This is a genomic window from Sporosarcina sp. JAI121, assembly GCF_013408665.1.
In the GTDB taxonomy this organism is placed as follows: domain Bacteria; phylum Bacillota; class Bacilli; order Bacillales_A; family Planococcaceae; genus Sporosarcina.
The window spans coordinates 1-57,671 of record NZ_JACCCL010000002.1; the positions used below are offsets into that span (position 1 = coordinate 1).

Here is a 57,671-nt window from a genome sequence, read left to right on the forward strand (position 1 = left end):
CAGGGAGCAAGCTCCCATCATTCCGCTCGACTTGCATGTATTAGGCATGCCGCCAGCGTTCGTCCTGAGCCAGGATCAAACTCTCCATAATAGAACTTTTTCATCGTGCAAAGCATGATGAAAATAGTTTTCCATAAAGAAAATGAATAGCTCATTTCTTGCTGACTGGAGAGGAATAGAATTCCTCCCCTGAATCCGAAGATTCGATTGTGTTTCTTTTCGTCCGACAGAAGTCAGCTTACTAAGAAACGTTTTGCTCAAGTGCGTTAGCACTCTCGCTGTATTTCATTGACGTTTTGCTGTTCAGTTTTCAAGGTTCATTCGAGAGTATTTGTATTCCGTTTCTCTCACTCCCAGTTGTCGTTGTTTCGGTGACAACTTTTATATCATATCAAGTTACGTCGTCCGTGTCAACAACTAATTTCAATTTCTTTTTTCGTTGTTTGACTGTTTTCGTTATGTCGGACTGGCAACGTTATCTAATATAACACCTGGTCATCCTAAATGCAATGCCAACTTCATAATATCTTCAATTTCTTTTCAATAACGTCTAAATCCACCGTCCAATGCATTTTCTCTACTCTTTATCTTACTAATTCAACTAACTCCTTCTATAACAATACCTTTTCTATTGCAAGATGACGATTTATTGTGAGATCCAAAATAGAACCATCCGTACATTTCTTCACCATCGGTCGCAGTCTTGCATCACGGTGGACAAATATCACTTCACCTACCACGCCATTCGTCAGTTGTACTTTTGATCCGATTGAAATATTAGCTACTATATCATGCAACGCCTGGACGATTTTAATATCAAACTTCCCGAACTCTTCTTCCTTAATCATCTCAATTACCTTAAATGGGGATTCTTTCGAGCGGTAAACCCTTTCCGAGGTCATAGCATGGAAAACATCTGCCACTGCAAGGATTTGTGAATGAACGGAAACTTTCTCCATTTTGTCGCCACGCGGATAGCCGCTTCCATCGAGACGCTCATGGTGCTGAAAGATTGCCAACTTCATTTCTTTACGTAAAAGTGGTGTATCTTGAAGCATCTGATAACTATATACTGGATGTTTCTTTACTTCATTGAATTCATTCTTTGTGAGAAAAACAGCTTTCTCCGTAATCTGCATATCAATTTTTGCCATTCCGCAGTCGGCAAGGGTACCTGCGAGTCCGAGTTGCAGAATCTGACCTCTTGGAAAACCTATCTGCATGCTGATAGCAGATGCCAGTACTCCAACGGCAATTGAATGATGATATATATAGTCTTTAGGAGTCGAAAGGTCATTTAATATTGTTATCATCTTTTTCTGTTCGTTAAACGTCTCCAATAAGGGGATTACTATTGAACGGACTTTTGCTATATCTGGACGTACACCCGCGCACCACCCAAGAAACTCTTTTTTGTAGTTATGAACCGCTTCTTTGTATTGCATTTGCAGATCAGCTTGTTCCACTATCAAAGTTGCAAGAACTTCGTCGCGATCGATGATGTCTTCCTTTTCAGCACCATCCGTTTGTTTTCTTATGATAATAGGGCCTTCTTGGACGTTGACTTTGACTTTTTTGATGCTGAATGCATGAAGGACTTCTATTTGCTCTAATGAGAGTTCGGTATTTTTTCTAATGATGGGATGGATTGTATTTGCAAATATATCTTCGTCTATGACAATACCTGGGCGTAAGTCGCTAGCTTTTATATACGTTTCCGTCATCAACGTTTCCCACTTTCGTATGTTAGTTCTTTCTATCATACTCTAAATACTAGAATTAGACGATTTAAAAAAGGTTATTGAAACAGCACTTCAGCCGTTTCAATAACCTTTTTCTCAAGACTCGCTATCCTCTTCTTCCTCGATAGTGGATATCTTTTCGTCTTCTACATTTTCGGAAGGAACTTCGCTATCTCCAAAATTACTGTCGGTGATTTCTTCGTTCTCTTCTTCTTCTTCTTCTTCTTCTTCTTTTACAACTTTAGCGACAGTCGCGACAAGTTCATCTTCTCCCAGACGGATTAGACGTACTCCTTGCGTACTGCGTCCAATAACTGAAATATCGTCAATGTCCATACGGATTAGTATGCCATGTATCGTGATTAGCATAAGATCCTCGGTTCCATCTACTGTTTTCATTGCCACAAGAAGGCCATTTCGATCTGTTACATGCAATGTTTTTAAACCATAACCGCCACGTGACTGGATACGGTATTCATCTTCAGGCGTCCGTTTTCCGAACCCTTTTTCTGTAACAACGAGGATTTCATCACCTTCGTGCACGGTGTCCATTCCGATTACGATATCATCTTCACGAAGACGGATACCTCGGACTCCGCCTGCTATCCTACCCATTGAGCGAATATCCGTCTCATTGAATTTGATCAACATGCCATCCTTCGTCCCAATCGCGATGTTCTCGTCACCGCTCGTCATTTTAACCTCAATAAGTTCATCATCGCCACGAAGCGTGAGTGCAATCAATCCATTCGATCGGATATTGCCAAACTCGGAGACAGGTGTACGTTTGACGATACCATTACGAGTTGCAAAGAATAAGTATTTATCTTCCTCAAATACATCTACAGGAATCATAGCCGTTACTTTCTCATCCTTGTCGACGCCTAATAGGTTGATGATTGGCAACCCTTTTGCCGTCCGGCTAAATTCAGGAACTTGATAGCCTTTCGTACGGAATACCCGGCCCCTGCTCGTGAAGAATAAAATTGTATCATGCGTCGACGTGTTCAAGAGATGTTCAACGAAATCATCATCGTTGGTGCCCATTCCTTGTATTCCACGCCCCCCGCGGCGTTGACTGCGGTACGTACTGGCAGGCAAACGTTTAATATACCCGTTATGCGTAAGTGTCAACACCGAGTTTTCGACTGGAATGAGATCCTCATCCTCGATCATTTCGGCCCCGCCCAGTGTAATTTCAGTTCTGCGTTTGTCTTCAAAACGAATTTTCACTTCGAGCAATTCCTCGCGGATGATTTCAAGCAGTTTAAATTCGTCTGCGAGGATGGCACGGAGTTCAGACATAAGAACTTGCAGTGCTTCATATTCGCTTTCAATTTTATCTCGCTCTAGTCCTGTCAATCTTTGAAGACGCATGTCGAGGATGGCCTGTGCTTGTCGATCAGATAAATTAAACCGATCCATCAAACCTGTTTTCGCTTCATCTGTTGTTTTCGAACCGCGGATGAGGGTAATGATTTGATCAATGTTATCTAGTGCGATGCGAAGACCCTCCAAGATATGGGCACGGTCTTCCGCTTTTTTCAGGTCATACTGTGTACGTCTGCGTATGACTACTTTTTGGTGTTCCAGGTAATGGTACAGGATTTCCTTCAATGCCAGGACTTTGGGTTGACCATCGACCAATGCAAGCATATTGACACCGAAACTGGACTGCAATGCCGTTTGTTTGTATAAATTATTTAACAACACATTTGCATTTGCATCACGGCGGACCTCCATGACGATACGCATTCCTGTACGGTCCGATTCATCCCGTAAATCTGTGATACCGTCAATCTTCTTATCGCGTACCAGCTCGGCAATCTTTTCGATGAGACGCGCCTTGTTCACCTGGAATGGTAATTCATGTACAAGGATCGTCTCCCTGCCGTTCGACTGCTGTTCAATTTCTACCTTCCCTCGGATAATGACGGAGCCCCGTCCCGTTTCATAAGCTCTTCTAATTCCGCTTCGTCCCAGGATGATACCGCCAGTCGGGAAGTCCGGACCTGGAATGATTTCCATCAATTCTTCCGTCGTAATTGCAGGATTGTCGGCTAATGCAAGAACGGCATCAATTGTTTCTCCAAGATGATGCGGAGGTATGTTTGTTGCCATTCCGACCGCAATTCCGGTAGTTCCATTGACGAGTAAGTTCGGATAACGACTCGGTAGAACGATTGGTTCTCTTTCTTGCCCGTCATAGTTGTCCTGGTAATCGACTGTGTCTTTATTAATATCACGGAGAAGTTCCATAGCAATGCGTGACATACGTGATTCTGTATAACGCATTGCAGCCGCACCATCACCATCGACAGAACCGAAATTGCCGTGACCGTCGACGAGCATATAACGGTAGTTGAAATCCTGCGCCATCCTTACCATCGTGTCGTATACGGCACTATCACCATGGGGATGATACTTACCAATAACGTCACCGACAATACGTGCGGACTTCTTATGCGGTTTATCTGCGGTATTTCCAAGGTCCTGCATTGCATACAGAATACGGCGATGGACCGGCTTTAAACCATCCCTCACATCGGGGAGCGCACGTGAAACGATGACACTCATTGCATAGTCAAGGAATGATGTCTTCATTTCCGTACTGATATTAATCCCCTGGACACCACGTTTTGGCATATCTGCCATGTTGTTAGACTCCTTTCAACTCAAAAATCCTAAAAAGTAATTCTCTCTATATATCGCTTCAATTCAATCATCAAGTGTCTATATTTTTAACATACATTGCATTCTCTTCGATGAATCTACGCCTTGGTTCGACTTCGTCCCCCATCAGCTGCTGGAATGTCGAATCTGCATCGAATGCATCTTCAAGATTCACTTGGAGAAGCGTGCGTTGGTCGGGATCCATTGTCGTATCCCATAATTGGGTCGCATCCATTTCCCCCAAACCTTTATACCGGGTAATAACAGGTTTCGGCATAGCTGAAAGACGGCCGATAATTTCTTGGAGTTTTTCCTCCGTATAGCAATACTCCTCCGTTTTCCCTTGCTTCACCCGATAAAGCGGCGGCTGGGCAATGTAGACATAACCTGCTTCGATTAGTGGGCGCATGAAGCGGAAGAAGAAGGTTAAAAGAAGTGTACGGATATGGGCACCATCGACATCCGCATCAGTCATAATGACAAGTTTATGGTATCGTGCTTTTGCGAGATCGAATTCTTCCCCGATGCCTGTACCAAGCGCCGTGATCATTGCTCGAATTTCCAGGTTGCCTAGAATCCGGTCGAGTCTTGCTTTTTCAACGTTGAGGATTTTACCTCGAAGGGGAAGAATGGCCTGGAAGTGACGATCGCGTCCCATTTTGGCTGAACCGCCCGCCGAGTCACCTTCAACGATATACAGTTCACTTATTGCTGGATCGCGTGATGAACAGTCCGCCAGTTTCCCTGGAAGACTGGACACTTCAAGTGCTGATTTCCTGCGTGTGAATTCACGGGCATTTTTTGCAGCAAGACGCGCGCGTGCAGCCATCAAACTTTTATCGATGATTTGACGCGACGTTGTAGGATTTTCAAGCAGGAATCTTTGGAATCCTTCAGAGAACAATGAATTCACTATTGTACTGACTTCTGAATTACCAAGTTTCGTTTTCGTCTGTCCTTCGAATTGCGGATCAGGATGTTTGATTGAAATGATGGCCGTCAATCCTTCACGCACGTCATCGCCTGATAGATTTGGATCAGCTTCCTTCAACACACCGTTCTTCCGGGAATAGTCATTAATGACACGCGTTAATGCTGTCTTGAAGCCTGATTCATGGGTACCGCCTTCATACGTGTTGATGTTGTTGGCGAATGAAAATAAGTGCTCTGCATAACCGCTATTGTATTGCATCGCAATTTCAATCGAAATCCCGTCTTTTTCGCCTTCTATGAAAATCGGTTCTTCATGAATCGGCTCTTTGTTTTTATTCAAATGTTCGACGTAGGACTTGATGCCGCCTTCGTAGTAATAGACGTCGCTCCGTTCCTCATCGCCGCGTTCATCTGTAATTGTGATCCGTAGACCGCGATTCAGATAAGCAAGTTCACGAAGCCGGTTTGCTAAAATTTCATACTCGTATATTGTTGTTTCTGTAAATATTTCAGGGTCTGCTTTGAAGCGGATTCTCGTACCGCTTTCGTCCGTTTCTCCGATTATGCTGAGTTCTTTCGACACAGCACCGCGTTCAAACTCGATATAATGCACTTTTCCATCACGTCTGACGAACACTTCCGTCGTCTCGGACAGTGCATTCACGACGGACGCACCCACTCCATGCAAGCCTCCGGAAACTTTGTAACCGCCGCCTCCGAATTTACCGCCGGCGTGAAGTACCGTCATGATGACCTCAACAGCAGGCCTGCCCGTCGATTCTTGTGTTCCGACCGGTATTCCCCGACCATTGTCATCGACACGGATCCAATCATCTTTTTCTATCGTTACTTCGATATGATCACAGTAACCGGCAAGTGCCTCGTCAATACTGTTATCGACAATTTCCCACACCAGATGATGAAGTCCTTTTGAACTGGTCGTTCCGATATACATACCTGGACGTTTGCGGACAGCCTCCAGCCCCTCTAAGACTTGGATTTGATTTTCATCATAGGCCATCTGCATATCCTTCTCTTCCATTGCCAAACTGTTCACCTTTCCTTTCAGAACGTCTAACATCCTAATTGCCTGACCCTATAAAAACGGAAGACTTCAATCGTCATTCCTCTTTCTTCGCTGCTTCACCTGCCGAAACTTCAAATATGTCTGCTTGGCGAATTGTTTCATGGTCAATCCCTGCTATGTTTGTCGTTGTGACGAAGGTCTGCACTTCTCCTTGAATCGTGTTCAGAAGATGGGATTGCCGATAATCATCAAGTTCGGACAGGACATCATCGAGAAGTAGTACAGGCGGTTCTCCAACTTCCTGCTTGACGAGCTCGATTTCCGCAAGTTTAAGGGACAGCGCCGTTGTTCTCTGCTGCCCCTGCGACCCATACGTTTGGATGTCGTACCCGTTGACAAAAAAGTGAAGATCGTCCCTATGCGGACCAATTAGCGTAATACCGCGATCCAGTTCACGACGTCTGGCTTCATGTAGCCGCTGGCAGAGGATTGATTGCATTTGTTCCTCAGTCTGTCCCGAATCAAGTTCTTTTAATGTTCCATACGAAATTTGAAGGGATTCGATTCCACGTGAAATTCCTTTATGGATCGGTTCAGCCCATTTCTGCAAAAGTTCCATGAAATAAAACCGTTTGCGAATAATTTGTACGGCAACTTGAATATACTGCTCTGTATAAATATCAAACATGACATCGTCGAGGGTTGATTTACCCCGATTGTCTTTTAATATGGCATTACGTTGTTTTAGTAACTTTTGAAATGTTAAAAGATCATGCAAATAGACCGGCGAAATTTGACCGATTTCCATATCGAGAAATCGTCTTCGCACCTGTGGGCTGCCTTTTACAAGATTCAAATCTTCCGGCGCAAACATGACCACATTCAATTGACCGATGTATAGGCTTAGGCGTTTCTGCTCGAGATGATTGACACGCGCTTTCTTGCCTTTTTTGGAAATAATCAATTCTAACGGCAGTCGTCCATATTTCCGTTGTATGTTCCCTTCTATTTTACCATATTCCTGGTCCCAGCGTATTAATTCACGATCAATTGAAGTTCTATGTGATTTTGCCATGGAAAGAACATAGATAGCTTCCATGATGTTCGTTTTACCTTGGGCATTTTCACCGATCAACACATTGATTTGCGGAGAAAATGAAAGGTCGAGTGATTTATAATTCCGGTAATCCGTCAACGCAAGCCGTTCAATATGCATCCGTTTGACCGTCTGGTAGTCCAATTACTTTAAAAGTGCCGATATCGGGAATTTTGATGATATCTCCGTCACGAAGTTTTTTACCCCGGCGCTGCTCCTCCTCGCCGTTTACGTAGACAATGTTTTCTTCCAAGAACCATTTAGACATGCCGCCCGAACTGATAGCATTCGTCATTTTCAATAATTGTCCGAGCGTTATGAAATCTGTATCAATCGTAATATTTTCCATAGGTCCTCAACCCTTCACAAGTTAGTATATCCTTCTATTTTAGCCGACTTTCGGCTGTAAGTAAAAAGGATAGTCAAATAAGTGACTATCCTTCAAGATTCAGTATGTCCGTACAGGTAGAATAAGTTGTAAAATTGTGTCGTCATCGACAGATTTCAAGATGAACGGCCGCATTGCACCTGTAAATTGGATGGTTACGTCCTGCCCATCAATGGCTTTCAAAGCGTCCATCATATATTTGGCACTGAAAGAAATATTCAACTGTTCGCCTTTCACACCAATTGTTTCCACCAATTCTTCCACTTTCCCCACTTCAGGCGAATTCGAAGAAATTTCGATAATGTTCCCTTCGTCCGCTGAAAAACGGACAATATTATTCCGTTCTTCGCGTGCCAATAGTGAAGCCCTGTCAATTGCTTGTAGAAGAAGGCGCCCATTGACCGTCACCGATGTTTTATACTCCAACGGGATAAGTCGAGATGTGTCCGGGTAATTGCCTTCCAGTAGGCGTGAATAAAATAAAACATCACGGGTTTTAAATAACACCTGTTGGTCTGCAATGACGATATCCACAAGTTCACTATTGTCAGGCAAGATTTTATTCAATTCCTGAAGACTTTTACCGGGGATAACAACGCTGAAAGGTACTTCCGGCATTTCTTCGGGAATCGTCAACCTTCTTGCCAATCGGTGGCTATCCGTGGCAACACATGCAAGTCCCCCATCTTTTGCTTCCCAATGAACGCCTGTCAGTATAGGTCTGGTTTCTTGTTGAGAAACGGCGAATACAGTTTCCCGGATAATTGATTTCATCAGATCTGCCGGTAATGAAAACAGATATTCGTCTTTCACTTCAGGAAGGATCGGATATTCTCCAGGCTCCAGTCCAATGAGATGGAACTCCGATTTCCCAGATTGAATATGTGTTTGAAGTCCGTTTGCAACTTCTATTGTTACGTCATTTGTCGGAAGTTTTCGTACGATTTCGCTAAAAACCTTCGCCTGCAATACGATACTGCCTTTCTCCATAACTCGAATAATCTGTTCCCCATTGTCTTCAGCAGGTATGAATGTACAAATCGTTATATCTGAATCGCTTCCCGTCAAAGTCATTCCTTTTTCGTTCACTTCGATTTTTATCCCCGTCAAAATAGGAATTGCAACTTTTTGGCTAATCGCTTTCATTACGTCGCTTAATCCGTCGAGCAGCTTGTCTCTCATAATTTCGAATTTCATTCTGTACCCTCGCTTATATATATATTATTAGTTATTAATAAATTAGTAGTAATAGTAGTAGGGGCTGTGGATATGTGGGTAAGTTAATTTACCCTATACGTATTAAGGTTTTCCACATGTGTATAAACTGTTCACATGTGTGCTTCTCTTGTTCTATGTTATGCACAGGTCAACCTCTGCCAAGAACATTACGAATATCTTGGACATCTTGTTGAAGGGCTTGTTCGTCTTTCAACATAGTTCTGATTTTCTCGTGCGCATGAATGACAGTTGAATGATCACGCCCCCCGAATTCTGATCCTATCTTTGGTAAGGAAAAGTCCGTAAGTTCTCTGGATAAAAACATTGCAATTTGTCGGGGAAAGGCGATGGCCCTTGTCCTTTTCTTGGCGGAGAAGTCTTCCAGTTTCACGTTGAAGTGCTCTCCGACGGCTTTTTGGATGTCAAGAATCGTCACCGTCCGCGGTCTAGAATTCGGAATGATATCTTTCAAAGCTTCTGCAGCAAGATCCGTATTGATATCCGAATTGACCAGTGATGAATAAGCAACGACGCGTATGAGAGCCCCTTCGAGCTCACGTATATTCGAGTCGATCTGGTTTGCAATATATAACATTACTTCATTAGGGATATCAACGAGCCCGTCCGCTTTCGCCTTTTTTCGCAAAATCGCGATCCGGGTTTCCAGGTCAGGAGGTGCTATATCCGTAATTAGTCCCCATTCGAAGCGGGATCTGAGCCTGTCTTCAAGCGTAGGTATCTCTTTCGGAGGCCGGTCACTTGAGATGACGATCTGTTTCGATTCTTCATGGAGAGTATTAAAAGTATGGAAAAATTCTTCTTGTGTTTGTTCTTTTCCCGCTAGGAATTGAATATCATCTATTAAGAGTACGTCTACATTCCGGTATCGATTGCGGAATTCAACGGCTTTGTTATCACGGATTGAGTTGATGAATTCATTCGTGAACTTTTCGGACGAAAGATACATAACCTTTGCTGATGGGTTCTGTTCAAGTACATAATGTCCAATTGCGTGCATCAAGTGGGTCTTTCCAAGTCCTACGCCTCCATAGATGAACAAGGGATTATAGGCTTTTGCGGGTGCTTCGGCAACAGCCAGCGATGCAGCATGGGCAAAACGGTTTCCTGAACCAATAACGAACGTGTCGAATGTATATTTAAGGTTCAGCATGCCGGGAGCCGATGTCATTGGGACTTTTTCTATTGGTTTTACAGTTGTTTTAGGCAGCATGAAATCATTTTCATCCATATTTTTTGGAACGACAAACTGAATGATCCGATCTTCACCGGTCAATTCGGAGAGAATGCCAGTAATAAGGTGTACATAGTGGTTTTCTAGCCAATCTTTCGCAAATGAATTCGGAGCGGCTATTGTGACGTTCTCTTCGCCATACGACATTAACTTCGTCGATTTCAGCCAAGTTTCAAAACTGGGTCTTGAAATCTTCTGTTCTACTTTAGACAATACTTCAATCCATAATTCTTCCAAGTGTTCCAAACGTGTGCCTCCTTTACAATAAAAATAAAAAACCCGAGGATATGTATTATACACAGTTTCCACGTTTGTGGATAACAATTATACAAAAGTGTTGAAAAAAGTATCCACAATGTATTAACAATTGTGGATAACAAATTCACTATAAAAATATGTGCACAACAAAATCCATTTCAGTGTAACAGGAAATGCCATGGATTACAAGGACTCTGGAACCTTATCCACAGCGTAAGCAGCTGTGGACGAACTCTTTATCCACAGGCTTTGGTATGTGAAAAAGATGTCGATAAGCATTGTGCATAAAAAAATCCCACAAAAATCTATACACATCAATAATTAAATAAGTTCCGGTGAACCGTGGATAACTTTTCATGGTGAATTCATTGGATTTGAGTAAGCTGAATTCCCGTTGGATAAAAAAAGATTGACTTTTACCATGAATGACCGATATACTATTCAAGACTGTCACAGTAATAAGAGGACAATCAATGCAGGAGGTGTCTTAAAAGATGAAACGTACATTCCAACCAAATAAACGTAAGCGTAGTAAAGTTCACGGCTTCCGTGAGAGAATGAGCACGAAAAGCGGACGCAGAATTCTTGCTGCTCGTCGTCGTAAAGGAAGAAAAGTGCTATCAGCATAAGGCCACTGACATTTCAGTGGTCTTTTTTCTTGTTTATAATGAAAATATATAATTATAGATGACGGAGCAGGTGGATTAAATGAACAGACGTCAACGGATAAAGAAAAATGAGGAATTCCAAGAAGTGTTCAAAAAAGGGAAGTCGTTTGCGAATCGGCAATTTGTTGTCTACTCCTATAGGAAGGAAGACCAGGTGGAATTCAGGATTGGTCTTTCCGTCAGCAAAAAGGTTGGCAATGCTGTCACCCGAAATCGGATCAAACGCTATTTAAGACAATCCTTCCTGGAAATGAAAGACGAACTGCGGAAAGACATGGATTATGTCATAATCGCGAGACATCAGGCAGCTACACTCGATTTTCATGAAACCAAGAAAAGTTTGCAGCATGTCTTACGTCTTTCAAAAGTAATCAAGAAGAAGTAGAAGGAAGCAAATGAACATGATAAACTGTAATCATTGGCCCATCAGCCTTCTAACTGAATAAGAATAGATTTGGGGGAAACGATTTGAAAAAGAAATTAACCTTAATCCTCATACTGACAGTGTTGTCGATATTTCTTGCAGGATGTTCGGAGTTCAACGAACCAATTTACGAGAACAGTGAAGGATTTTGGAACAAATTTGTTGTCTGGCCGTTAGTTTCACTTATAACGACATTCAAAGATATACTTGGGACATATGGGTACGGAATTGTTGCAGTTACAATCATCATTCGACTGGTCTTGCTTCCATTAATGATCAAACAGACGCAAAGCTCAAAACGTATGCAGGAAATCCAGCCTGAATTGAAAGCGCTCAAAGAGAAATACAAATCAAAAGATGCTGTCACGCAACAAAAGTATCGTGAAGAAATGCAAAAAGTCATGTCGGAGAGAAAAATCAATCCCGTGGCAGGCTGTTTGCCGGTTATCATTCAGATGCCAATCCTTTTCGGATTCTACCATGCCATCAGTCGAATGAATGTCACGTATGATATCGGGAAATTTTTATGGTTTGAACTCGCAGCGCCAAGTATAACGCTTGCAGTTTTAGCAGGTGCAATGCAGTTCATCGTTCTACGTACAGGTCCTGCAATGGACAACCCCCAGATGAAAGTGATGATGTATATCATGCCGTTCATGATCATGATCTTCGGTTCATTCCTGCCGGCAGCACTCTCATTATACTGGGTAATCGGTAATATCATTTCAATCATCCAAAATATCTTCATTTACAAGCCATTTAAGAAAAAAGAAGTGGAGCCTGTAAAAGTGGGAGGGAAACGGAAATGACAAGGATGACGCGAAGGGGAACCACGGTTGAAATAGCGATTTCATCAGCATTAGCAGCACTCGGTGTTACGCGTGATGAAGTAGAAGTCGAAGTGATCAATCAGGGGAAAAAGGGTTTTCTTGGTTTCGGTGCAAAACAAGCTGAAGTGGCCGTAACCATGATAAATGTTGAAGAACCTTCCGTCCCTGAAAAAGTGGCAATGCCCGTGGAAGTGAAAATTGAACCTGTGATAGAAGTTCCGACATCTGAGCAGACAGATTCAGTTGCGGAAGAAGTTACGGGTGAGTCAGTTGAAATTCCTGAGGGAAAAGAAGAAGTAGAAATCGAGGAACTGTCCGACGAGGCAGCCATTGAAGAGACAGAACATTATTTACAGATGATTGCGGCTGGCATGGGGATTGAAGATCTTCAGATTAGCAATGAAATTGACGGAAAATACATCACGTATCAGATGGAAAGTGCTAAAGCTGCGTTGTTAATTGGCAAACGTGGTCAAACATTGAATGCACTCCAGCAATTAGCGCAACTTATTACAAACAAATCGGCTAGCCAATTTAAAGTCGTCCGCGTGGATGTGGGGGATTATCGGGAACGTCGTGAACAGTCACTGGAGCAACTTGCTGACCGAATGGCCGATAAAGCAGTTCGCACCGGCAAAAAAGTACAACTGGAACCCATGGCCTCCTATGAAAGAAAAATTATCCACAATGCATTATCACGGCGACTGGATATTGAAACATATTCAGAAGGTTCCGATCCCCATCGGTATCTTGTCATTGAATCAATTAGATGAAATAAGAAAAAAGTGTAATACGATTTAAGAAAGGTCCGGTATAGACGAATCCCGTCTGTACCGGACCTTTTCATGTTTTCCTGGAAAAATCAACTTAACTTATCCACAATTGTTCAATTATGGTGCTAGGAGGATGAACGGATTTATGATAATATATTATGTTAGATAGTAGTGTCGGAAATAGGTTATCCACATGTGTGTAACCAAGGCAGGAAGGTGAACTACGTGCATTTTGATACAATAGCCGCCATATCCACTCCGATGGGAGAAGGTGCAATTGCCATTGTCAGGTTAAGCGGGGATGAAGCTGTCCAAATAACAGATCGCATTTTCCGTTCTCCGTCGAACAAACGGTTGAATGAAGAACGGTCACATACAATCCATTATGGACATTTAATAGATCCAACAACTAGTGAAACTGTCGAAGAAGTGATGGTTTCACTTATGAAAGCACCAAAAACATTCACACGTGAAGATGTTATAGAAATTAATTGTCACGGCGGAATTGTCGCGGTCACCCGCGTTCTTAAATTGGTGTTGAAAGAAGGTGCGCGTCTTGCTGAACCAGGGGAATTTACGAAACGTGCATTCCTCAATGGGCGTGTCGACTTATCCCAGGCCGAAGCGGTCATGGATCTAATTCGTTCGAAGACAGACCGGGCCATGGATGTTGCGCTCAATCAGATGGAAGGAAAACTTTCACGGTTGATCGGTGCTTTAAGACAAGCCCTTATTGAAACACTCGCACAAGTTGAAGTAAATATTGATTATCCGGAATATGACGATGTTGAAGAAATGACGATACCACTTATGATTGAGAAAAGTACGTGGGTGAGAAATGAAATCGATAAGTTGTTACGTACTTCATCCCAAGGGAAAATTCTTCGGGAAGGACTATCCACAGTTATAATTGGCAGACCAAATGTAGGAAAGTCTTCATTGTTGAATAGTATCATTCAAGAAAATAAAGCGATTGTAACCGACATTGCGGGTACAACGCGTGATATTATTGAGGAGTACGTCAATGTACGCGGAGTTCCACTTCGTCTTGTCGATACGGCCGGGATTAGGGAAACGGAAGATATCGTGGAACGGATCGGTGTCGAAAGATCGAGGAAAGTGTTGAGGGAAGCGGATTTGATTTTGCTTGTGCTTAACAGTTCCGAAGAGCTGTCTATAGAAGATGAAAGGCTTTTCGAGGCGGTGTCGGGGATGGATACGATTATTGTCATCAATAAAACCGATCTTCCGCAGAAAATCGATTTGCCCAAAGTGATGGAATATGCTGGAACGGGCAAAGTTGTCACAACATCCCTTTTGAAAGACGAAGGGGTAGATGAACTGGAAGAAGCGATCGCCGGACTCTTTTTTGAAGGAAATCTAGAGTCAGGTGATTTCACATATGTTTCAAACGCAAGACATATTGCACTGCTACACAATGCTCGTGCCACAATCGAAAATGCACTTGCGGCTGCTGAAGCTGGTGTTCCAGTCGATATGATACAGATTGATGTCACACGGACGTGGGAGATTCTCGGTGAAATTATTGGGGACACCGTCCAGGATGGCTTGATCAATGAATTATTTTCACAATTTTGCCTCGGAAAATAAAGAATAGAAGGAAGGAATAGAACATGCCCAAATTTGAAGCTGGCACGTTCGATGTCATTGTTATTGGAGCCGGCCATGCCGGAGTAGAGGCGGCTTTATCCGCTGCCAAAATGGGTGCAACGACGCTTGTACTTACAATGAATCTTGATATGATTGCCTTTATGCCATGTAACCCGTCACTCGGTGGTCCTGCTAAAGGGATTGTCGTGCGTGAAATTGATGCACTCGGTGGCGCAATGGGGAAAGTGATCGATAAAACACATATTCAAATGCGGATGTTGAATACAGGAAAAGGACCAGCAGTGCGTGCACTTCGTGCGCAAGCCGATAAAGTCCTTTACCAGCAAGAAATGAAACGTCTTCTGGAGGAACAGGAAAATCTGACACTTCATCAAGGTGTGGTGGAAGAACTGATTGTGGAAGACAACGAAGTAAAAGGACTTGTCACACAAGTCGGAGCAGTTTATCGTGCGAAAACAGTCATTATCACGACAGGTACATTTCTACGGGGAGAAGTCATTATTGGTGACTTAAAATATTCAAGCGGACCAAATAACCAAATGCCGTCCATTAAACTGGCGGATAATATCCGTGAGCTTGGCTTCGATATGGTGAGATTCAAAACAGGGACACCACCGCGTGTGAATAGCAGAACGATTGATTACAGTAAAACTGAAATCCAGCCCGGAGATGATACAGCGTGGGCATTCAGTTATGAAACAACCGAATTCATCACAGATCAACTGCCATGCTGGCTCACATATACAACACCGAGAACTCACGAACTTATTAATGAAAACCTCCACTTATCACCTATGTATTCCGGTATGATTAAAGGAAAAGGGCCACGTTATTGCCCGTCCATTGAAGATAAAATTGTACGTTTCGCGGATAAGTCGCGTCATCAGATTTTCCTCGAACCGGAAGGCCGCAATACGAAAGAAGTATATGTTCAGGGATTATCGACAAGCCTGCCCGAACATGTTCAAAAGCAGTTGATTGCAAGTGTTCCTGGACTTGAAAATGCAGAGATGATGCGTGCGGGTTATGCAATTGAATATGATGCAATCGTCCCCACGCAACTTTGGCCTACACTCGAAACGAAAAGAATCCGCAATCTGTACACGGCTGGACAGCTTAACGGGACATCCGGTTACGAAGAAGCAGCAGGTCAAGGGATCATGGCCGGCATTAATGCAGCTTCACGTGCACTAGGGAAAGAAGAACGTGTCCTGGGACGTGCTGATGCTTATATCGGTGTCCTCATTGATGACCTGGTCACAAAAGGGACAAGCGAACCGTACAGACTTCTTACATCACGTGCGGAATACCGTCTACTATTACGCCACGATAATGCAGATATGCGCTTGACGGAATTAGGATACGAAATTGGATTGGTTAGTGAAGAAAGACACGATGCGCATGTCATAAAGAAACAGCAAATTGATGAAGAGATTGCCAGGCTGCGAAAAATTTCGATTAAACCCGATAATCATACCCAAGAAATTATACGAGAAACAGGCGGTTCGGAACTAAGGGAACCGATGAAAGCAGCCGACCTTTTAAAACGTCCTGAAATAAAATATAGTCAAATCGAACGAATCGTTCCGCCGGCAGAAAAAGTATCTGCTGAAGTGAAAGAGCAAGTTGAAATTTTCATTAAATACGAAGGTTATATAGAGAAATCCATGCAACAAGTTGAAAAGATGAAAAAGTTGGAGGATAAGAAAATCCCGGAGAATATTGACTATGATGCAATATCGGGTATTGCGACGGAAGCAAAAAGTGTTCTAAACGAAGTCAGGCCATTATCGATTGCGCAAGCATCCCGCATATCCGGCGTTAATCCGGCTGATATATCAATTCTTTTAGTTTATATAGAACAAGGAAGAATTGCCAAAATATCTGGTTGAATTAGCTTGCAAGGACTTGGTTTATGTTAAATAAGAATGCTTTTCTTGTTGTCTAGGCTTTAGCGGTCAGGTGTTCGGGTCATAAGACGTACTGACTAGGAAGGATTGAACTGCAGCCTTCCTAGGAAAAAGCACCGCTACGTCAGTACGTCTTATGCCAGTCGAGTGTATACAGAATGTAGATTATGCAGCCGTCGCCACAGGACGTGACGAACTTAGGCTGCGTTCCGCTAAATGCCGCTTACGCTTTTCTTTAGGGGGGATATTGATGAATGTTGAGCAATTTATACAAGCACTAAAAGAAAAAGGTATTGAATTGAATGAAATGCAACTATTACAGTTTAGCCAGTATTTTAAACTTCTGGTAGAATGGAATGAAAAGATGAACTTGACAGCAATTACAGATGCACCGTCAGTTTATCTAAAACACTTCTATGATTCTATTTCGGCTGCTTTTTATATGGACTTAAACGTTAGAAAAACAATATGTGATGTGGGTGCAGGAGCAGGTTTTCCGAGTATACCTTTGAAAATTTGCTTTCCGGACTTAGACGTAACAATTGTCGATTCACTAAATAAAAGAATTGGATTTTTAAAGGCTTTGGCCGAAGAATTACAACTTGAAAATGTACACTTCGTCCATGCAAGAGCTGAAGACTTTGGACAAAATCCAAAGTATCGTGAAAAATTCGATATTGTCACTGCACGTGCGGTTGCACGCCTTTCCGTTCTTGCGGAATTGTGTGTACCTCTCGTTAAAAAGGGCGGAATCTTTATAGCGATGAAAGGTTCAGCTGCAGATGATGAACTTGGAGACGCTAAAAAAGCACTTTCCGTTCTCGGCGCTACCATTAAAGAAGAACATTCATTCACATTGCCAATGGAAGATAGTGAACGGAATATCTTTGTTTTCGATAAAGAAAAAGTCACTCCTAAAAAGTATCCTCGTAAACCAGGTGTTCCAAATAAATCGCCAATTCAGTAAACTGTTTCACGTGGAACAATAGATAAAGAGGATATACTATCACTATGCTGAATTAGTTGAAATAGGGAGCAGTATTGAAAAGGTGGTGCCGGGAATGAAAAGTCCGTTTTCACGATTTTTTGGAAGTGGAGAAAAAGAGTTAGATCCACTAATTAGTGAAGATGTAAATCACGAAATCATTGAACAAGTGAAAATAAACTTTATAAAACCGAACAAGTATCAGCCGCGTACAATTTTTTCTGAGGAGAAAATAGAAGAACTTGCTAGGACAATCCACACACATGGTGTCATTCAGCCGATAGTCATTCGGAAAGTTGATGACGAACAATATGAAATCATTGCAGGAGAGCGTAGATATCGAGCAATGCAAAAACTGGGTTGGTCGGAAGTTCCGGCAATTATTCGAAACCTTGATGATAAAGAAACCGCATCTATTGCATTAATTGAAAACTTGCAGCGTGAAGAATTGACTGCTATAGAAGAAGCTTATGCTTATGAAAAGCTTCTCGAACTACATTCATTGACACAGGAAGCATTAGCGCAAAGACTTGGTAAAGGCCAATCGACTGTGGCAAATAAATTGCGTTTATTGAAGCTGCCTGATGAAATAAAAAATGGTCTACTAACGAAAGAGATATCCGAGCGGCATGCACGAGCACTTATCCCTATTAAAGACAGTGAATTACAATCACAGCTATATAAAGAAGTAATTGAACTGCAGTTAAATGTAAAGCAACTTGAAAATAGAATTCTGCAGGTTTTACATCCCAAAGAAGAGGATGTTAAGGATAAAAAAGTGGCTCCAAGAAGAAAGTCAGTAAGTAAAGATCTACGTATAGCTCTTAACACGATAAGGCAATCTCTTGTACTTGTGACGAAAAGTGGAATCGACGTAAAAACCGAAGAAGAAGATTCAGAGGATTTTTACACGATTACAGTCAAAATTCCAAAAAGTAAATAATAAAAGACTCTTGCTCCACTTAGGCAAGAGTCTTTTTACTATATCAGTTGAATTATTGTGATCGGTCTAATACCTGTACTTCTATCCCAAATAGCCGTGAATGGGCCTAGGTTTAGTACACTCATTAATAGCTAGCCTTTCCTCGGTAATATCGAGATGAAGCTCTATTGTTGTCCGTATACTATGTAAACATGAATTAAATATAGTCACTACGCATAGGACGAACCTGCGGAGGCATCCTTAAAGCGGTATTGAATGGAATCACTATCTCAGTCTCTATATAGTGTACCCGAACATCAAGTTGAACCTTTTTGGCGATGAATCCTATACATATATCTCTACAAAAAATGGTTTATTTGATAAACTAGGGAAAGTAATTTAAAAGAAATAAAAAGGGCAGGAAAGCAGGTGCAGGCGTGGGCAGAATTATAGCGATTGCCAATCAAAAGGGAGGCGTCGGAAAAACAACAACATCCGTCAATCTAAGTGCTTGCCTTGCTCATATAGGCAAAAAAGTCTTATTGATTGATACTGATCCACAAGGGAATGCAACAAGCGGAGTAGGGGTGAACAAAGGGGAAGTCCAACAATGCATCTATGATATTTTAATAGATGATGTCGATTTAAAAGATGTTATCCTTTCGACTAAGGTGGAGAACCTTGATATCATACCGGCAACAATATCCTTGGCAGGAGCGGAAATTGAATTAGTTTCAACTATTTCAAGGGAAGTACGGATGAAACATGCCATTCAAGATGCAAAAGATATGTATGATTATATTATTATCGATTGTCCGCCCTCACTTGGCTTGCTCACGATAAATGCATTAACTGCGGCGGATTCGATAATCATCCCAGTTCAATGTGAGTATTATGCACTCGAAGGGTTAAGTCAACTGCTAAGTACAATTCGACTTGTACAAAAGCATTTAAATGAAAATCTAACAATCGATGGTGTATTGCTAACTATGTTTGATGCTAGGACAAATTTGGGAATTCAAGTCATAGAAGAAGTCAAAAAATACTTTCAAGATAAAGTGTACAAAACAATCATTCCACGAAATGTGCGATTAAGTGAAGCACCAAGTCACGGAGAACCAATCATTGTTTATGATTCCCGTTCACGAGGGGCGGAAGTTTACGTAGAGCTGGCAAAGGAAGTGGTTCATAATGGCTAAAGGTCTTGGAAAAGGATTACAAGCATTATTTCCTGGAGAGTCACTGGCAAAAGCGGAATCTGTCGAACAAGTTCATGTGAAAAGTATAAAAGTGAATCCATATCAGCCAAGAAAGATATTTGATGAAAGTGCTATTCAAGAGTTAAGTGCTTCGATTAAAGAACACGGTATTCTTCAACCGATCATTTTAAGAAAAGTGGGGTCTGCATATGAAATCGTTGTAGGTGAAAGGCGGTTCCGTGCGGCAAAATTAGCAGGTCTTACTGAGGTACCGGCAGTTGTCCGCATTTTAACCGATGAGGAAACGATGGAATTTGCAATCCTTGAAAACTTACAGCGGGAAGACTTGACGCCGATTGAAGAAGCGGAAGCATATCATAATCTCATGGAAAACTTGGGTCTTACCCAAGAGCAGCTGGCGTTTAGACTAGGTAAGAGCAGACCCCATATTGCAAACCATGTACGGTTACTGTCACTGCCTCAAAAAGTTCGTAATTATATTACTGAGGGTAAAATCTCAATGGGCCATGGGCGGACATTACTTGGTCTGCGTAAAAAAGAGCAGATTATTCTTGTTGCGGAACGTGTTTTGAAGGAAGGAATTAACGTTCGTCAACTTGAAAAATTGGTTCAAAGAATGAATGAAGATGTTCCACGTGAAACGAAACCGCAAAAAAATGTTGATTTGTTTTTGGCTGAAAGGGAATCAACTCTTCGGGATTACTTTGGTACGAATGTATCCATCAAGAAAACGAAGAGTAAAGGGAAAATAGAAATTGAATTCTTCTCAGAAGATGATCTTGAACGCATTCTTGAATTATTGAATGAATAAGTATATACCTATTTTGCTTTCGAAGCAGAATAGGTATTATTTTTAACGGGCGGAAGTGAATACATGATGCTATTCGGTACAATTGTAAATGTCCTTTTAATAATTATAGGAGCCTTCATAGGTCAGTTTTTACACAATATACCGGAACGCATGAAAGAAACCGTCATGTATGGAATCGGACTTGCAGTTGCGGTTATTGGAATTCAAATGACATTTGAAAGTACACAAATTCTTATCGTCATTATTAGCATCGTTCTCGGAGCAGTCCTTGGCGAATGGATCGATCTTGATAAGAAAGTGAATGGTTTGGGACGATGGATGGAGAGTAAGATTCCTGCCAGAGACAAAGGTCCAGGTATTGCACAAGGGTTTGTCACAGCTACACTTATTTTCGTTGTCGGCTCGATGGCGATAATCGGTGCCATCGATAGTGGACTAAGAAATGATCATGATGTACTTGTCACGAAAGGAATTATAGATGGTTTCACTTCTATCATACTAAGCTCGACATTGGGCATCGGTGTTGCTTTTGCTGCAATTCCTGTATTCTTCTATCAAGGAATTATTACATTATTCTCAACCCAAATCAGCCGTTTTGTTCCAGACGAATTGCTAGACTTCTTCATTTCTGAAATGACTGCGACAGGCGGGTTGATGATTCTAGCGATCGGTTTGAACTTAATTGGTCTGACGAAGGTAAGGGTCGCCAATCTTATTCCCGGTATTTTCGTTGTCGGAGTTGCGGTTACTATCGTCCACTTTTTGTGATTTGTGACGTCCGTAGGCAAGTTGAAGCGCTCTTGCAATGATACGGCTCATTTCATATGGCAGATAAAGCCGCGTGCTTTGCAGGACAGCATGCTCCATGAAACCCGCAATATTGACTATTCCTTTAATGGATACATCTCCAACAGGGGGTAATTCTTTACCTACCGCTTTACCGGGATGGATGGGTCCGCTATTGAAAAGCAATTGGCCGATAGAGCTGCCTTGTCCCAGGCATGCATCGATTGCTATGATGAAGGCGGCAGGATTGGCGAGCCTGGTTTCGTCGATATGCTGCTGCAAGTTTAAGGCGTGTAGCGGACTTTCCAATGTTCCGATTACTGGGAAAGGGAATAGGGGTGACTCGGTAAGGAAAGATCCAGTCAGTGGACCCAGTGAATCGCCCGTGGATCGATCAGTTCCTATACAGAAAAAAATGAGTTCATGCGTGTCAAACGGGATGCGTTGGAGGAATAATGAACTAAGTTTCCAAACAGCACCGGTTTCTTTGTAATGAATTCGGTAATCATAAGATGAAGAAAGAGTATCTCGCATGAAAAAACTCCATTTCTTTTTTATAACACAGTCTACGCTTGCGAATGATTAATTATACGGAAGGAAGAGATTTGTGGTATTAACTGTAGTTAAAGATTTTGAAGATATGAAAAAAGATGTTGAAGAGGCAGGGAAATTTTTATTTAGTCAGAAGGTTTGGATGGATCTCGCAACGCTGGGACTTAGGATTCTTTTCATCGTCGTGCTCGCTGCCGTTGTCGTCAATGTAGGGAAAGCAATTATTGCCCGCATATTCAAAGTAAAACTGAAAGGTCCTTTACGACATTCGGAACGTAGGGAGAAGACATTGGTAAAGCTATTGCAAAATACGTTAGCCTATGTTGTCTACTTTTCAGCCATTTTAGCCGTCCTTTCCGAATTCTCGATAGATGTAAAAGGACTTCTTGCCGGGGCAGGCGTACTTGGTCTTGCCGTTGGTTTTGGTGCCCAGAGTCTAGTGAAAGATGTTATCACCGGATTTTTCATTATATTTGAAGATCAATTTTCGGTCGGGGATTATGTGCAAATTGGTGCCTCGGAAGGTATTGTAGAAGAAATCGGTTTGCGGACTACAAAGATAAAAAGTTACACAGGAGAAATTTCCATCCTGCCGAATGGGACAATCAGTCAAGTTGTCAATTACTCCATGGAAAACTCCTTAGCGATTGTCGACGTGACAATACCGTTTGATGTCGGTGTAGATAAGACGGAAAAAATGATTGAAGAGTACTTATCAACATTGTTTAAAGAGGATTCCGATTTTATTAATTCACCAAAATTGATCGGGGCCCACGACTTCACGGAAACAGACATGATTGTTAGGGTTATCGCGGAAACGAAACCAATGCGGCATTTTGATGGTGCGCGAACGATTAGTGTGGGATTGAAAAAGTATTTGGAGCAGCGTGGAATTGAAATTCCATATCCGACATTGGTGACGAAATCATTAACTGCCAGCTGATTGATTCAATGAAGAGAGGAACGTGTAATTTATATGGAAGCAAAAGTGTTTGGTTTGAATGATGTAGTGGAAATGAAAAAGCAACATCCATGTGGAACTAACGCGTGGAAAATCATTCGGATGGGAGCCGATATCCGCATTAAATGCGAAGGATGTGGTCACAGCGTCATGATTCCCCGCAATGAATTTACAAAGAAGATGAAAAAGGTTCTTGTTAAAGCCGAGTCTTGACCTTTCCGGGCTACGTGCACCGGTAGATGGACAACCGGGCCCGCTGTCCTTATAATGGAAGAGTTGCATACAGAGTGAATGAATGAACATATACATGAAAGGTTGTGGAACGAATGGCATTAACAGCTGGAATCGTCGGTCTACCAAACGTTGGGAAATCTACATTATTCAACGCGATTACAAAAGCGGGAGCAGAGGCGGCAAACTATCCGTTCTGTACAATTGATCCGAACGTCGGCATCGTGGAAGTTCCTGATGAAAGACTTGATAAACTGACAGAGCTTGTTACACCGAAAAAAACAGTGCCGACTGCATTTGAGTTTACGGATATTGCGGGGATTGTTGAAGGGGCAAGCAAAGGCGAAGGGCTAGGGAATAAATTTCTCATGCACATTCGTGAAGTAGATGCAATCTGTCAAGTCGTCCGCTGCTTCGTGGACGAAAATATCACGCATGTATCCGGTAAAGTCGATCCAATCGATGATATCGAGATCATCAATCTCGAATTGATTCTTGCGGATATGGAAAGTGTTGAAAAACGATTGGCACGCGTTACTAAAATGGTGAAACAAAAAGATAAAGTGGCAATGGCAGAAGAACCGATTCTGATTAAACTTAAAGAAGCGTTTGAAAATGAAATGCCCGCCAGATCTGTTGAATTTACGGATGAGGAATTCATTCTTGCCAAAGGGATGAACCTTCTTACGATTAAACCGATGCTTTATGTGGCAAACGTTTCAGAAGATGAAGTTGCAAATGCAGATGATAATGAAAACGTTAAAGCTGTTCGTGAATTTGCGGAAAAAGACAACGCACAAGTAATTGTTGTCTGTGCAAAAATCGAAGAAGAGATGGCTGAACTTGATGATGAGGAAAAAGCGATGTTCCTTGAGGAATTGGGCATCAAGGAGTCAGGTCTTGACCAACTCATCAAAGCGTCTTATAAACTGTTGGGCTTCGCAACCTACTTTACGGCAGGGGTACAGGAAGTCCGCGCTTGGACATTCCGCAAAGGGATGAAAGCACCGCAATGTGCAGGTATCATCCATACGGACTTCGAACGTGGCTTCATCCGTGCTGAAACAGTGGCATATGATGATTTAGTTGCAACGGGTTCGATGACCGCCGCTAAAGAAGCCGGCAAAGTCCGCCTCGAAGGAAAAGAATATATTGTCAAGGACGGCGACGTTATGCTGTTCCGTTTTAACGTGTAATAACGAAAAAATGCCACTCCGATATGTAACATTCCGGGGTGGCATTTTTTAATTACCAATTTTGTTCTCCAACCCAACCTTTTTTTCCGGCGTATAGGCATATAACTTGGGCAACTCGGGATCATCCTTTACAACCCAGTCATCCGGCAGCTCTTTTAATTCCTTATACATCGCAAAGTCGCCAGCAGCTCCGCCTATCAATAAAGCGGATAGGGTAATCAATAATCCGCTTCCGATGGAAAGGCCAATGATGGCTGGCAGGATACCGGTCATCCAAAAAGGCAGAAGCAATGCTTTCCGTATAGCCTGATTCGTCATAAGCTGGTTGGTCGTTGCATACGCAATTCCCATCTTCAAGTTGACCCCGACGACCATCCTCCTCCATGGGACACCTCCAAAAGCTCGAAAACCAAGCAGATGAAAAAACTCATGTAAGATGATCAGTAGGATATAGCCGACAATGAAATAAACAAAAGACCACCAACTGATTGAAAATGCAAAACCGCCGATTAAGAAAAATTTTAGAAACCACAATAAAACAAAGGCTCCACCAGTAAAAACCAAACTACGTTTTGCCACTTTCGGTAAATCGACCTCAATTATTTTATCGGGTTCGGGAAATTCATTCAAAAAGATCACCTCATTCTAAAAGTATACAATAAAATAGTTGAAACACGAACGATGTTATGATAACATGTACTGATGTGAGTAATATAATTACTTACTCCTTGCCCGCTGACATCAGCAGGGCCCAAGTCCATAAGGAGGTGACTACAGATGAGAAAGTACGAAATTATGTACATTATCCGCCCAACAGTAGAAGACGAAGCGAAAAAAGCGTTGATTGAACGTTTTGACGAAGTCCTTGTTTCTAACGGTGCGGAAAACATCGAGTCGAAAGAGTGGGGCAAGCGCCGTCTTGCTTACGAAATCGACGATTTACGTGAAGGTTTCTATCAGCTTATCAAGTTGAATGCTGAAACTAAAGCAATCGATGAATTTACACGTCTTGCGAACATCAACGAAGAAATCATTCGTCACATGGTCGTTCGTATCGAAGACTGATCCATATATGACTATAAACAGGTGAAACTTACAAAATGATGAGGGAGGTTGAATTCTGATGATTAACCGAGTTGTTTTAGTAGGGCGATTGACAAAGGATCCTGAGCTCAAGTATACACAAACCGGCATCGCTGTAACACGTTTTACGTTAGCAGTGAATCGTGCATTCCAAAACGCGTCAGGCGAAAGGGAAGCTGATTTTGTCAGTTGCGTAGCTTGGAGAAAACAGGCTGAGAATGTTGCTAACTTCTTGAGAAAAGGAAGTCTTGCCGGAGTGGATGGCCGTATTCAGACGGGCAGCTTTGAAGGACAAGATGGAAAGCGTGTTTATACAACCGAAGTTGTTGCAGATAGCACGCAATTTCTTGAGCCGCGCAACGCATCTGGCGACAATAGGTCGGGAGCTAGCACCGGAGCACCTTATCAAGGTTCTCAACAGGGCGGACAACCGAGCTATCAGAATCAGCAGCCAAATCAACAATACCAACAGCCTAACCAGCAAAACTATACACGTACTGACGATGATCCATTCTCGACAGGCGGAGGCCCGATCGAAGTATCGGACGACGACCTGCCGTTCTAAGATCGAATGCGTATAGTTAAACATTTATCAAAGAAAACGAGAAGGAGGGGAAACGCATATGGCACCACGTCGTGGAGGGAAAAGACGCCGTAAGGTTTGTTATTTCACATCAAACAACATTACAAAAATCGATTATAAAGATACTGACTTGCTTAAGAAATTCATTTCTGAGCGTGGGAAGATCTTACCTCGCCGTGTTACAGGTACAAGCGCGAAGTATCAGCGTAAACTGACACTTGCAATCAAACGCTCACGTATCATGGCACTTCTTCCATTCAGTTCGGAAGAAAGATAATTTTATTTTGATGAACCGCCTCGTCAAACCGGTACAACCGGGATGGGGGCGGTTTTTTTATACAATCGAATTAAGTACATACGTTCCACTTTTGGTCTAAATGCTAAAATCATGATACAATTAAAGCAACTGTCCATCGTTATAGTTCTGGACAGAGTAGTAATACAAGTGGATAGAACTTGTCGTCCAGCGATAGACCGGAGGAATCTATATTATGCAAGATAATGCTAGGAAAATTACGTACGGAGCGATGATGATAGCATTGTTTGCGGTCTTGCTTGCAGTATCGTTATATACACCGCTGATTGGCAATATCACGATGTTTTTCATTCCGTTGCCGATTATTCTTTATAGGCTGAAATATGATCGCGCTTCGTCGCTTCTCATGGCGGCAGCAGGTATCATGCTGTCTATGCTGATCGGTGGAATTCTGCTGTTACCGTTCGCATTCATCCACGGTATTATAGGATTCGTCGTCGGGGAAACAGTCAGGATGGGAAAAACAAAATTCTATATCTTTATGGCTACCGGACTCACATTGCTTCTAACGACGATTGTTATGTATGTCGGAGCCGTCTTATTATTCGGTTTCAATATGATTGATGAATTGCTGACAATCATGGAGGACAGCCAAGAACAAGTGAAGTCGATGATGGCCCGTTACGGGAGTCTACCGGATAATTATGATGAAGTTATTTCTTCAACATTTTTGGCTTATCAAAACACGATTCCCTCCATATTCATGATGAGTGTTTTCATGTTGGCATTCATCATCCTCACATTGAACCTGGGAGTCGCAAAACGACTTAAATTTGAAGTTCCAAAGTTCCCGCCGTTCCGGGAAATGAAATTACCTGTCATTACAGTGATTCTTTATGGAGCGATACTTCTAATTTCCCTTCTCATGGAAATGCAACCGGGGACGAATCTCTATTTGATTACTGGCAATGCCACTGTTATTTTAAGATTCCTGTTTCTATTGCAAGGTATTTCATTCATCCACTACTATATGAATGAAATGAAATCGCCGAAAGTAGTGACAGTCATTGCCACGATTTTTGCATTGCTGTTGACCCCGGTGACAACACTTATTGGGATACTTGATACGGGAGCGAATATACGTGCCTGGGTCAAAAAAGACAAGTCTAAGTAAGGGGATGGGACAATGACGTCGTTTTTTAGAAAAAGGGCAATACGTTATCCATTGACGGTATTGTCGATTCTGGGCGTAATGGCGGCAGTGCTCCTGCTCCTGACTCAGTTTTGGTCGGGACTGATTTTCTCCGTCCTATTTACAGCAGCAGCGGGAATTGCGTGGAAAGTTGAAGAGCAGACCTATATTGAAACAGAAAAACGCATAGAAACTTTATCATACAGAGTGAAGAAGGTCGGGGAAGAAGCGCTTCTTGAATTGCCAATTGGAATCATCTTGATCAACGATAAAAGTATCGTTGAGTGGGCGAATCCATATGCCGCAAAATTGTTCACGCAAACGGATTCTTTGATTGGTGATGAATTGTATGATCTGTCAGAACAATTCCGGTCGATTATTAAGAGTGATAATCCAGAAAACAATGTATTGACCGTAGGAGAACAGTCTTATAAGGTTTTTTACAAAGCGGAAGAGAAACTTATTTATCTGTTCGACATCACTGAGCAATTGGTGATGGAATCGCTATATTACGAAGATCGTACAGTACTCGGTATCATTCTTGTCGATAACTATGATGAACTTTCGCAGGCGATGGATGATCAGACGAGGAGCCAGCTCAATTCCCTCGTAACCTCACTAGTGAACAGATGGGGAATTGAAAATGGTATTTTTGTAAAAAGAATTGCAACGGACCGTTTTCTCGCGGTATCCAATGAAGCAACCTTGGCTGATCTGGAAAAAACAAAGTTCTCGATATTGGATGATATCCGCGAAACGACAGCCAAGCAGAGTACAGCTTTGACGCTCAGCATCGGTGTCGGCGTCGGATCGACCTCACTAATTGAATTAGGGGAACTGGCACAGTCCAGTCTCGATCTTGTCCTAGGACGCGGTGGCGACCAAGTGGCCATCAAGCGTTCTGATGGAAAGCTGAAGTTTTACGGCGGTAAAACAAACCCCGTTGAAAAAAGGACGAGAGTACGGGCGAGAGTCATTTCCCACGCTTTGCGAGACCTCATCCAAGGCAGTGATAAAGTATTTGTCATGGGCCATAAATTACCGGACATGGATGCAATCGGAGCAGCGATCGGCGTTCGGAAAATGGCCCGCATGAACAATGTGGAAGGCCATATCGTCGTTAACTTCAATGAGCTGGACGGAAGTGTCACCCGCTTAATGGACGAAATTAAGCGTGATACGGATCTGTTCAATCAGTTCATCACACCTGATGAGACGCTCGCGATGATGACGGAGAAGTCATTGATTATCGTAGTGGATACGCATAAACCTAGTATGGTCATTGACGAACGTGTCCTCGGCAAGGCAGAAAAGGTGGTTGTCATCGATCACCATCGCCGCGGGGAAGAATTCATAAATAATACGATGCTTGTCTATATGGAGCCTTATGCATCATCCACTGCAGAGCTGGTCACTGAATTGATCGAATACCAGCCGAAACATGAAAAGCTCACGATGCTTGAATCGACAGCACTCCTGGCAGGTATTATCGTTGATACAAAGAGCTTCACGCTACGAACAGGGTCCAGGACATTTGAAGCTGCTTCCTATTTGCGGACAAATGGAGCGGATACCATACTCGTCCAACGACTCTTAAAAGAGGATATCGATACGTACGTTCAGCGGGCTAAATTGATTGAGACGGTTGAATTGTCCAATGATGGTGTTGCAATCGCAAAAGGGCAGGGACAGACTGTGTATGGCACAGTCCTGATTGCCCAAACTGCCGACATTCTTCTTACAATGCAAGGCGTTGCGGCGTCCTTTGTCATTGCAGCCCGTGCAGATGGTAAAATCGGTATAAGCGCCCGTTCACTTGGTGAATTGAATGTTCAACTCATCATGGAGGAACTCGGTGGAGGCGGTCATTTGACAAATGCAGCATGTCAGCTTGACGTCGAATCAGTCGAAGAAGCGGAAGAAATGCTGAAGACCGTATTAACAACAAAAATTGAAAGGGGAAATTCATTATGAAAGTAATCTTTTTGAAAGACGTTAAAGGTGTAGGAACTAAAGGTGACATGAAAGAGGTATCGGTAGGTTACGCACAAAACTTCCTGCTGAAAAACAAATTGGCTGTCGAAGCGACACCAGGTAATATTAGCAGGCTTGAAGGCCAACAGAAACGGGCCGAGAAGGACGCTGCGGAAGAATTGGCGGAAGCGAGAGTGTTGAAAGAACAGATTGATAAAATTACGGTTGAAATGAAAGCGAAGTCGGGCGAAGGCGGCAGACTGTTCGGATCGATTACAACAAAACAGATTGCGGAAGCATTGCATAAAACGGAAGGCATTAAAGTGGACCGCCGTAAAATGGAATTACCTGACGCAATTCGTGCACTAGGTTTCACGAATGTGCCTGTAAAGATCCATCCGGACGTTACAGCAACATTCAAGGTACATGTTGTAGAAGAATGATAAGGAGATTGAATAGATGAACCAGATGATCGATCGCATCCCACCACATAATAACGAAGCGGAACAGTCGGTCATAGGGGCGATATTCCTCGAGCCGCAGGCACTCATAACGGCGGCTGAACTTCTCATGCCGGAAGATTTTTATCGGATGGCGCATGAAAAAATCTTCCAAACGATGATTAACCTGAGCGATAAAGGACAGGCGATAGATGTCGTGACGGTGACGGAGGAACTATCCGCCAAAAAAGAACTAGAGGATGTCGGTGGTATTTCGTATTTAACGGAAATTGCCAACTCAGTTCCTACAGCGGCGAATATTGTGCATTACGCGCGTATCGTCGAAGAGAAAGCCCTTCTGCGGCGCCTCATCCGCGTTGCCACGTCAATCGTTGAGGATGGCTTTGCAAGGGAAGACGAAGTGGAAGCCCTCCTCTCAGAAGCGGAAAAGAAGATGATGGAAGTTTCCAACCGGAAAAATGCCGGTGATTTCCGTCATATTAAAGACGTTCTCGTGGAAACGTATGACAACATCGAACTTCTTCATACGCAGAAAGGGGACGTCACGGGTATCCCGACAGGTTTCCGTGATCTGGACAAAATCACAGCCGGTTTCCAGCGCAACGACCTAATCATTGTCGCTGCGCGTCCTTCTGTTGGTAAAACGGCATTCGCATTGAACGTCGCACAAAATGTCGCAACTAAAACAGACGAAAACGTTGCTATCTTCAGTTTGGAGATGGGGGCGGAACAGCTTGTCATGCGGATGCTATGCGCAGAAGGGAATATTGATGCCCAAGTACTACGGACAGGCGCCCTGGAGGCGGAAGATTGGCGGAAATTGACGATGGCGATGGGCAGTCTTTCAAATGCCGGAATTTTCATCGATGATTCCCCCGGTATCCGGGTCAATGACATCCGTTCAAAATGCCGTCGCTTGCAACAGGAGCACGGACTGGGCATGATTATGATCGATTACATGCAATTAATTGTAGGTAGCGGCAGCAAGCCGGGTGAAAACCGTCAACAGGAAGTCTCGGAAATTTCCCGATCGTTGAAGGCACTCGCAAGGGAACTGAAAGTGCCGGTAATTGCACTTTCCCAGCTATCCCGTGGTGTCGAGCAGCGTCAGGATAAGCGCCCGATGATGTCCGATCTCCGGGAGTCAGGGAGTATCGAGCAAGATGCGGATATCGTTTCGTTTCTATACCGGGAAGACTATTATGATAAAGAAACTGAAAACCAGAATATGATTGAAATCATCATTGCAAAACAACGGAACGGTCCGACAGGCACAGTTACCCTTGCTTTTGCAAAGGAATATAACAAGTTTGTCAATATCGACTGGAGCCAGCACGAATCATCCGACTATTAAAAAACACGAGCATTGCGAGTTCATGAACTCCATATGTTCGTGTTTTTTTCTATTCTTGATGAATCGGACTATGATTTGAGAAATAGGTGTGAGTGTAAAACGATATAAAAAAGCAGTTAGCGAAGAGACAAATCGGCCTTGAATTTTAGGGGGATGGCGATATTTGGATGCAATTCTACAAATTCATTACAATTTCCAATAAAATAACAAGTGATGTATAGGATATGTTAGATTAGAGAAGCGTGAAAAAATCATACGTAAAAATGCTCTATAATCGGTCTTCCGATTGAACTATGGAAGGAGTCTCCTATATGTTTTTCAATAGAAATAAACAAGACGAAACAAAAAATATATGCCAGCACATGAATCGACCGTTCATAAAAGTACAAAAGGTCTTCATCATTACAATGATACTAGCGACTCTAGGGATGAATTCAGTTTTTGCAAATGAAGTGGAAAATGAAAAACTCTTGACGGTATTCCATATCTATTCAGAGGGGGAATATATGGGGGTAATATCCGATGAAGCAAAACTTGAAAAAGTGAAAGAAATAGAACTGCAAAAAGCAGCCTCTGAATTTGAGGATCTTCCGCTTGTAATAGGAACTGAATTATCGGTTATTCCGGAACGGGTATTCACCGAGGCAACCGAAGACGGCGTGGTCCTTGAAAAAGTTCATGAAATGCTATCCGTTGAAGCGGAAGCAGTCGGTGTTGCAATTGAAGGAGAACTGGCATTTTACGTCAACGACATGGACACATACTATGAAATGATTCGTAAACTGAAGCTACAATCCGTCACTGACAAAGAACTAACCGAATTCGAAGCCCGCAAGTCGTCTTCTGAATCCATACCCCCACTTAAGGAAAATGAAACCCGTATAATGGACATCGTCATAAGCAGTGATATACAAGCGATAGATGGGAAAACATCCCCCGAAGAGGTAAGAACCGCAGAAGAAGCAATCGCACTTCTTAACAAAGGGAAACTTGATGTTAAAAAGTATAGTGTCAAAGTTGGAGACGTACTTGGCACGATTGCTGCAACTCACGACATGACCGAGGCTCAGCTGATGGAACTGAATCCGGGCATTACGCCGGCTACGACCCTGGGGCTAGGCAACGAGCTGAATGTTACAGCCCTAGAACCATACGTCGAAGTTGAGGTTCTATATGAAGCAAAGAGGAAAGAAAGGATCGAACACAAAAACCAAACCGAAAAAGACAATTCATTATATAAAGGCGAAAAGAAAGTAATCCGTAAAGGTTCGGATGGTGAAAAAGTAGTTACGGAACTAATCCGTAAACAAGATGGCAAGATTATTGGGAAATCTGCATCAGAAGAAAAAATTATTGTCGAAGCAATAGACAAAGTGACAGTCATCGGAACGAAAGTAATCCCTTCAAGGGGATCAGGCACATTCATCTGGCCTGCAACCGGGGGGTATATTTCCAGTCATATGGGTACTCGCTGGGGAAGAGCGCATCAAGGAATCGACATCGCGCGCCCATCATCCTATGGAATTAAAGCAGCGGATAATGGGGTCGTCACAACGGCAGGAAAGCACAGCACCTATGGCAATCGAGTTATTATCACACATAACAACGGTTATGAAACGCTCTATGCCCATCTCTCTTCCATTGATGTTCGTGTAGGACAAACAGTGCCACAGGGAACGAAAATAGGCGTCATGGGATCTACTGGACGTTCCACAGGCGTACATCTTCACTTTGAAGTGTTTAAAAATGGAACAAATATCAATCCCATGAACGTGTTAAGATAAATAGACAACTAAGGACGGTACACAATGTTGTACCGTCTTTTTCATAGTTTTTTCGACAATTTTCGGTGAATATTGCCCGGGAAATAGCTTAGGCAATAGTGTGTCCACAAAAAAGATAACCTTGAGCATTCATGCATAATGACAGGAGATACGTGCGAACTGACGGGAAGAATGATAGAGTAAAAGAACACCGAAAGCGGCGCCAACAGGGCGAGAAGGAGAAGAGAAAAATGCAAGATAAAGTAATCTTGATTGTTGATGATGAAAAGCCAATTGCAGATATACTCGAATTTAACCTTAAAAAAGAGGGTTTCACTGTTTTCTGTGCATATGATGGAGAAGAAGCACTTGAAAAAGTGGAAGAAGTGAAACCAGACCTTATGCTTCTAGATATTATGCTTCCAAAAAGAGATGGCATGGAAGTGTGTCGCGAAATCCGTAAAAAGTATGACTTTCCGATTATCATGCTGACGGCGAAGGACTCTGAAATAGACAAAGTGCTTGGATTGGAGCTTGGGGCAGACGATTATGTCACAAAACCATTCGGAACACGTGAACTTATCGCCCGGGTGAAAGCGAATTTACGAAGACATATGAAGTTGGTAGAAGAAGAGCAAGAAGGCGTGACGAATGATATTACAGTTGGCAACCTTATTGTTCAGCCGGATGCCTACCTCGTATTAAAAAGAGATGAAAAAATTGAACTGACGCATCGGGAATTTGAACTCCTGCATTATCTCTCAAAACATATCGGACAAGTGATGACGCGTGAGCATTTATTGCAGACGGTATGGGGCTATGATTACTTCGGAGATGTACGGACAGTGGATGTCACGATTCGCCGTTTGCGTGAAAAGATTGAAGATACACCAAGTCATCCGACGTGGATTGTGACGCGACGTGGAGTGGGCTATTACTTGCGTGATCCGGAACAGGAGTAACAATCATGCAAAAAGTCGGTTTTTTTCGATCAATCCACGTTAAATTTGTTTTGATCTATGTGATGCTCATTCTAATTGCAATGGAGATAATCGGACTTTACTTTGCACGTGAACTTGAAGAAAAATTGAAAACAAATTTCACGACATCGATTACTGACAGAATGAGTTTGATTGAATTCAGTGTACGAGAAGAAATGATAAAGAAACGTGCCCCGGACGACCCGTTGACACTTGAGGCAAGTCTTCAGGGCGTCCTTTCGGGTTTCCCTTCGGAGGATATCAATGAAATCAGGGTTATTAATGCTGGAAAGATCATTCTTGCAACATCAGCTCTCGATAAGCAACAATCATTGGTGGGACAACGTTCTACGGACGACATCGTAAGGAAGTCCTTGGCATCGAAAACCCCGCAGGATATCATCTATCTCGACCGGAAAACAAGAAATCGGATTTTGGCCCGTGCAACGCCTTTCACTCACGACGGTGAAGTGATAGGAACGCTATATCTTGAAGCAGATATTGAAAAAGTCTTTACACAAATTGATGAAGTCAATCAGATCTTAGCTGGCGGAGTGGCTGTTTCGTTGACGATTACAATTATTCTCGGCATTTTAATCGCGCAGACGATGACAAGACCGATATCGGATATGAGGCGTCAAGCGCAGGCGATGGCGAAAGGGAATTTTTCGAGAAAAGTACGTGTCTATGGAAATGATGAATTGGGACAGCTTGCAATTGCCTTCAACCATTTAACGAACCAGTTGCAGGAATCTCAGTCATCAACCGAAGGAGAACGGAGAAAACTGGCATCTGTATTGGAAAACATGACCGATGGCGTCATTGCGACCGACCGTAAAGGGCGTGTTAGTCTCATTAATGACTCGGCACTTCTGATGCTCAGACTGACACGTGATCTAGTCTTGAACAGACCGATTACCAGCATTCTAGGACTTGAACAGGAATACGCTTTTGAAGATTTAATCCAAATAAAAGATTCGATTGCCTTAGATTTCAGTACGAATGAACAGCCCTATATTCTAAGAGCCAATTTCTCCGTCACACAAAGAGAGACCGGATTTGTTAATGGTCTTATTGTTGTTTTACATGATAATACGGAGCAAGAGAAAATAGATATGGAGAGACGGGAGTTTGTTTCAAACGTATCGCATGAATTACGGACACCGCTGACGACAATGCGTAGTTATTTGGAGGCACTTGCCGATGGGGCTTGGAAGAACGAAGAAATTGCTCCATCCTTCCTTCACGTAACGCAGACTGAAACGGAGCGAATGATCCGGCTCGTTAATGACTTATTGAAGTTATCCCGAATGGACAGCAGAGATTATGATTTGAATAAGGAATGGGTTGAATTCAATTATTTCTTCAATTCAATCATAGAACGATTTGAATTTTCGAAGTCTCAAGAAGTACAGTTCGTGCGTCTCCTGTCCACCACGGAACTGTTTGTTGAAATCGATACTGATAAGATGACGCAAGTTCTGGATAATATTATATCGAATGCATTGAAGTATTCGCCGGATGGCGGAAATGTCCGTTTTGGCGTCACGACCTCCGATGACTTCATCAAGGTAATGATTTCGGACGACGGATTGGGCATACCGCAAGCAAACGTCACGCGTATTTTTGACAGGTTCTATCGAGCGGATCGTGCAAGGTCACGCGCGATGGGCGGTACAGGGTTAGGCCTAGCAATTGCCCGCGAAATGATCATGGCGCATGGCGGGGAAGTATGGGCGGAAAGTGAAGAAGGAAAAGGGACGACGATTTTCTTTACGCTGCCGTTCGAATTTCAAGAGGACGGTGAGTGGGATTGAAATACATTGAAAGTATCAAATCTATAGTACTTACTCTACTGGTTGCCTTAAGTATCGTATTGACCTTTTCCATTTGGACATACACACCACGTTATGAAACGATTGCACCATTATCACCCGTAGATATGGCGATTGCCGATAAAAAGACAATCCCCGAAATTATTAAACCATACAAAACGGTATTCAATATAGATGATGTATTGAGAGGAACAACTGATCCGACCGATATTGATGGTTTTATTGAGGAATTATCGAAATGGAAAATATCAAATATTGCACCGGTGAACAGTAATTTCGACACAAAGCATCTAAATACCTTATTGCGGAAAAAGAACCAGTTTACATTATATTTTCATGGGGAGGTCCCCCTGAATTTGTATGATAACGTCTTGAACATCGAAGGATCGATTCCAACAGTACCAGAGGTTTCTTTCGATCGGATTATCATTGATTGGAATACGAATACTGTCGAAATGGATATTTATTTTGTCAGCAGGGCGAACAAGAAGCTTTATAGTGCAAAAGTGAAACCCGAAGATCAACGGAGTTTCCAGTATTCTATTGTGACGGAAGGACGCGGGCTTGCCAAGTATATAGAGGTGAATCCCGGTGGATCTATCTATATCGCAGTTCCGTCAGAGCCTGTGGAAACAATAAAATATACATTTATTGAGGATGTAATTCCCCCAAATAAGTTCCGCGATGTGTTATTTAGCGATCCGAATGCAGTACGTAGCAACAAGGTGGGAACCAACACGGAAGAACTTGGGGACAATCATGCAAGAATGAAAATAGATAAATATAATAAGAAGTTCGATTATGATTATCCCACTGCTGCAATCCATGAACTTGCGATTCCATCCGAGTTGCTGGAAAATACGATCAACTTCGTAAACCAGCACGGCGGCTGGACCGACGAGTTCAGATACACATATATGAATCCCGCATCACGGATTGTCAGATTCCGATTATTTCTAGAGGGCCTTCCCGTTTATACTGATTCCAGTTCCTCAACTGAAATTGTTGAGCAATGGGGGGATAAACGGATATTCAGCTATAAAAGACCTTACTACCGAATTGACTGGTCAACCTATTACAATAAAACAACTGAAACGCTTATATCAGGTATTGAGGTTGCTGAAAAGCTAAAGGAACTGGACAAGTTGGATCTTGATACCGTAGATGAAATTGCACCGGGTTATTTTATGAAACGTAATATTGAAAAAGGGAATATCATAATGGAACCGGCATGGTTCTACCTGGTGAAAGGGAATAACAGTGACAATTGGCACCGCTTTTCGCCTGTGAGCTCAGGAGGTGAGCTACTTGGATTGGAATAAAACGAAAACGATATTCATTATCGTGTTTTCCATCGTGAATATATTTCTCTATTCACTTTATGTAAATAAGCTCATAGAGGCGGAAAGTGTTCAAGTGATGTGGAAAACGCCAATCGAGGAAATACTGAAGATGGATAATATCACGTATGATGAACTGCCACCATATAAAAACGATCCATTTTACGTTTCCGCAAAGCCTCTACTTTTTACTGATGAACAGGTAGAGAAACTAGAAAACCAAGTTGGCATAATTGTAGATGAAACACTCCTCCAATCAACAATGAAAGAGCCGGTCAGCATATTGAATGCAAAAGGTGATTTTGATTTTACGGAATTTATTTCGGATTATGTACTGGATGGGGCAGAGTATATGCTTTGGGAACTGGATAAGGATGAAGGACGGGCTTTGTTTTTCCAAAAAGTTGTCGACGATCCGATATACTATAGCCGAAACGCAGCGTTGACAATCTATTGGAATAAGAATGGGAAAGTAACAAATTACGAGCAAAGCATGCTTGGGGAATTCGATAGTTTTAATCGTAAAAATGATCTTCTATCTCCTATCGAAGCAATCGGGAATTTGTATTCACTTGGACATTTGAAAAAAGATTACAAAGTGAAACATATGACGCTCGGTTATTCCAGCCTCGTTCAAGTGACGGAAACTCAAGTGTTTGCCCCGACATGGCATATTCGTGTAGAATTGAAGGATGGTGAAAGGGAGGATTACTTCATCAATGCGATTGATGGTATGGTGATAGAGTTTCAGCCTGAACCATCTGAAGAAGAGAAAGAATAAGGAGTTTTTACAATGCGTTTTAGTGTTCTCGCAAGCGGCAGTAGCGGCAATGCGGTATTTATAGAGAACGATGAACATACATTTCTGGTGGATGCCGGTTTCAGTGCGAAGAAGATGGATAGTTTAGTCGAAGGCATTGGGCGTTCAATGAAACAAGTTGATGGTATTTTCGTAACACATGAACATAGCGACCATATAAAAGGAATTGGCGTAGTTGCTCGGAAATACGGGATTCCAATTTATGCAAATGAAAAGACCTGGCAGGCGATGGATGGCCTTGTTGGAAATATACCACTTGATCAGCGCTTTCAATTTGACATGGAAACGGTGAAATCATTTGGTTCACTAGACGTCCAGTCTTTTGCCGTCTCGCATGATGCAGCGGATCCAATGTTTTACGTTTTCCATGAGAACGGCCGGAAACTTGCAGTCATTACGGATACGGGTTATGTAAGCGATCGGATGAAAGGTTTCATCCGCGGTGCAGATGCATTTGTATTTGAAAGCAATCACGACGTCAGTATGCTGCAGGTGGGACGTTATCCGTGGTCTGTCAAACGACGGATTCTCAGTGATGTAGGACATGTATCGAATGAAGATGCTGCAGTTGCAATCAGCGAAGTGGTGGAGCAAAAAGAGACGAAAATCTATCTCTCACATTTGAGCAAAGATAATAATATGAAAGACCTTGCAAGGATGAGTGTTACACAGACTTTGGAAACATGCGGTATCATTACAGGTGAATTCGTTCATCTTCATGATACGGATGCCGATCAGCCGACTGAACTAGTTACAGTATAGAAATCAGGCATTGAAACTTAGCTCAAGGGATTTTATTTACATTCCTCGAGCTAAGTTTTTTTTGAAATGATTAAAATAGGGTAAGGTAATATACAAAGGCACTTTCAGGAAGGGAGAAGCATATGGACGAATTCAATCAAAATCCATCTAATAGGGAGCCTGGACATTCTGTGCCGGAAAATCCAACGAAACCGGGTCCGAGGCGACCTAAAAAGAGAGGCGGCTTTTTGCCGGCGCTACTTGGTGTTGCCGTCGGCGCTTTGCTGGTATGGTTTATCATGCAAGGCGGCAATGGTGAAGAGGAACGGTCGCTAGCTAATGACTCGAAACAGGAAGTCGGAGTTCAAACCGAACGGGTATCTTTCGATATGAATAATGATATAACAGACATCGTTGGAAAAGTGGCAGATTCGGTTGTCGGTGTAACGAATCTGCAGACAGTTCGCGATCCCTGGTCGCCCGTGGAAAAGACAAGGGAGACAGGTTCAGGTTCGGGCGTCATTTATAAGAAACAAGGCGACAAAGCGTATATTGTTACGAACCACCATGTCGTAGAAGGTGCACAAGAACTTGAAATTACATTCGACGATGGTTCGAAGACAGCGGGGAAACTCGTTGGCGGTGATATGTGGACAGACTTGGCTGTTATTGAAATTGACGCGAAAGTCGTTAAGACAGTCATCGAATTTGGAGATTCGGATGCTCTGAAACGCGGAGAACCGGTCATTGCAATCGGCAATCCGCTCGGTCTTGGTTTTTCGGGTTCTGTTACAGTTGGTGTGGTATCCGGAAAAGATCGTTCCATTCCAATCGATTTTGACGAGAACGGGACAATAGACTGGTTTGCGGATGTGTTGCAAACGGATGCAGCCATTAATCCCGGGAACTCAGGCGGCGCACTCATCAATCTCGCAGGGCAGCTCATCGGCATCAACTCCATGAAAATATCGGAAGCGACGGTTGAAGGAATAGGCCTTGCGATTCCAGTCAATCTTGCGTTACCTATCATTGATCAGCTTGAAAAGTTCGGGAAGGTGAACCGTCCGACGATGGGAGTAACTTTGCTAGATCTACGGAGTATTCCAGCAGAACAGCAGCGGGACATGCTCAAATTGCCGGCAACTGTAACGGACGGAGTAGTTATCAATGAAGTCATGAATAACTCGGCAGCCGAAAGTGCCGGGGTTAAGCAATATGACGTCATCGTTGAAATGGATGGAGAAAAAATTGAAGACATGGTCAGCCTGCGTAAACATCTGTATAATGCGAAGGATGTGGGGGACACGATGCAAATGAAAGTGTATCGTGACGGCAAGCTACTTGAAATTGAAATGATTTTAAAAGATGGCAATTCATTTTAACTAGATGACATTACACACAAATTACCGCTGAAACTTATCCACAACAGGTATAATAGCTAATGAACAGCTATTATACCTGTTTTTTTAATGTATTCGCGTTTTGTGGATAAATCTAAATATTTGTGCATAACTTTGTGCAAAAGAAAAAGGACGAAAGTAGGGATGAAAATGAAGATATATAGCTGTGAAACCCATATAAATCACGCACTTGACATTTTTGTAGCGGAGCAAGGAAGTTTTCCGATTATGGAATCTATGCTGGATGGAGAAAAGTTATCCACATCGTGTACCTATTGTGAAGAGGTTGCATTATATGTTGTGGGGAACGAATAGTCGGACACAATATGTAGATAAATCCTGTGGATATGTGCATAAGTTTTGTTTATAACAAATTAAAAAGGGTGGACAACTTGTGAATATTACAATTGTGACGGTAGGAAAACTAAAAGAGAAGTACTTAAAAATGGGTATTGATGAATTTTCAAAACGGCTTGGCGCCTATGCAAAAGTTAATTTGGTTGAAGTGGCGGATGAAAAAGCACCTGAATCATTAAGTGATGCTGATATGGAAATTGTGAAGAGAAAAGAAGCGGATCGGATTTTGGCGAAAGTAGGGACGGATGCTTATGTAATTGCTCTTGCAATTGAAGGGAAGATGAAGACATCGGAAGAGTTAGCAGTGGATTTAGAGTCGTTGATGACATATGGGCGGAGTAAGGTGGCTTTCATCATCGGAGGATCACTCGGGCTGCATGACAGTGTAATAAAACGGTCGGATGAATTGTTATCCTTTTCAAAGATGACATTCCCGCATCAGATGATGAAGCTCATATTGCTGGAGCAGGTGTATAGGGCTTTCAGGATTATGAAAGGCGAACCGTATCATAAGTAAATAAGATTTTTGATGTCTTTGGGACGTTCAAATTTATAAGTAACTGGGTGTACATTATGATTGTTTGGCTGCCTGTGCAAGGATTGTGTTAACTGAATAATATCATGAACAGGTAGCCGAATTTAAATCCGTGTTCATAACTTCTCACTTTTAAGACAAGCTATATAAAAAGAGAAAGGTGATCGAATGGATAATAATAATGGATTAGGTGATTCACAGTATGAATAAACCCTTCACACCACAGCTTGTCTATTTTGAGCCCAATGCACTTGACTATCCGCTTGGAAAAGAACTAAAGGAAAAGTTCGAAAAAATGGGGATTGAAACGCGCTTTACGACTTCACATAATCAAATTCGGGATTTGCCAGGTGATACGGACGCTCAAAAATATCGTATCGCAAAATCTACCTTAGTCGTAGGCATTCGAAAAACGTTGAAATTCGATACGTCCAAGCCTTCAGCCGAATATGCAATCCCCCTTGCAACAGGGTGTATGGGGCATTGTCATTATTGTTATTTGCAAACGACGATGGGCAGCAAACCGTATATTCGAACTTACGTAAACGTGGAGGAGATTTTCGAAGCGGCTGATCGCTACATCGAAGAACGTGCACCTGAGATTACCCGGTTCGAAGCTGCGTGTACATCCGACATTGTGGGAATTGACCATTTGACGCATTCATTAAAAAGAGCAATTGAACATATTGGTCAAACAGAACTAGGTAGGCTTCGTTTTGTGACGAAATTCCATTTTGTCGACCATTTACTGGATGCCAAGCATAATGGCAATACGCGATTCAGATTTAGCGTTAACGCTGATTATGTTATTAAAAACTTCGAGCCTGGCACTTCACCTCTGAATAAAAGAATCGAGGCTGCAGGGAAAGTGGCAAGAGCCGGATACCCACTAGGCTTTATCGTTGCTCCCATTTACCTTCATGAAGGCTGGGAGGAAGGCTACCGCCACTTGTTTGAGCGCCTTGACGAGGAATTGCCGCAAGATGCAAGAGAGGATATTACATTTGAATTCATTCAACACCGATTCACGAAGCCCGCGAAAAGAGTGATTGAAAAGAACTACCCAAAGACAAAATTGGAGTTAGATGAAGATAAAAGACGCTACAAATGGGGCAAGTATGGAATTGGCAAGTATATTTACCAAAAGGACGAAGAGGATGATATAAAATCTCATCTATATGGCTATATGGAAAAGTACTTTCCGAATGCGAAGTTGGAGTATTTTACTTGAGCAGTCAAAAAAAGCGTAAGGGCACGGAGGGAACTGTGGCTTAACGCTTTTTTTGGCCTAAAAACCCTTTCTTTGTAATTAAAAATGTATGAAAAAAAGGTTTTGGTAAAAGATAAGTACGAAATACGAAGGAGGAGTTATTGAATGAGTATGCTTTCCCGAATCGCGCTAGCTCTAGTTATTATCGGTGGACTTAACTGGGGTTTGATTGGGTTTTTTCAGTTTGATTTAGTTGCATCGTTATTTGGTGGTCAAGATGCACTCTTGTCTAGGGTGGTCTATGGTCTAGTCGGGTTAAGTGCCCTGCTATGTCTCGGTCTGTTGTTTAAGCCTGACGAAGAGATCGAAACGGTTACCGACCGACATTCACGTTTCTCCAATCCTAATTTAGGCACAGAATTTGGCGAGGAGCCGGATTTCAGGAAAGAGCGGGACGCTGAGAAGAAAAAGGCGAACCGTGGCATGAATGATGTAGAGTGATTGCAACAAGAAAACAGCCACCTGATTTCAGGTGGCTGTTTTCTTGTTATTCAACGGTTCCTGTAAAGTCTTCGAGAGCGTCCTGCCAAATGGTTACGCCTTGGCTCATTGCGGAACCGCCACCTAGTGCCGCAGCGACTCCGATTGCCTCCATCATTTCTTCCTCAGTACTACCAGCATCCAGGCAACCCTTTGTATGGTAGACGATGCAATATTCGTTATGAGCATGCACGCTGATGGCGAGTGCAATTAGCTGTTTGTCTTTCTGATTCAATTTGCCGTCTTCGAAACACGACTCAGTGAAAGCATGAAACGTCTTTGCTACATCCGGTAATTTTTCTGCGAAATTGCCCATTCCAACTTTATACTCCTGTAGTACGGCTTCCGTATACGTAATTTCCTCCATATAGCACCCTCCTGTTCGAGGGTAGTATATGTTAAACGGAGGAAGGCATGCATTGTTTTTAAGACAATTTTCTTATTTGGCTATATATGTTTATTTAATACCTTACATACTATGAGGCTCGGTGCTTGCCCGCGGAAAGCATCCTCCGGAAGTGGAAATCAACAACAAGATTTGATAATGAAAAAGCTGACTTAAAGGGGGGTTCTCTTACAAACCATCTATGTCTAGGTACAATTAGTTTTCAATGCTTCCAAATCGTTTTATTAATTGATCGTACTAATTAAAGCCCTTGCCTTTGGATCACCCTATTTATTTTGATGTTTGTATAACTTCGTGAAACTTATTTAATTCTTCTATTATATTCAATGCAATTTATGTAATATAGGGAGTACAGGAATAAAGTTGAAAATAGCATGTAGGTCTTTATTATTAACTGGAATTTATAATGTTAATTTTATTATGCCTATGCCTATGACTGGGGGCCGTGTGAATGTTAAGGGAACAGACGAGATATTCTAGGCTTGCGGATATAACAAAAATAATAAATACAAAGTTAGAACTGAGTGAAGTATTACAGCGTGTAACAACGGCAATTTCTGAAGAGATTGTTCAATGTAATTCTGTTGGTATTTTTTTACCCCGTGAGGATGGAACATTCAGAGGAGTTGCAGGAAAACCAGAAATCATGAATGGTGAAACTCTCAATACGCAGATAATTGATCCTGAAATAGACTTACTGGCCAGAGAAGTTATTAAAACTAAAAAAACGATTTACATACCTGATACCTCAAAGGATAATCGGCCGGATCCCAGATCAGTCGAAGCCTTCAAAATTAAATCCTTATTAGCCCTGCCTATCTCGTTCGAGCAAGAGTTATTTGGTCTAGTTTTTTTATTTGATTACGGAACGCCAATGAACTTAACAGAGTCAGAAATTCAAAGTGTTGAAGCTTATGTAAATATGGCTGCAGTCGCAATTCAGAATGCAAAAAATTTAACACAAAAGGAAAACCTAATTGCCGAAAAGCAGCTGTTGCTTAAAGTTACTCGTGATTTATCGATGTGTTCCTCAATACAGGAAAGTCTTGATAAATGTTTTTTTCACTTAGGAAAGATTTTAAACAGCAAAAATATTGCTGCCCACCTCCTAGACCCGTTAGATAAAAAATCAATTAAAGTAACGAAGGTAAGTAAAGACTGTGATTGGATAGAAGCAGATTGGATTGAGACCCTAAAAAACATAAGAATTGACCAAAGCTATGAATCCATGATCCAAGAGGCTATTAATACGAAAAATGTAATTCTTACCCCGAATGTAGATGGTAAGGGTCTACTTATGATTCCACTGGTTTCAATGGGAGAAGTTTTAGGTGTAATAGCGGTTGTCAATTTAGAGGGGAAAACTCCCACCTATCATGAATCCCAAATTCAACTTGCACAATCTATAGTTGATGCCACAGCCCCTACGTTTTCAAACTTGTTATATATGGACCAACTTGAAAACATGGTGGAAGAGCGAACAAGGGAATTAGCTACTGCTAATGAAAAAGTTACAAGTGTTATTGAAAGTATTACGGATGGATTCTTTGCTTTGAATAAAGAATGGGAATTTACGTACTTAAATAAACATCAATATTTACCACAAAGAAAAACGGCAAAAGATGTATTGGGCAAGAATATATGGGAGGTATTCCCGAAAAGCGTGGATACATTCATGTATAAAGAGTTTCATCGTGCAATGTCAGAACGAGTTACAGTACATTTCGAAATCCCCTCTACCTCTGACGAATATTGGCACGAAGTAATTGCTTACCCGTATGACGAGGGGATCTGTTGTCTTTTTAAAGATATAACGGAAAAAAAGAAATATGAGAAGGAATTGAAAAGGTTATCCAACTTAGAGTTAATAGGGCAAATGGCAGCAGGTATCAGCCATGAGATAAGAAATCCAATGACAACGGTACGAGGATTCTTGCAGTTATTAAAAAAAGAGGACAACGTTGGAAAATATAATAACTACTTTAATTTAATGATTGAAGAGCTTGACCGTGCCAATTCTATTATTACTGAATTTCTCTCAATAGGTAATACGAAGAAATCCGATTTACAGATGTTAGATTTAAATTCAATTATCCATGATATTACTCCATTAATAAAGATTGATGCATATAATCAAAATAAATTTATTCAAGTCGATACTAAAGACATTCCAGAATTACATTTAAATCGGAATGAGATACGGCAATTATTAATAAACCTATACCGTAATGGGTTAGAAGCGATGAGACCAGGGAAAGTTCTATTCATCAGCACTTACATGGAAGAGGAAAACTGTGTGGTTCTTGCGGTGCGAGATCAGGGAAAAGGTATTAGGCCCGAACTAGTAGAGAAATTGGGCACCCCATTCTACACTACCAAAGATAATGGAACTGGCTTGGGATTAGGCATATGTTATGCCATTGCTGCTCGTCATAATGCGAAAGTTGACATTCAAACAGGATTAGAAGGCACTACCTTTTTTATTAAATTTCATTATGAAAACAATGGACAACAACTTCATTTAGATTAGTCATGGTGAATCGTATCATAAGTAACTAGGGTCGCTTATTTAGTTTGAAATGCCGATATAATAGCATTCTAAAAGAAAAGGAGAAAGCTTGATATACGAAGCCTTCTCCCTTTTTTATGTTATATAAAGTGGTTATATGGTTATGCTTTAATAACTATTTAAAATAAGAAATTTTTTTATGCATTACGCAAACAGGAATGGCAACTACATAGCCTTGTAAGCCGCGAGCCAAAAGGGTGAAGGGGCCCACAAAGTTCAACCAGAGATTAGGTCGAATCACGCCATCTCCACAGCACCGGCGATTGCTCCCTTTTTAGGCCCAAATAAGAATGAAGAGTTTAATCCATAGTAGACAGTTAGCTAGTCAGACCGATGAATTAATGCAATATAGGGAGTAAAGCATTATAATGATAATTACTGTGTAAACAGGAAAGGTTACGGGTGATATAGATGAATAATAATGATGTATTAATTAGGTTAAGATATGCATTGGATATAAAAGATGCGGAAATGGTTGAGATTTTCGCTCTAGGCGGTCTTAAAACAACAGAAGAAGAAATTCGGGAAATATTTTCAAAGTTAAAAGACAGTAGTAATAATGAGGCGCAAGATGATGAATATATGAAAGAACTGGATAACCATGCTTTAGAGTCCTTTTTAAACGGGTTTGTTATATATAAAAGAGGACCCCAAGATTCAAAACCAGAGAATTCACAACAACAGTTCTTAATGACAAAAGATAATAGAAACGTTAACAATATTTTGCTCAAAAAAGTAAAAATTGCACTTTCACTTACAAGTGACGATATGCTTGATATCCTAAAAGACGCAGGGGTGAATCTGTCAAAAAGTGAATTGAGTGCAGTTCTTAGAAAAGAGGGACAACGAAATTATAAAGAATGTGGCGATAGATACGCCAGAAACTTCCTAAAGGGATTGGCAATAAGATTTCGGGATTAATTAATTCCGTTTTCGGTGTAGCTTGAAGGGGTTTGTTCCTATTTTTAAATTAAAATAAGCAATACTGGTGAAAAACCAGCATTGCTTATTTTTTATATACAATTATTTTGAGAAGTTATCGAAATAACCTTGGATAAAGACGATAGGTGTACCTTTGTCTCCGCTGCCTGATGTTAAATCGGATAGGGAACCGATGAGGTCAGTGAGTTTTCTAGGTGTAGTACCTTGTGTTTCCATCGTACCTACAAGATCCGCACCTTTATCGTTAATGTACTGGGATATGGCTTTTTTAAGCTCATCGCCTCTTAAATCAGCAAAGTTATTATCTGCAAGATATTTTAACTTTATTTCATTAGGCGTGCCGTCAAGTCCAGCTGTATAAGCTGGTGAAACAACTGGATCGGCAAGTTCCCATATTTTACCGACAGGGTCTTTGAATGCTCCGTCTCCATATACCATGACCTCAACATTTTTGCCCGTTCTTTCTTTGAGCATATGCTGTATTTTATCAACTGTAGGTTGGCAATTACGCGGGAAAAGTTTAACATCGTCTTCTGTTGACTTATTTGAACCGAGCAGGCCGTAATCTTCGTTATAGCCGCTGCCATCTATAGGCTCTGCCAGTATGTCATCGAGGCTATAAACTGTAACGCCGCCATTAGCTTTTAGAATCCTTTTTGTTCGGAACCGTGTGTGGATGTCGCAAGTAAGAACATTTTTTGTGTAATCTAAAATGGTCTTTGGATTATTTGAGAAGATTACTTCACATTCAACACCATATTCTTCAACGATTGATTTATAATAATCGATATAATCAATGCCGGTAAAGGTATGTTTACTATAGCCGAAATAATCGCGGAATTGTTTTTCCGTTAAAACATCTGTCCAAGGATTAACTCCCTTTTCATCAAGCAAATCCAAATCGACTAAGTGGTTGCCGACTTCATCAGATGGATAGCTAAGCATTAAAACAACCTTTTTAACGCCTTTTGCAATGCCGCGCAGACAGATTGCAAAACGATTACGACTTAAAATCGGGAAAATGACACCAACAGTTTCATCCCCGAACTTTGAACGTACATCTTCAGCGATATTATCGACAGTGGCATAATTCCCTTGGGCGCGGGCAACAATCGATTCTGTTATTGTAACGATATCTTTATCATTAATGGTGAAGCCTTCTACTTCTGAAGCTTTCAACACACTGTCTACGACGATATCCTCTATATTATCCCCACGATTTATTATTGGGCAACGGAGACCTCTGACAACTGTTCCAACTACTCTTTCCAATCGTATCGCTCCTCATAATTATCAAGTTTATTTTCATTATCCAACTACCTACTTGTAATATACACCTATCCAATGGTATAAGTAAAATTAATATATCGAATGATAGGTATAAGGAGAATTTATATGGTGAGCAAATTAGATTTGTATAAGGTATTTTGTAAAGTAGGGGCTAGTGATAGTTTTTCCAAGGCGGCAAAAGACCTTTATATGACCCAACCAGCTGTCAGTCAAGCAATCATGCAATTGGAAAGGGAATTAGATACACGTCTTTTCAATCGATCGCCTAAAGGGGTGTCTTTAACCAATGAAGGCAGCCTTCTTTTCGAGTATGCCAACTCGGCGATTAATTTACTCCATGTCGGGGAAGAAAAGATTTTGGAATTTAAGAATTTAACGATGGGCGAATTAAAAATAGGAGTCGGCGATACGATTTCTAGATATTTTTTACTTCCATATTTAGAGGATTTCCATAATAGATACCCGAATATCAAGTTTAAAATAGTGAATGGTACAACGTCTGAACTTTGTTCAATATTAAAGTCGGGAGAAGTTGATGTTGCGGTTTGTAATTTTCCCATCGACGATACCACGTTGGAGCTGCGTCCATTTATTGATATTCATGATATTTTTGTTTGCGGGGAGAAGTATAAAAGTATATTATCCAAACCGCTTAGCCCTGATGAATTATTGAAACTGCCATTAATATTACTCGAACCGAAATCGAATTCCAGAAAGTATGTTGAGGATTTCCTAATATCTAGTGGCATAAAAATCTCACCGGAATTTGAATTAGGCTCACATGAATTATTATTGGAGTTTGCGAAGATCAATTTAGGGATTGCATGCGTGACCAAAGAATTTTCCCGAGAGTATTTAAACAAAGGATTAGTATATGAAGTGAAGCTTAGTGAAGAAATACCGAAGAGAAGCATTGGTGTATGTTTTTTGAAAAGTGTTCCTTTATCGCCAGCGTCGATGAAATTCGTAGAGATAATAGAGGGGAAAAAGATGTAACATAGTCGCTGTATTATTCAAACAAGTGAAATTCCATCATGTACGTATCGGCTACCATAGGAAAAACGCCTGCGCTTAGTTTAGTAATGTGATTGTATGTCTAATTTGCCATGGACAACGTGATATAATTTTATGGGAATAGACAATTAGAGTAAAAGAAAGCCCATCATTCATTACGTTATGTAGGAGAGTTCCATGTTGAAAAAATATTTCTTTCAAAAGTTGAGCCGAGCTGACGGAGCCGCATTGATTTTGACAGCACTTCTGACGGCGATAGCAAGTGAAATTAAAGTGGTTCCTTTCAACGGAGAGGCTTTTCGTTTTGGATTGGGAAGTATCACTTTTTTTCTGTTAATTCTTATTCGGCCTCCTGCTTCTCTTATCCGAACCGGCTTTGTTACAGCTATAACAGTCGTTTGTATTCGTCTTTTTGGGGATATGATGCTTGACGAGGGTCATTTATCGACAAGCTTGAAAAATCATCTGCCCGCTTTTTTATTTTATTTCTTATTTGCGCTTGGATTAAGCATCATAAAAGTGGAAAAGTATAAAACATCCCCATTTCTACTAGGAGCCTGGGCTGCGGGAATAGAATTTTTCGGAAACGGTTTGGAGCATCTTACACGTTACTGGTTGTTAGGTCACGAGAATTTAGGGATACAAGATTGGGCATTGTTATGTGGAGTGGCATTATTTCGCAGTTATTTTGTAGTAGGGCTATATAGTACGATTATTGTTTCGGAACAAAAGAAACGTATGGGAGAAATGCTTGAAGTCGGTTCTGAATTGTATGCGGAGACTCTTTATTTGCAGAAATCCATGAAACATATAGAACAAATTACAGCTTCGAGTCACGATTTATATCGAAAGTTAAAAAAGAAAAACCTTCAGGAATTGAGTGTGCAAGCATTGGCCATCACGCAAGAGATCCATGAAGTGAAAAAAGATTCACAGCGGATTTTATCTGGGATTTCCAAAGTGACTAAACAGAAAAGAGATGATATTTTCTTTCTTGCTGATGTACTTAACTTTGTTGTGACAGGAAATGAAAAATATAGTGAGTTGTTGCAAAAAAGTATTACCTTTCATTTATCAATGTCGATTGATTTTGAAACCGATCAGCAAATCCCCCTTCTTGCCCTGTTGAATAATTTGACGGCCAATGCTGTCGAATCCATTTGGAAAGAAGGAGAAATTGATATAGAGGTATTTGAGGAGACGGTATATACATGCTTTATTATTAAAGATTCAGGCAATGGTATTCCAATAGAGGATATATCAATTGTTTTTGAACCAGGCTATACAACGAAGTTTAACGATCGCGGTGTCGCTGCAACGGGAATCGGCTTGTCCCATGTACAGGAAATCATTCAGGCGTTGGACGGCCAAATTCAAACTGAAATACCAGAGAACGGGACGATTTTCCACATCCAGATTCCAACCTCTAACATCCGAAAGTGAGTTGAATAAAACTGCGTTATTTTATAGTTGATGATGACATGGCAAGTCGAAGAATGCTGGGGCGAATTATTATGGAAGGTGAACTTGGAGTGGTAATCGGTGAAGCTGAAAGCGGGGTGAAGGCCCTCTCACCAATTCTAGCTTCATATCCCGATACTGTCTTAATTGATTTATTAATGCCAGGAATGGACGGGATTGAAACGATGGAACAATTAAAAGCGCAGGGTTTCCAAGGACAATTCATTATGATTTCTCAGATTGTCAATAAAGAGATGGTGGGAGAAGCTTATGAAAAAGGCGTAGAATTCTTTATACATAAGCCAATCAATCGTGTCGAAGTGCATAGTATTTTAAAAAAGATCGAGGAGAAATCCCGTTTAAAGGATTCGCTGATTGCAATCCGGGAGTCATTGGTGCACATCGAACCGGTCGTCAAATCGACAAAGCAACGAAATGTTAAGGAAATTGTATCAACCATATTGAATGACATGGGGATTATCGGGGAGGCGGGAAGCGATGATATTATATCGCTAATTGAAATCCTGATGAGCCAGGGCGATGGAGTTACCCAATTGCCACCGCTAAAGGAGTTATACGGAGCGGTTGCCTCTAAGAGGGGGAACGTGGAGATAACAAAAGAAAGCAAAGCCATCGAGCAGCGAATTCGCAGAACGATTCTTGGTGCAGTCAACCATATGGCTTCATTGGGGTCGGTTGATTATACGACTTCGGAGTTTGAGTATTATGCACCTCGTTACTTTGACTTTCAGGAAATACGAAGCCGAATGAAACAAATTCAGGAAGACCATAACGAACCAGTAAAAGTAAAGGTCAATATCAAAAAATTTATACAAGTTTTATATCTGGAAACAAGGGATAAATTCGTCCAATCTTAACGGGGGGAATTGTCATTTCCCGTGTTAGTGTATTTGAATGATTGAGAAATAATAAAATTAAAATTGTCGGTTCTTGTCGGATTCTGTAACTCATCCATAAAGTATTCTTTAAACCTATTTCGAAGTTAAGAAAGCGGTTTCATATAGGATATAAGAGGTGATTGGCGGATGAAGAAAAAATTTAAATTTACTTTAGCGTATCAAATCCTGACCGGATTGATAGTAGGTATTATTGTGGGAGCGGTTTTCTACGGCAATCCGGCGGTGGAAACATATTTGCAACCTCTCGGTACCATCTTTATTAACATGATTAAAATGATTGTTGTCCCAATTATAGTGTCAACGTTAATCATCGGTGTTGCTGGAACTGGAGATATCAAACAATTAGGTAAACTCGGTGGAAAAACACTTCTTTATTTTGAAGTTGTTACAACGATTGCGATTATTGTCGGTTTGTTTGCTGCCAACATATTCCAACCGGGTGTGGGCATCGACATGTCAGAGCTTTCAAAGGGTGATATTTCTCAGTACGTTGAAACAACTGAAGAAGTGAAGGACAATGGCATTATTGATATTATTGTCAATATCGTACCGACAAATATTATCCAATCCATGGGCGAAGGAGATATGTTGGCAATCATCTTCTTCTCGGTCCTCTTCGGTTTAGGTATTGCGGCAATCGGCGATCGTGGAAAACCGGTGCTTGCGTTTTTCCAAGGAACCGCAGATGCTATGTTCTGGGTCACGAATTTAATCATGAAATTTGCACCGGTTGGAGTATTTGCGTTAATCGGGGTAACGGTTTCAAAATTTGGTTTGAAATCATTGGTTCCGCTTGGAAAACTAGCAATCCTAGTCTATTTGACGATGATTTTCTTTATTGTTGTCGTCCTGGGTCTTATTGCAAAAATGGCTGGTACGAGCGTTTTCCGCATTATGAAAGTGCTGAAAGACGAATTGCTCTTGGCCTATTCAACGTCCAGTTCGGAAACGGTACTACCAAAAGTAATGCAAAAGATGGAGAAATTCGGCTGTCCGAAAGATGTCGTTTCCTTCGTTGTTCCGACGGGCTATTCATTTAACTTAGATGGATCGACGTTGTATCAGGCGTTGGCGGCCATTTTCATCGCACAAATGTATGGTATTGAATTGAGCGTTACGTCGCAAATTACACTCGTCCTGGTTTTAATGGTTACATCTAAAGGAATTGCGGGCGTGCCGGGCGTTTCGTTCGTCGTATTACTAGCGACTTTGGGAACTGTCGGTATTCCACTCGAAGGACTTGCGTTCATTGCGGGAATCGACCGAATTTTGGACATGGCCCGTACTGTTGTAAACGTTGTCGGCAACTCGCTTGCAACGGTCGTTATATCGAAGTGGGAAGGTCGCTTTGACGCATCGAAAGAGGATAAGTATTTCGCTACAACTGAAAAGTTAGCATAAGGTCGTGTTTGGCTTATAACAGAGTTCATTTATCCGGTTCTTTGGATTAGTATTGTTCTCTAATGAAATATAAAAAGGCAGGTAGTTTCGTAAATCTCTAAGGTTTAATGAAACAGCCTGCTTTTTTGATTGAAAATATAATCGGAATCCTTCAACTTTTTCTCCGCGTATTTTGACCGATATAAGATAATAACTCCGTGAAAAGCGCAGTCAATATCCCCATAAGCATGCCATTTGAAAGGATCGGTCGAACAATTTCCGGAATCGTTATAAATACAGTCGATGGTAACGACATAATCGATAGTCCGAGCAGCGCTGGCAAAGCGATGCGATAGATGGTTTTAGGTTCGAATGTCAACCCCTCAATATTACGGATTGCTGATCGGAACAGCTGTATGTAAGCAACGAACAGCACTGTGTTTCCAACGCTATGTGGAATTGTTGAAAAGAAGGCGCTAAATGGGGGAATCATCCCTAAGAGAATGAATAACGCGGATCCTACAAAGAATGGAGCCCTTTCGCGAATTCCTGTCGATTGTAGGAATCCCAATGACGATGCGTACGGTGCATAAGGTACGAGACCAAGTGTGCCTGAAGTTGTAGACAATAATCCTGTCAACACGAAGGAAGCACGATACTGCTTGGGCGTCGTCACCTTCTCGAAAACATCTTCCGCCCCTTTCAACGTGGCAATCGTATTCGTCGTATTCAAAAGCCCAGTAATGACGACCGTAATAACGATTCCCCACTCAAATGCGGGGGGGCCCCATGGAAACCAAGTAAGGATTGGGATTGTTGTAATCGTTTCGGTAGTTTCAGCGGGGAACAGCAGGGCAGCACCAACCCAGCCGACTGTCATCCCGATGAGCAGGTTCAAGCTACTGATGAGCCCTTTTCCTTTCACATGGATAAGGATTGTCAGGGTAGCAAGAGTAAATGAAAAACAAGCCACTTTTACATCGATTGAATCACCTGTATTGAGACCAATCATCCCTTTTAGGAAAATCGTAATAAGCTGATTGGCCAATAATAGGAGAAAGACGAACATTACAATGGGTGTAAACCACTTTTTCAAAACTTCACCAATGCCAAGAACTCCAAGCGCTGTGACTAGTATTCCTGAAATTATTATCCCGACCGCTATACTGCCGCCGATTGTGGTCAGTTCAATATTCATCGTGCTGGCTGTAGCAGCCAAACTTAAAATGACACCCCACCACAATCCGGACTGTCCTTCCATCAACGCCAAACGATGCCCGATAAGCCCTTGCAACAGACAGGCAACACCTGTAAAGATGAAGGATCGCTGGATGGCAGATACAATCTCAATGGAATCCAGCTGAAAGGCACCGCCGATTGATATCGGAATGACGACCGTATTGGCAAACATAAAGAATAGCCACTGAAATCCGGCTAAAATTATGACCGATGTCCCCAATTTTTTTGTTTCCATTCAATCAAGTCCTTCCTACTCAACTTCTAAATTAACAGAAATTACATATACGGGGGATTATACCATATTGGCTTCTTTGAATGGACAAACAATTCCTATTAATCGGAACTAAGATAAACTCACTAATTTCCTTACAAATGTATTAAGAGAAAAAGTAGTGAAAATAGAATTAATGTAATAATCGTTCATATTTTCAAAATGACCGTTTTTTTGTTGAATTTCAAGCTACAATAGATAGAAACGTGTTGGAGGGCTTTGAATGTCAATTTATGATAAAGAATGCGATCGATCACTGCGCATTAACACTGTCGGGAAACGGGAGTGGTTGCATCAGTCCTCACATTATAACCGATACGAAGCGACGCCTTATAAGGCACTGGATGAGTTTTTTGAAGGATATAAATTAAACAAAACAGATAGTGTTGTGGACTTCGGATGTGGCAAAGGCAGGTTGCCTTTTTATATACATGATCGATTTGATGTTTCAGTGACAGGTATTGAAATGAGTGGACAGTTATACATGGAAGCACTCGAAAATGAGGCTAGTTATATGAGAAAGGTTAAACGGGCAAATGCGTATATCCGCTTTGAACGATGTCTAGCAGAGGAGTATGAAGTCGGGGTGGAGGATAATCGATTTTATTTCTTTAATCCATTTTCTATCCAAATTTTCATGACGGTCATTGATAATATTCTGCTTTCAGTCGAACGGCGGCAACGGTCTGTAGACGTCATCCTTTATTATCCGACTAGCGATTATATCGAGTTCCTTGAAAACGATACCCCTTTTGAACTTGTCAAAGGGGTTAAAGTATCGGGCAGGTATGAAATAGATCCCAACGAACATTTTTTGGTGTTTCGTTTCGGTGATTGATCCGAAAAAGTAAAAGCCACGTCCCAGTCGGAACGTGGCTTTACTTTTATAAACAATGCATCGCTTTTTCTGCCTCATCCCACGGAACGGGATAGCCTTTTCCTTTGGCACAGAAAATGGAAGTGGACGAGTATTCGGGGTCCGCTTCTTTGTTGTATCCGATACGTTCAATGACCTGCTCTTCGTTGTGACAGCGGTCATAGCCGCCGAACAACAGACTGAGCGTTCCTTTTCCGTGGGTGAATGAAGCGAAGGCGGTACTGTAGTTCATGAAGGTGGCTACAGGACCCCGTCCTTTTATAATGACTTTATCCCCAATGGTTTCGGGCGCGCTGAAGCTGCCGTGAGCTTGCTGGATATCTGACAGAACCCTCCCCATATTGTCCATATCCACTTTTATTTTAAAATCGTAGTAAGGTTCTAGTAGTACATTTTTCGCTTGTTCAAGACCTTGCCGCAATGCACGGAAAGTGGCCTCTCTAAAGTCGCCGCCCGACGTATGCTCGTTATGGCCTCGTCCCGTGAGTAGTGTAACTTTCACATCGGTGAGGGCTGATCCGGTCAATAAACCATGGTGGTCCCGTTCGAATAAATGACTTCGCACCAAGTTTTGGTGGCCAATAGACAAATCATTGGCATGGCAGACGTTTTCAAAATGTATTCCGCTATTTCTATCCGCAGGTTCAATTGAAAGATGCACTTCTGCATAATGTTTTAACGGTTCAAAATGACCGTAACCTGTAATGGGGGTTTCTATGGTCTCCTTATAAAGTATTTTAGGCTCACCAAAAGAGACGTGAATAGAAAAACGATCTATCACAATTTGTTGAAGGACTTCGAGTTGGATGATGCCCATGACATGAACATGGATCTCCTGAAAGTGTTCATCCCAAAAAACGCGTAAAGAAGGATCTTCCGCATCCAACATATTAAAGCACCGAAGCACTTCTTTGACATGAATGGAAGCATCGAAAATCACTTTTGATTTGAGGGTGGGAATCATGTCGAAAGTGGCTTTTTCTTTCAGTGCTCCAATGCCATCACCGATGGATGCTTGCGTTAATCCGGTAACGGCGAACAGTTCACCGGCATGAACATGATCGACCGCTTTGAACTTGCTGCCGTTATAGACGCGTATCTGTGTAACCTTTTCCATAAAATCTCCGTAGCCCACTTCGTCCCTGACACTCAGCTTACCGCTCAATGATTTTAGGAAGGTGACTCTGTTTCCGCTGTCATCATGACGAATTTTATAGACTTGGGCGGCGAAATCGTTTTCGTCATCGTATGAAGTTGCTGTCAATAAATCGAGTTTCTCGAAAAACTCGATGACCCCGATATCCTTGAGTGCCGAACCGCTGGAAATAGCAAAGACTTTATTGGCGTTGATCATTTTTTGTAATGTTTCAAGCCATAAATCCTTGTCGTAACCTGATTCCATGTAAGTTTCAAGCAAAATTTCATCACGTTCGGCAACGAATTCAATGAGTTCCTCTTGCATGATTCCCTCGTGAAAAGATAATGTAAGATCACAGACGTCTTCCACTAGATTGCTGCGGATTTCCTGGATGACATTTTCAATGTCCGTTCCTTCACGATCGATTTTATTGATGAAGATAAATGTTGGTACATGATGTTTACGGAGCAACTGCCAGACAGTTTCTGTATGACCTTCCACGCCGTCGCTAGCGCTGATAATGATGACGGCATAATCCATCACTTGAATAGCTCGTTCCATTTCGGGAGAAAAGTCGACATGTCCAGGCGTGTCGATAATGTAGTAGGTGGATTTGTTATAAGAAATGGACGCCTGGTCTGCAAAAACGGTAATGCCTCTTTCTTTCTCGATGGTGTGGCTATCGAGGAATGCGTCTTTATGGTCCACGCGACCTCTTTGTTTAATGCTTTTTGTATGATAAAGCAGCTGCTCGGAAAAAGTTGTTTTTCCTGCATCCACGTGTGCGAGTATACCGATTGTTTTATACATGAATGTCACCCCTGTCCGATTCTTGCCACTATCCATAGTATAGCAAATCTGAATTGAACGAATGTCGATAAATAGGTGGTATAATGTAAAGACAAACTTAACTTCATTCAGCAGGAGTTCAACCCCTGCTGAATGAAGTTAAAGCCTCCGGCGGATGTCACAGTTTTTGAAGGGAGTTAATTGAGCAAGCTCAATTCAAAATCTGGACGCAAATACGCCAAGGCGCATTTGATCGTGAGGGAGGAATCAGATTTTGAAATATTCAAGAACGAAAATGGAGAAGCTTGTGAAGAATGATCCAGAGCTGGCGAAACGTCTGAAGCAAATAATGGCAGAGCTTGAACTGGAGAAAAGTTTCGCGTTGAGGGCATTGTATCATGCGGATGTTAAAGACGGCGGTACACATCAGCATAACTACCAAGAACTATAAATACGAAAAAGC

General features: G+C 41.8%; 53 protein-coding genes and 1 rRNA gene. 40 read left to right on the forward strand and 14 right to left on the reverse strand.

Annotation, left to right across the window (positions count from 1 at the left end; genetic code table 11):
* The 8 genes from HDC33_RS11530 to dnaA all read right to left on the reverse strand — a co-directional run.
* Positions 1–91 (reverse strand): 16S ribosomal RNA (locus HDC33_RS11530); the annotation flags it as partial.
* A 520-nt stretch (positions 92–611) separates the two neighbouring features.
* Positions 612–1,724, reverse strand: coding sequence for an HD-GYP domain-containing protein (locus tag HDC33_RS11535; RefSeq protein ID WP_179392736.1), 1,113 nt, complete (start codon positions 1,722–1,724; stop codon positions 612–614).
* 114 nt (positions 1,725–1,838) lie between these two features.
* Complete coding sequence (gene gyrA, locus HDC33_RS11540) at positions 1,839–4,397, reverse strand: DNA gyrase subunit A (protein ID WP_179392737.1); 2,559 nt, start codon at positions 4,395–4,397, stop codon at positions 1,839–1,841.
* Between the two features lie 70 nt (positions 4,398–4,467).
* Positions 4,468–6,390 carry a DNA topoisomerase (ATP-hydrolyzing) subunit B gene (gyrB, locus tag HDC33_RS11545; RefSeq protein WP_179393131.1) on the reverse strand — a complete coding sequence of 641 codons (1,923 nt, stop codon included), beginning with the start codon at positions 6,388–6,390 and terminating at the stop codon, positions 4,468–4,470.
* Positions 6,391–6,469: 79 nt separating this feature from the next.
* Positions 6,470–7,591, reverse strand: a complete 1,122-nt coding sequence (gene recF, locus HDC33_RS11550; RefSeq protein WP_179392738.1) for a DNA replication/repair protein RecF — start codon at positions 7,589–7,591, stop codon at positions 6,470–6,472.
* Positions 7,581–7,820, reverse strand: a complete 240-nt coding sequence (gene yaaA, locus HDC33_RS11555; RefSeq protein WP_179392739.1) for a S4 domain-containing protein YaaA — start codon at positions 7,818–7,820, stop codon at positions 7,581–7,583. Before yaaA ends, recF begins: the two co-directional genes overlap by 11 nt.
* Before the next feature lie 99 nt (positions 7,821–7,919).
* A complete protein-coding gene (gene dnaN / locus HDC33_RS11560; RefSeq protein ID WP_179392740.1) occupies positions 7,920–9,056 on the reverse strand; it encodes a DNA polymerase III subunit beta in 1,137 nt (378 codons plus the stop codon).
* A gap of 169 nt (positions 9,057–9,225) precedes the next feature.
* Positions 9,226–10,575: a chromosomal replication initiator protein DnaA gene (gene dnaA / locus HDC33_RS11565; RefSeq protein ID WP_179392741.1), complete on the reverse strand. Its 1,350-nt coding sequence runs from the start codon at positions 10,573–10,575 to the stop codon at positions 9,226–9,228.
* 506 nt (positions 10,576–11,081) lie between these two features.
* Between dnaA and rpmH the strand changes: the two genes are divergently transcribed.
* The 11 genes from rpmH to HDC33_RS11620 all read left to right on the forward strand — a co-directional run bounded on the left by rpmH (position 11,082) and on the right by HDC33_RS11620 (position 21,530).
* A complete protein-coding gene (gene rpmH / locus HDC33_RS11570; protein WP_179392742.1) occupies positions 11,082–11,216 on the forward strand; it encodes a 50S ribosomal protein L34 in 135 nt (44 codons plus the stop codon).
* A gap of 79 nt (positions 11,217–11,295) precedes the next feature.
* Positions 11,296–11,640 (forward strand): ribonuclease P protein component, encoded by a 345-nt coding sequence (gene rnpA / locus HDC33_RS11575; RefSeq protein ID WP_179392743.1) that lies wholly within the window; start codon positions 11,296–11,298, stop codon positions 11,638–11,640.
* An 83-nt stretch (positions 11,641–11,723) separates the two neighbouring features.
* On the forward strand, positions 11,724–12,488 hold the full coding sequence (yidC, locus tag HDC33_RS11580; RefSeq protein ID WP_179392744.1) for a membrane protein insertase YidC: 765 nt from the start codon (positions 11,724–11,726) through the stop codon (positions 12,486–12,488).
* Positions 12,485–13,282: an RNA-binding cell elongation regulator Jag/EloR gene (gene jag, locus HDC33_RS11585; RefSeq protein ID WP_179392745.1), complete on the forward strand. Its 798-nt coding sequence runs from the start codon at positions 12,485–12,487 to the stop codon at positions 13,280–13,282. Before yidC ends, jag begins: the two co-directional genes overlap by 4 nt.
* A gap of 225 nt (positions 13,283–13,507) precedes the next feature.
* Positions 13,508–14,893 (forward strand): tRNA uridine-5-carboxymethylaminomethyl(34) synthesis GTPase MnmE, encoded by a 1,386-nt coding sequence (gene mnmE, locus HDC33_RS11590; protein WP_179392746.1) that lies wholly within the window; start codon positions 13,508–13,510, stop codon positions 14,891–14,893.
* A gap of 23 nt (positions 14,894–14,916) precedes the next feature.
* Positions 14,917–16,806 carry a tRNA uridine-5-carboxymethylaminomethyl(34) synthesis enzyme MnmG gene (gene mnmG / locus HDC33_RS11595; RefSeq protein WP_179392747.1) on the forward strand — a complete coding sequence of 630 codons (1,890 nt, stop codon included), beginning with the start codon at positions 14,917–14,919 and terminating at the stop codon, positions 16,804–16,806.
* 268 nt (positions 16,807–17,074) lie between these two features.
* Positions 17,075–17,791 (forward strand): 16S rRNA (guanine(527)-N(7))-methyltransferase RsmG, encoded by a 717-nt coding sequence (gene rsmG / locus HDC33_RS11600; RefSeq protein ID WP_179392748.1) that lies wholly within the window; start codon positions 17,075–17,077, stop codon positions 17,789–17,791.
* A 94-nt stretch (positions 17,792–17,885) separates the two neighbouring features.
* Positions 17,886–18,752, forward strand: coding sequence for a nucleoid occlusion protein (gene noc, locus HDC33_RS11605; RefSeq protein ID WP_179392749.1), 867 nt, complete (start codon positions 17,886–17,888; stop codon positions 18,750–18,752).
* A 416-nt stretch (positions 18,753–19,168) separates the two neighbouring features.
* Positions 19,169–19,930, forward strand: a complete 762-nt coding sequence (locus tag HDC33_RS11610) for a ParA family protein (RefSeq protein WP_179392750.1) — start codon at positions 19,169–19,171, stop codon at positions 19,928–19,930.
* The gene (locus HDC33_RS11615) at positions 19,923–20,762 is read left to right on the forward strand and encodes a ParB/RepB/Spo0J family partition protein (RefSeq protein WP_179392751.1); all 840 of its coding nucleotides are present in this window, start codon (positions 19,923–19,925) and stop codon (positions 20,760–20,762) included. Before HDC33_RS11610 ends, HDC33_RS11615 begins: the two co-directional genes overlap by 8 nt.
* A 63-nt stretch (positions 20,763–20,825) precedes the next feature.
* Positions 20,826–21,530 (forward strand): DUF554 domain-containing protein, encoded by a 705-nt coding sequence (locus HDC33_RS11620; protein WP_179392752.1) that lies wholly within the window; start codon positions 20,826–20,828, stop codon positions 21,528–21,530.
* Here HDC33_RS11620 and yyaC read toward each other — a convergent pair.
* On the reverse strand, positions 21,441–22,082 hold the full coding sequence (gene yyaC, locus HDC33_RS11625) for a spore protease YyaC (protein ID WP_179392753.1): 642 nt from the start codon (positions 22,080–22,082) through the stop codon (positions 21,441–21,443). The two genes, HDC33_RS11620 and yyaC, sit on opposite strands and share 90 nt — an antisense overlap.
* A gap of 73 nt (positions 22,083–22,155) precedes the next feature.
* Between yyaC and HDC33_RS11630 the strand changes: the two genes are divergently transcribed.
* The 3 genes from HDC33_RS11630 (at position 22,156) to ychF (ending at position 24,488) form a co-directional block, all read left to right on the forward strand.
* Positions 22,156–23,043 carry a mechanosensitive ion channel family protein gene (locus tag HDC33_RS11630; protein WP_370457470.1) on the forward strand — a complete coding sequence of 296 codons (888 nt, stop codon included), beginning with the start codon at positions 22,156–22,158 and terminating at the stop codon, positions 23,041–23,043.
* Between the two features lie 33 nt (positions 23,044–23,076).
* Positions 23,077–23,274, forward strand: a complete 198-nt coding sequence (locus HDC33_RS11635) for a DUF951 domain-containing protein (protein ID WP_179392754.1) — start codon at positions 23,077–23,079, stop codon at positions 23,272–23,274.
* 113 nt (positions 23,275–23,387) lie between these two features.
* Positions 23,388–24,488, forward strand: a complete 1,101-nt coding sequence (gene ychF, locus HDC33_RS11640) for a redox-regulated ATPase YchF (protein WP_179392755.1) — start codon at positions 23,388–23,390, stop codon at positions 24,486–24,488.
* Positions 24,489–24,536: 48 nt separating this feature from the next.
* On the opposite strand, the gene HDC33_RS11645 is transcribed toward ychF, so the two are convergent.
* The gene (locus HDC33_RS11645) at positions 24,537–25,118 is read right to left on the reverse strand and encodes a DUF3267 domain-containing protein (RefSeq protein ID WP_179392756.1); all 582 of its coding nucleotides are present in this window, start codon (positions 25,116–25,118) and stop codon (positions 24,537–24,539) included.
* A gap of 147 nt (positions 25,119–25,265) precedes the next feature.
* Between HDC33_RS11645 and rpsF the strand changes: the two genes are divergently transcribed.
* From rpsF to HDC33_RS11735, 18 genes are all read left to right on the forward strand, one after another.
* Positions 25,266–25,553, forward strand: a complete 288-nt coding sequence (gene rpsF, locus HDC33_RS11650; RefSeq protein WP_179392757.1) for a 30S ribosomal protein S6 — start codon at positions 25,266–25,268, stop codon at positions 25,551–25,553.
* 58 nt (positions 25,554–25,611) lie between these two features.
* The gene (gene ssb / locus HDC33_RS11655; protein WP_179392758.1) at positions 25,612–26,136 is read left to right on the forward strand and encodes a single-stranded DNA-binding protein; all 525 of its coding nucleotides are present in this window, start codon (positions 25,612–25,614) and stop codon (positions 26,134–26,136) included.
* A 58-nt stretch (positions 26,137–26,194) separates the two neighbouring features.
* Positions 26,195–26,431 carry a 30S ribosomal protein S18 gene (gene rpsR, locus HDC33_RS11660; protein ID WP_179392759.1) on the forward strand — a complete coding sequence of 79 codons (237 nt, stop codon included), beginning with the start codon at positions 26,195–26,197 and terminating at the stop codon, positions 26,429–26,431.
* A 214-nt stretch (positions 26,432–26,645) separates the two neighbouring features.
* Positions 26,646–27,584, forward strand: a complete 939-nt coding sequence (locus tag HDC33_RS11665) for a YybS family protein (RefSeq protein ID WP_179392760.1) — start codon at positions 26,646–26,648, stop codon at positions 27,582–27,584.
* 12 nt (positions 27,585–27,596) lie between these two features.
* Entirely contained in the window at positions 27,597–29,576 is a 1,980-nt protein-coding gene (locus HDC33_RS11670; protein ID WP_179392761.1) for a DHH family phosphoesterase, read from the forward strand.
* Positions 29,573–30,019, forward strand: a complete 447-nt coding sequence (gene rplI / locus HDC33_RS11675; protein ID WP_179392762.1) for a 50S ribosomal protein L9 — start codon at positions 29,573–29,575, stop codon at positions 30,017–30,019. The genes HDC33_RS11670 and rplI overlap by 4 nt, the downstream gene beginning before the upstream one ends.
* A gap of 16 nt (positions 30,020–30,035) precedes the next feature.
* On the forward strand, positions 30,036–31,391 hold the full coding sequence (gene dnaB / locus HDC33_RS11680; protein WP_179392763.1) for a replicative DNA helicase: 1,356 nt from the start codon (positions 30,036–30,038) through the stop codon (positions 31,389–31,391).
* Between the two features lie 311 nt (positions 31,392–31,702).
* A complete protein-coding gene (locus tag HDC33_RS11685; RefSeq protein WP_179392764.1) occupies positions 31,703–33,175 on the forward strand; it encodes a LysM peptidoglycan-binding domain-containing M23 family metallopeptidase in 1,473 nt (490 codons plus the stop codon).
* Positions 33,176–33,405: 230 nt separating this feature from the next.
* Positions 33,406–34,116 (forward strand): response regulator YycF, encoded by a 711-nt coding sequence (gene yycF, locus HDC33_RS11690; protein ID WP_179392765.1) that lies wholly within the window; start codon positions 33,406–33,408, stop codon positions 34,114–34,116.
* 5 nt (positions 34,117–34,121) lie between these two features.
* Positions 34,122–35,951, forward strand: coding sequence for a cell wall metabolism sensor histidine kinase WalK (gene walK / locus HDC33_RS11695; protein WP_179392766.1), 1,830 nt, complete (start codon positions 34,122–34,124; stop codon positions 35,949–35,951).
* Entirely contained in the window at positions 35,942–37,291 is a 1,350-nt protein-coding gene (locus tag HDC33_RS11700; protein ID WP_179392767.1) for a YycH family regulatory protein, read from the forward strand. The genes walK and HDC33_RS11700 overlap by 10 nt, the downstream gene beginning before the upstream one ends.
* The gene (locus HDC33_RS11705; RefSeq protein ID WP_179392768.1) at positions 37,278–38,090 is read left to right on the forward strand and encodes a two-component system regulatory protein YycI; all 813 of its coding nucleotides are present in this window, start codon (positions 37,278–37,280) and stop codon (positions 38,088–38,090) included. Before HDC33_RS11700 ends, HDC33_RS11705 begins: the two co-directional genes overlap by 14 nt.
* A gap of 12 nt (positions 38,091–38,102) precedes the next feature.
* On the forward strand, positions 38,103–38,891 hold the full coding sequence (locus HDC33_RS11710) for an MBL fold metallo-hydrolase (RefSeq protein ID WP_179392769.1): 789 nt from the start codon (positions 38,103–38,105) through the stop codon (positions 38,889–38,891).
* Positions 38,892–39,013: 122 nt separating this feature from the next.
* On the forward strand, positions 39,014–40,252 hold the full coding sequence (locus tag HDC33_RS11715) for a S1C family serine protease (RefSeq protein ID WP_179392770.1): 1,239 nt from the start codon (positions 39,014–39,016) through the stop codon (positions 40,250–40,252).
* A 168-nt stretch (positions 40,253–40,420) separates the two neighbouring features.
* Positions 40,421–40,585, forward strand: coding sequence for a CxxH/CxxC protein (locus HDC33_RS11720; RefSeq protein WP_179393133.1), 165 nt, complete (start codon positions 40,421–40,423; stop codon positions 40,583–40,585).
* Positions 40,586–40,664: 79 nt separating this feature from the next.
* Positions 40,665–41,144, forward strand: coding sequence for a 23S rRNA (pseudouridine(1915)-N(3))-methyltransferase RlmH (gene rlmH, locus HDC33_RS11725; protein WP_179392771.1), 480 nt, complete (start codon positions 40,665–40,667; stop codon positions 41,142–41,144).
* A 220-nt stretch (positions 41,145–41,364) separates the two neighbouring features.
* Entirely contained in the window at positions 41,365–42,393 is a 1,029-nt protein-coding gene (gene splB / locus HDC33_RS11730) for a spore photoproduct lyase (RefSeq protein ID WP_179392772.1), read from the forward strand.
* Positions 42,394–42,537: 144 nt separating this feature from the next.
* Positions 42,538–42,873 (forward strand): DUF378 domain-containing protein, encoded by a 336-nt coding sequence (locus HDC33_RS11735; RefSeq protein WP_179392773.1) that lies wholly within the window; start codon positions 42,538–42,540, stop codon positions 42,871–42,873.
* A gap of 46 nt (positions 42,874–42,919) precedes the next feature.
* On the opposite strand, the gene HDC33_RS11740 is transcribed toward HDC33_RS11735, so the two are convergent.
* Positions 42,920–43,279 (reverse strand): carboxymuconolactone decarboxylase family protein, encoded by a 360-nt coding sequence (locus HDC33_RS11740; protein WP_179392774.1) that lies wholly within the window; start codon positions 43,277–43,279, stop codon positions 42,920–42,922.
* Positions 43,280–43,769: 490 nt separating this feature from the next.
* Between HDC33_RS11740 and HDC33_RS11745 the strand changes: the two genes are divergently transcribed.
* Positions 43,770–45,848 carry a GAF domain-containing protein gene (locus HDC33_RS11745; RefSeq protein ID WP_179392775.1) on the forward strand — a complete coding sequence of 693 codons (2,079 nt, stop codon included), beginning with the start codon at positions 43,770–43,772 and terminating at the stop codon, positions 45,846–45,848.
* A gap of 450 nt (positions 45,849–46,298) precedes the next feature.
* Entirely contained in the window at positions 46,299–46,808 is a 510-nt protein-coding gene (locus HDC33_RS11750; protein ID WP_179392776.1) for a YehS family protein, read from the forward strand.
* 102 nt (positions 46,809–46,910) lie between these two features.
* On the opposite strand, the gene HDC33_RS11755 is transcribed toward HDC33_RS11750, so the two are convergent.
* Positions 46,911–48,101, reverse strand: coding sequence for a coenzyme F420-0:L-glutamate ligase (locus tag HDC33_RS11755; RefSeq protein WP_179392777.1), 1,191 nt, complete (start codon positions 48,099–48,101; stop codon positions 46,911–46,913).
* A 123-nt stretch (positions 48,102–48,224) separates the two neighbouring features.
* Between HDC33_RS11755 and HDC33_RS11760 the strand changes: the two genes are divergently transcribed.
* The 4 genes from HDC33_RS11760 to HDC33_RS11775 all read left to right on the forward strand — a co-directional run bounded on the left by HDC33_RS11760 (position 48,225) and on the right by HDC33_RS11775 (position 52,915).
* Positions 48,225–49,115 carry a LysR family transcriptional regulator gene (locus HDC33_RS11760; RefSeq protein WP_179392778.1) on the forward strand — a complete coding sequence of 297 codons (891 nt, stop codon included), beginning with the start codon at positions 48,225–48,227 and terminating at the stop codon, positions 49,113–49,115.
* A gap of 195 nt (positions 49,116–49,310) precedes the next feature.
* Positions 49,311–50,576 (forward strand): ATP-binding protein, encoded by a 1,266-nt coding sequence (locus HDC33_RS11765; RefSeq protein WP_179392779.1) that lies wholly within the window; start codon positions 49,311–49,313, stop codon positions 50,574–50,576.
* Positions 50,577–50,587: 11 nt separating this feature from the next.
* Complete coding sequence (locus tag HDC33_RS11770; RefSeq protein WP_179393134.1) at positions 50,588–51,472, forward strand: response regulator; 885 nt, start codon at positions 50,588–50,590, stop codon at positions 51,470–51,472.
* Between the two features lie 168 nt (positions 51,473–51,640).
* Entirely contained in the window at positions 51,641–52,915 is a 1,275-nt protein-coding gene (locus tag HDC33_RS11775; RefSeq protein ID WP_179392780.1) for a cation:dicarboxylate symporter family transporter, read from the forward strand.
* Positions 52,916–53,066: 151 nt separating this feature from the next.
* Here HDC33_RS11775 and HDC33_RS11780 read toward each other — a convergent pair whose 3' ends face one another.
* The gene (locus tag HDC33_RS11780; RefSeq protein ID WP_179392781.1) at positions 53,067–54,368 is read right to left on the reverse strand and encodes a uracil/xanthine transporter; all 1,302 of its coding nucleotides are present in this window, start codon (positions 54,366–54,368) and stop codon (positions 53,067–53,069) included.
* A gap of 259 nt (positions 54,369–54,627) precedes the next feature.
* On the opposite strand from HDC33_RS11780, the gene HDC33_RS11785 reads away from it, so the two are divergent.
* Positions 54,628–55,242, forward strand: a complete 615-nt coding sequence (locus HDC33_RS11785) for a class I SAM-dependent methyltransferase (RefSeq protein ID WP_179392782.1) — start codon at positions 54,628–54,630, stop codon at positions 55,240–55,242.
* 46 nt (positions 55,243–55,288) lie between these two features.
* Here HDC33_RS11785 and HDC33_RS11790 read toward each other — a convergent pair whose 3' ends face one another.
* Positions 55,289–57,229, reverse strand: coding sequence for a GTP-binding protein (locus tag HDC33_RS11790; protein WP_179392783.1), 1,941 nt, complete (start codon positions 57,227–57,229; stop codon positions 55,289–55,291).
* 253 nt (positions 57,230–57,482) lie between these two features.
* Between HDC33_RS11790 and HDC33_RS11795 the strand changes: the two genes are divergently transcribed.
* Positions 57,483–57,659, forward strand: coding sequence for a hypothetical protein (locus HDC33_RS11795; RefSeq protein WP_179392784.1), 177 nt, complete (start codon positions 57,483–57,485; stop codon positions 57,657–57,659).
* Positions 57,660–57,671 lie beyond the last annotated feature (12 nt).

Coding starts and splice junctions, on each gene's coding strand:
- HDC33_RS11535 (WP_179392736.1), bottom strand. CDS start 1,724: ATGACGGAAACGTATATAAAAGCTAGCGACTTACGCCCAGGTATTGTC.
- gyrA (WP_179392737.1), bottom strand. CDS start 4,397: ATGGCAGATATGCCAAAACGTGGTGTCCAGGGGATTAATATCAGTACG.
- gyrB (WP_179393131.1), bottom strand. CDS start 6,390: ATGGAAGAGAAGGATATGCAGATGGCCTATGATGAAAATCAAATCCAA.
- recF (WP_179392738.1), bottom strand. CDS start 7,591: ATGCATATTGAACGGCTTGCGTTGACGGATTACCGGAATTATAAATCA.
- yaaA (WP_179392739.1), bottom strand. CDS start 7,820: ATGGAAAATATTACGATTGATACAGATTTCATAACGCTCGGACAATTA.
- dnaN (WP_179392740.1), bottom strand. CDS start 9,056: ATGAAATTCGAAATTATGAGAGACAAGCTGCTCGACGGATTAAGCGAC.
- rpmH (WP_179392742.1), top strand. CDS start 11,082: ATGAAACGTACATTCCAACCAAATAAACGTAAGCGTAGTAAAGTTCAC.
- rnpA (WP_179392743.1), top strand. CDS start 11,296: ATGAACAGACGTCAACGGATAAAGAAAAATGAGGAATTCCAAGAAGTG.
- jag (WP_179392745.1), top strand. CDS start 12,485: ATGACAAGGATGACGCGAAGGGGAACCACGGTTGAAATAGCGATTTCA.
- mnmG (WP_179392747.1), top strand. CDS start 14,917: ATGCCCAAATTTGAAGCTGGCACGTTCGATGTCATTGTTATTGGAGCC.
- rsmG (WP_179392748.1), top strand. CDS start 17,075: ATGAATGTTGAGCAATTTATACAAGCACTAAAAGAAAAAGGTATTGAA.
- noc (WP_179392749.1), top strand. CDS start 17,886: ATGAAAAGTCCGTTTTCACGATTTTTTGGAAGTGGAGAAAAAGAGTTA.
- HDC33_RS11615 (WP_179392751.1), top strand. CDS start 19,923: ATGGCTAAAGGTCTTGGAAAAGGATTACAAGCATTATTTCCTGGAGAG.
- HDC33_RS11620 (WP_179392752.1), top strand. CDS start 20,826: ATGATGCTATTCGGTACAATTGTAAATGTCCTTTTAATAATTATAGGA.
- yyaC (WP_179392753.1), bottom strand. CDS start 22,082: ATGCGAGATACTCTTTCTTCATCTTATGATTACCGAATTCATTACAAA.
- HDC33_RS11635 (WP_179392754.1), top strand. CDS start 23,077: ATGGAAGCAAAAGTGTTTGGTTTGAATGATGTAGTGGAAATGAAAAAG.
- ychF (WP_179392755.1), top strand. CDS start 23,388: ATGGCATTAACAGCTGGAATCGTCGGTCTACCAAACGTTGGGAAATCT.
- rpsF (WP_179392757.1), top strand. CDS start 25,266: ATGAGAAAGTACGAAATTATGTACATTATCCGCCCAACAGTAGAAGAC.
- ssb (WP_179392758.1), top strand. CDS start 25,612: ATGATTAACCGAGTTGTTTTAGTAGGGCGATTGACAAAGGATCCTGAG.
- rpsR (WP_179392759.1), top strand. CDS start 26,195: ATGGCACCACGTCGTGGAGGGAAAAGACGCCGTAAGGTTTGTTATTTC.
- HDC33_RS11665 (WP_179392760.1), top strand. CDS start 26,646: ATGCAAGATAATGCTAGGAAAATTACGTACGGAGCGATGATGATAGCA.
- HDC33_RS11670 (WP_179392761.1), top strand. CDS start 27,597: ATGACGTCGTTTTTTAGAAAAAGGGCAATACGTTATCCATTGACGGTA.
- rplI (WP_179392762.1), top strand. CDS start 29,573: ATGAAAGTAATCTTTTTGAAAGACGTTAAAGGTGTAGGAACTAAAGGT.
- dnaB (WP_179392763.1), top strand. CDS start 30,036: ATGAACCAGATGATCGATCGCATCCCACCACATAATAACGAAGCGGAA.
- HDC33_RS11685 (WP_179392764.1), top strand. CDS start 31,703: ATGTTTTTCAATAGAAATAAACAAGACGAAACAAAAAATATATGCCAG.
- yycF (WP_179392765.1), top strand. CDS start 33,406: ATGCAAGATAAAGTAATCTTGATTGTTGATGATGAAAAGCCAATTGCA.
- walK (WP_179392766.1), top strand. CDS start 34,122: ATGCAAAAAGTCGGTTTTTTTCGATCAATCCACGTTAAATTTGTTTTG.
- HDC33_RS11710 (WP_179392769.1), top strand. CDS start 38,103: ATGCGTTTTAGTGTTCTCGCAAGCGGCAGTAGCGGCAATGCGGTATTT.
- HDC33_RS11715 (WP_179392770.1), top strand. CDS start 39,014: ATGGACGAATTCAATCAAAATCCATCTAATAGGGAGCCTGGACATTCT.
- HDC33_RS11720 (WP_179393133.1), top strand. CDS start 40,421: ATGAAGATATATAGCTGTGAAACCCATATAAATCACGCACTTGACATT.
- splB (WP_179392772.1), top strand. CDS start 41,365: ATGAATAAACCCTTCACACCACAGCTTGTCTATTTTGAGCCCAATGCA.
- HDC33_RS11735 (WP_179392773.1), top strand. CDS start 42,538: ATGAGTATGCTTTCCCGAATCGCGCTAGCTCTAGTTATTATCGGTGGA.
- HDC33_RS11740 (WP_179392774.1), bottom strand. CDS start 43,279: ATGGAGGAAATTACGTATACGGAAGCCGTACTACAGGAGTATAAAGTT.
- HDC33_RS11745 (WP_179392775.1), top strand. CDS start 43,770: ATGTTAAGGGAACAGACGAGATATTCTAGGCTTGCGGATATAACAAAA.
- HDC33_RS11750 (WP_179392776.1), top strand. CDS start 46,299: ATGAATAATAATGATGTATTAATTAGGTTAAGATATGCATTGGATATA.
- HDC33_RS11760 (WP_179392778.1), top strand. CDS start 48,225: ATGGTGAGCAAATTAGATTTGTATAAGGTATTTTGTAAAGTAGGGGCT.
- HDC33_RS11765 (WP_179392779.1), top strand. CDS start 49,311: ATGTTGAAAAAATATTTCTTTCAAAAGTTGAGCCGAGCTGACGGAGCC.
- HDC33_RS11775 (WP_179392780.1), top strand. CDS start 51,641: ATGAAGAAAAAATTTAAATTTACTTTAGCGTATCAAATCCTGACCGGA.
- HDC33_RS11780 (WP_179392781.1), bottom strand. CDS start 54,368: ATGGAAACAAAAAAATTGGGGACATCGGTCATAATTTTAGCCGGATTT.
- HDC33_RS11785 (WP_179392782.1), top strand. CDS start 54,628: ATGTCAATTTATGATAAAGAATGCGATCGATCACTGCGCATTAACACT.
- HDC33_RS11790 (WP_179392783.1), bottom strand. CDS start 57,229: ATGTATAAAACAATCGGTATACTCGCACACGTGGATGCAGGAAAAACA.